Annotated in this window: 47 protein-coding genes; 28 read left to right on the forward strand and 19 right to left on the reverse strand. The window is 61.6% G+C overall.

Features of this window, described 5'->3' with window-relative positions; genetic code table 11:
* The 4 genes from dnaA (at nucleotide 1) to AC4BCN_RS00020 (ending at nucleotide 6,637) form a co-directional block, all read left to right on the forward strand.
* Nucleotides 1-1,395, forward strand: a complete 1,395-nt coding sequence (dnaA, locus tag AC4BCN_RS00005) for a chromosomal replication initiator protein DnaA (protein WP_034754339.1) — start codon at nucleotides 1-3, stop codon at nucleotides 1,393-1,395.
* Nucleotides 1,396-1,545: 150 nt separating this feature from the next.
* On the forward strand, nucleotides 1,546-2,652 hold the full coding sequence (gene dnaN, locus AC4BCN_RS00010; protein WP_034754341.1) for a DNA polymerase III subunit beta: 1,107 nt from the start codon (nucleotides 1,546-1,548) through the stop codon (nucleotides 2,650-2,652).
* 153 nt (nucleotides 2,653-2,805) lie between these two features.
* Nucleotides 2,806-5,304 (forward strand): DNA topoisomerase (ATP-hydrolyzing) subunit B, encoded by a 2,499-nt coding sequence (gene gyrB, locus AC4BCN_RS00015; RefSeq protein ID WP_436483740.1) that lies wholly within the window; start codon nucleotides 2,806-2,808, stop codon nucleotides 5,302-5,304.
* A gap of 271 nt (nucleotides 5,305-5,575) precedes the next feature.
* A complete protein-coding gene (locus tag AC4BCN_RS00020; RefSeq protein ID WP_490492271.1) occupies nucleotides 5,576-6,637 on the forward strand; it encodes a GGDEF domain-containing protein in 1,062 nt (353 codons plus the stop codon).
* On the opposite strand, the gene AC4BCN_RS00025 is transcribed toward AC4BCN_RS00020, so the two are convergent.
* Nucleotides 6,634-6,816: a hypothetical protein gene (locus tag AC4BCN_RS00025; RefSeq protein WP_490492272.1), complete on the reverse strand. Its 183-nt coding sequence runs from the start codon at nucleotides 6,814-6,816 to the stop codon at nucleotides 6,634-6,636. The two genes, AC4BCN_RS00020 and AC4BCN_RS00025, sit on opposite strands and share 4 nt — an antisense overlap.
* A gap of 292 nt (nucleotides 6,817-7,108) precedes the next feature.
* Here AC4BCN_RS00025 and AC4BCN_RS00030 point away from each other — a divergent pair, with 292 nt between their 5' ends.
* Entirely contained in the window at nucleotides 7,109-8,119 is a 1,011-nt protein-coding gene (locus AC4BCN_RS00030) for a hypothetical protein (protein WP_490492273.1), read from the forward strand.
* Between the two features lie 162 nt (nucleotides 8,120-8,281).
* Nucleotides 8,282-9,433 carry an AI-2E family transporter gene (locus AC4BCN_RS00035; protein WP_490492274.1) on the forward strand — a complete coding sequence of 384 codons (1,152 nt, stop codon included), beginning with the start codon at nucleotides 8,282-8,284 and terminating at the stop codon, nucleotides 9,431-9,433.
* Nucleotides 9,434-9,563: 130 nt separating this feature from the next.
* Here the strand turns inward: AC4BCN_RS00035 and AC4BCN_RS00040 are convergent, their stop codons facing one another.
* From AC4BCN_RS00040 to AC4BCN_RS00050, 3 genes are all read right to left on the reverse strand, one after another.
* Complete coding sequence (locus AC4BCN_RS00040) at nucleotides 9,564-11,294, reverse strand: methyl-accepting chemotaxis protein (protein WP_490492275.1); 1,731 nt, start codon at nucleotides 11,292-11,294, stop codon at nucleotides 9,564-9,566.
* Between the two features lie 401 nt (nucleotides 11,295-11,695).
* Nucleotides 11,696-12,610 carry a toxin-antitoxin system YwqK family antitoxin gene (locus AC4BCN_RS00045; RefSeq protein ID WP_490492276.1) on the reverse strand — a complete coding sequence of 305 codons (915 nt, stop codon included), beginning with the start codon at nucleotides 12,608-12,610 and terminating at the stop codon, nucleotides 11,696-11,698.
* A gap of 41 nt (nucleotides 12,611-12,651) precedes the next feature.
* On the reverse strand, nucleotides 12,652-13,566 hold the full coding sequence (locus tag AC4BCN_RS00050; protein ID WP_490492277.1) for a DMT family transporter: 915 nt from the start codon (nucleotides 13,564-13,566) through the stop codon (nucleotides 12,652-12,654).
* 101 nt (nucleotides 13,567-13,667) lie between these two features.
* Here AC4BCN_RS00050 and AC4BCN_RS00055 point away from each other — a divergent pair, with 101 nt between their 5' ends.
* The 3 genes from AC4BCN_RS00055 (at nucleotide 13,668) to AC4BCN_RS00065 (ending at nucleotide 15,751) form a co-directional block, all read left to right on the forward strand.
* Nucleotides 13,668-14,456, forward strand: a complete 789-nt coding sequence (locus tag AC4BCN_RS00055) for an AraC family transcriptional regulator (protein WP_319993486.1) — start codon at nucleotides 13,668-13,670, stop codon at nucleotides 14,454-14,456.
* Nucleotides 14,457-14,574: 118 nt separating this feature from the next.
* Nucleotides 14,575-15,174 (forward strand): MarC family protein, encoded by a 600-nt coding sequence (locus AC4BCN_RS00060; protein WP_034754361.1) that lies wholly within the window; start codon nucleotides 14,575-14,577, stop codon nucleotides 15,172-15,174.
* A gap of 31 nt (nucleotides 15,175-15,205) precedes the next feature.
* Nucleotides 15,206-15,751 carry a DinB family protein gene (locus AC4BCN_RS00065; RefSeq protein WP_490492278.1) on the forward strand — a complete coding sequence of 182 codons (546 nt, stop codon included), beginning with the start codon at nucleotides 15,206-15,208 and terminating at the stop codon, nucleotides 15,749-15,751.
* Here the strand turns inward: AC4BCN_RS00065 and AC4BCN_RS00070 are convergent.
* The gene (locus AC4BCN_RS00070) at nucleotides 15,716-16,906 is read right to left on the reverse strand and encodes an MFS transporter (protein ID WP_490492279.1); all 1,191 of its coding nucleotides are present in this window, start codon (nucleotides 16,904-16,906) and stop codon (nucleotides 15,716-15,718) included. The two genes, AC4BCN_RS00065 and AC4BCN_RS00070, sit on opposite strands and share 36 nt — an antisense overlap.
* Nucleotides 16,903-18,084 carry a serine hydrolase domain-containing protein gene (locus AC4BCN_RS00075; protein ID WP_490492280.1) on the reverse strand — a complete coding sequence of 394 codons (1,182 nt, stop codon included), beginning with the start codon at nucleotides 18,082-18,084 and terminating at the stop codon, nucleotides 16,903-16,905. The genes AC4BCN_RS00070 and AC4BCN_RS00075 overlap by 4 nt, the downstream gene beginning before the upstream one ends.
* Before the next feature lie 112 nt (nucleotides 18,085-18,196).
* Here AC4BCN_RS00075 and AC4BCN_RS00080 point away from each other — a divergent pair, with 112 nt between their 5' ends.
* The 3 genes from AC4BCN_RS00080 to AC4BCN_RS00090 all read left to right on the forward strand — a co-directional run bounded on the left by AC4BCN_RS00080 (nucleotide 18,197) and on the right by AC4BCN_RS00090 (nucleotide 24,529).
* A complete protein-coding gene (locus AC4BCN_RS00080; protein WP_490492281.1) occupies nucleotides 18,197-19,087 on the forward strand; it encodes a LysR family transcriptional regulator in 891 nt (296 codons plus the stop codon).
* 208 nt (nucleotides 19,088-19,295) lie between these two features.
* Entirely contained in the window at nucleotides 19,296-21,002 is a 1,707-nt protein-coding gene (locus AC4BCN_RS00085) for a methyl-accepting chemotaxis protein (protein ID WP_490492282.1), read from the forward strand.
* A gap of 188 nt (nucleotides 21,003-21,190) precedes the next feature.
* Nucleotides 21,191-24,529 carry a DEAD/DEAH box helicase gene (locus AC4BCN_RS00090; RefSeq protein ID WP_490492283.1) on the forward strand — a complete coding sequence of 1,113 codons (3,339 nt, stop codon included), beginning with the start codon at nucleotides 21,191-21,193 and terminating at the stop codon, nucleotides 24,527-24,529.
* 111 nt (nucleotides 24,530-24,640) lie between these two features.
* Here the strand turns inward: AC4BCN_RS00090 and AC4BCN_RS00095 are convergent, their stop codons facing one another.
* Both AC4BCN_RS00095 and AC4BCN_RS00100 read right to left on the reverse strand, forming a co-directional pair.
* Nucleotides 24,641-26,050: a heavy metal sensor histidine kinase gene (locus tag AC4BCN_RS00095; RefSeq protein ID WP_490492284.1), complete on the reverse strand. Its 1,410-nt coding sequence runs from the start codon at nucleotides 26,048-26,050 to the stop codon at nucleotides 24,641-24,643.
* On the reverse strand, nucleotides 26,047-26,757 hold the full coding sequence (locus AC4BCN_RS00100) for a heavy metal response regulator transcription factor (protein WP_456147992.1): 711 nt from the start codon (nucleotides 26,755-26,757) through the stop codon (nucleotides 26,047-26,049). The genes AC4BCN_RS00095 and AC4BCN_RS00100 overlap by 4 nt, the downstream gene beginning before the upstream one ends.
* A gap of 138 nt (nucleotides 26,758-26,895) precedes the next feature.
* Here AC4BCN_RS00100 and AC4BCN_RS00105 point away from each other — a divergent pair, with 138 nt between their 5' ends.
* On the forward strand, nucleotides 26,896-27,390 hold the full coding sequence (locus AC4BCN_RS00105; RefSeq protein WP_490492285.1) for a GlcG/HbpS family heme-binding protein: 495 nt from the start codon (nucleotides 26,896-26,898) through the stop codon (nucleotides 27,388-27,390).
* Between the two features lie 16 nt (nucleotides 27,391-27,406).
* Nucleotides 27,407-27,817 carry a hydroxyisourate hydrolase gene (gene uraH, locus AC4BCN_RS00110; protein WP_490492286.1) on the forward strand — a complete coding sequence of 137 codons (411 nt, stop codon included), beginning with the start codon at nucleotides 27,407-27,409 and terminating at the stop codon, nucleotides 27,815-27,817.
* 7 nt (nucleotides 27,818-27,824) lie between these two features.
* On the opposite strand, the gene AC4BCN_RS00115 is transcribed toward uraH, so the two are convergent.
* On the reverse strand, nucleotides 27,825-28,523 hold the full coding sequence (locus AC4BCN_RS00115; protein ID WP_128140559.1) for a glutathione binding-like protein: 699 nt from the start codon (nucleotides 28,521-28,523) through the stop codon (nucleotides 27,825-27,827).
* Nucleotides 28,524-28,702: 179 nt separating this feature from the next.
* On the opposite strand from AC4BCN_RS00115, the gene AC4BCN_RS00120 reads away from it, so the two are divergent.
* Nucleotides 28,703-29,128 carry a hypothetical protein gene (locus AC4BCN_RS00120; protein ID WP_128140560.1) on the forward strand — a complete coding sequence of 142 codons (426 nt, stop codon included), beginning with the start codon at nucleotides 28,703-28,705 and terminating at the stop codon, nucleotides 29,126-29,128.
* 4 nt (nucleotides 29,129-29,132) lie between these two features.
* On the opposite strand, the gene AC4BCN_RS00125 is transcribed toward AC4BCN_RS00120, so the two are convergent.
* Nucleotides 29,133-30,779 carry a methyl-accepting chemotaxis protein gene (locus AC4BCN_RS00125; protein WP_128140561.1) on the reverse strand — a complete coding sequence of 549 codons (1,647 nt, stop codon included), beginning with the start codon at nucleotides 30,777-30,779 and terminating at the stop codon, nucleotides 29,133-29,135.
* A gap of 312 nt (nucleotides 30,780-31,091) precedes the next feature.
* On the opposite strand from AC4BCN_RS00125, the gene AC4BCN_RS00130 reads away from it, so the two are divergent.
* The gene (locus AC4BCN_RS00130) at nucleotides 31,092-31,457 is read left to right on the forward strand and encodes a hypothetical protein (protein ID WP_046683244.1); all 366 of its coding nucleotides are present in this window, start codon (nucleotides 31,092-31,094) and stop codon (nucleotides 31,455-31,457) included.
* Between the two features lie 60 nt (nucleotides 31,458-31,517).
* Here AC4BCN_RS00130 and AC4BCN_RS00135 read toward each other — a convergent pair whose 3' ends face one another.
* Nucleotides 31,518-31,919 (reverse strand): hypothetical protein, encoded by a 402-nt coding sequence (locus AC4BCN_RS00135; RefSeq protein WP_490492287.1) that lies wholly within the window; start codon nucleotides 31,917-31,919, stop codon nucleotides 31,518-31,520.
* Between the two features lie 194 nt (nucleotides 31,920-32,113).
* On the opposite strand from AC4BCN_RS00135, the gene AC4BCN_RS00140 reads away from it, so the two are divergent.
* Complete coding sequence (locus AC4BCN_RS00140; RefSeq protein ID WP_490493642.1) at nucleotides 32,114-32,932, forward strand: AraC family transcriptional regulator; 819 nt, start codon at nucleotides 32,114-32,116, stop codon at nucleotides 32,930-32,932.
* A gap of 46 nt (nucleotides 32,933-32,978) precedes the next feature.
* Here AC4BCN_RS00140 and folE read toward each other — a convergent pair whose 3' ends face one another.
* Both folE and nudC read right to left on the reverse strand, forming a co-directional pair.
* Nucleotides 32,979-33,545 carry a GTP cyclohydrolase I FolE gene (folE, locus tag AC4BCN_RS00145; protein WP_034754386.1) on the reverse strand — a complete coding sequence of 189 codons (567 nt, stop codon included), beginning with the start codon at nucleotides 33,543-33,545 and terminating at the stop codon, nucleotides 32,979-32,981.
* 76 nt (nucleotides 33,546-33,621) lie between these two features.
* Complete coding sequence (gene nudC, locus AC4BCN_RS00150) at nucleotides 33,622-34,455, reverse strand: NAD(+) diphosphatase (RefSeq protein WP_128140563.1); 834 nt, start codon at nucleotides 34,453-34,455, stop codon at nucleotides 33,622-33,624.
* A 294-nt stretch (nucleotides 34,456-34,749) separates the two neighbouring features.
* On the opposite strand from nudC, the gene AC4BCN_RS00155 reads away from it, so the two are divergent.
* From AC4BCN_RS00155 to AC4BCN_RS00180, 6 genes are all read left to right on the forward strand, one after another.
* The gene (locus tag AC4BCN_RS00155; protein WP_490492288.1) at nucleotides 34,750-37,083 is read left to right on the forward strand and encodes a catecholate siderophore receptor Fiu; all 2,334 of its coding nucleotides are present in this window, start codon (nucleotides 34,750-34,752) and stop codon (nucleotides 37,081-37,083) included.
* A 383-nt stretch (nucleotides 37,084-37,466) separates the two neighbouring features.
* Complete coding sequence (locus AC4BCN_RS00160) at nucleotides 37,467-38,780, forward strand: dicarboxylate/amino acid:cation symporter (RefSeq protein ID WP_128140565.1); 1,314 nt, start codon at nucleotides 37,467-37,469, stop codon at nucleotides 38,778-38,780.
* Nucleotides 38,781-38,888: 108 nt separating this feature from the next.
* Nucleotides 38,889-39,881: a porin gene (locus AC4BCN_RS00165; RefSeq protein ID WP_490492289.1), complete on the forward strand. Its 993-nt coding sequence runs from the start codon at nucleotides 38,889-38,891 to the stop codon at nucleotides 39,879-39,881.
* 235 nt (nucleotides 39,882-40,116) lie between these two features.
* Nucleotides 40,117-42,027, forward strand: a complete 1,911-nt coding sequence (locus tag AC4BCN_RS00170; RefSeq protein WP_456148000.1) for a sensor histidine kinase — start codon at nucleotides 40,117-40,119, stop codon at nucleotides 42,025-42,027.
* Nucleotides 42,020-43,363 carry a sigma-54-dependent transcriptional regulator gene (locus AC4BCN_RS00175; RefSeq protein WP_128140567.1) on the forward strand — a complete coding sequence of 448 codons (1,344 nt, stop codon included), beginning with the start codon at nucleotides 42,020-42,022 and terminating at the stop codon, nucleotides 43,361-43,363. The genes AC4BCN_RS00170 and AC4BCN_RS00175 overlap by 8 nt, the downstream gene beginning before the upstream one ends.
* 89 nt (nucleotides 43,364-43,452) lie before the next feature.
* Nucleotides 43,453-44,091 (forward strand): hypothetical protein, encoded by a 639-nt coding sequence (locus tag AC4BCN_RS00180; RefSeq protein WP_490492290.1) that lies wholly within the window; start codon nucleotides 43,453-43,455, stop codon nucleotides 44,089-44,091.
* Nucleotides 44,092-44,096: 5 nt separating this feature from the next.
* On the opposite strand, the gene AC4BCN_RS00185 is transcribed toward AC4BCN_RS00180, so the two are convergent.
* On the reverse strand, nucleotides 44,097-44,840 hold the full coding sequence (locus AC4BCN_RS00185; protein WP_490492291.1) for a metallophosphoesterase family protein: 744 nt from the start codon (nucleotides 44,838-44,840) through the stop codon (nucleotides 44,097-44,099).
* Nucleotides 44,837-45,412: a GNAT family N-acetyltransferase gene (locus tag AC4BCN_RS00190; RefSeq protein WP_490492292.1), complete on the reverse strand. Its 576-nt coding sequence runs from the start codon at nucleotides 45,410-45,412 to the stop codon at nucleotides 44,837-44,839. The genes AC4BCN_RS00185 and AC4BCN_RS00190 overlap by 4 nt, the downstream gene beginning before the upstream one ends.
* Before the next feature lie 168 nt (nucleotides 45,413-45,580).
* On the opposite strand from AC4BCN_RS00190, the gene AC4BCN_RS00195 reads away from it, so the two are divergent.
* Nucleotides 45,581-46,429 (forward strand): hypothetical protein, encoded by an 849-nt coding sequence (locus AC4BCN_RS00195; RefSeq protein WP_080698671.1) that lies wholly within the window; start codon nucleotides 45,581-45,583, stop codon nucleotides 46,427-46,429.
* Nucleotides 46,430-46,435: 6 nt separating this feature from the next.
* Here AC4BCN_RS00195 and AC4BCN_RS00200 read toward each other — a convergent pair whose 3' ends face one another.
* The gene (locus tag AC4BCN_RS00200; protein ID WP_338680102.1) at nucleotides 46,436-46,942 is read right to left on the reverse strand and encodes a GNAT family N-acetyltransferase; all 507 of its coding nucleotides are present in this window, start codon (nucleotides 46,940-46,942) and stop codon (nucleotides 46,436-46,438) included.
* A gap of 255 nt (nucleotides 46,943-47,197) precedes the next feature.
* Here AC4BCN_RS00200 and AC4BCN_RS00205 point away from each other — a divergent pair, with 255 nt between their 5' ends.
* A complete protein-coding gene (locus tag AC4BCN_RS00205) occupies nucleotides 47,198-48,109 on the forward strand; it encodes an ABC transporter ATP-binding protein (RefSeq protein ID WP_338680103.1) in 912 nt (303 codons plus the stop codon).
* Nucleotides 48,110-48,118: 9 nt separating this feature from the next.
* Nucleotides 48,119-51,700: an ABC transporter permease/M1 family aminopeptidase gene (locus AC4BCN_RS00210; protein ID WP_034754408.1), complete on the forward strand. Its 3,582-nt coding sequence runs from the start codon at nucleotides 48,119-48,121 to the stop codon at nucleotides 51,698-51,700.
* Between the two features lie 54 nt (nucleotides 51,701-51,754).
* On the opposite strand, the gene AC4BCN_RS00215 is transcribed toward AC4BCN_RS00210, so the two are convergent.
* On the reverse strand, nucleotides 51,755-52,534 hold the full coding sequence (locus AC4BCN_RS00215) for an acetoin reductase (RefSeq protein WP_490492293.1): 780 nt from the start codon (nucleotides 52,532-52,534) through the stop codon (nucleotides 51,755-51,757).
* 233 nt (nucleotides 52,535-52,767) lie between these two features.
* Here AC4BCN_RS00215 and AC4BCN_RS00220 point away from each other — a divergent pair, with 233 nt between their 5' ends.
* Nucleotides 52,768-53,184, forward strand: coding sequence for a hypothetical protein (locus tag AC4BCN_RS00220; RefSeq protein ID WP_490492294.1), 417 nt, complete (start codon nucleotides 52,768-52,770; stop codon nucleotides 53,182-53,184).
* Here the strand turns inward: AC4BCN_RS00220 and AC4BCN_RS00225 are convergent.
* Entirely contained in the window at nucleotides 53,181-53,663 is a 483-nt protein-coding gene (locus AC4BCN_RS00225) for a DUF1203 domain-containing protein (RefSeq protein ID WP_490492295.1), read from the reverse strand. The two genes, AC4BCN_RS00220 and AC4BCN_RS00225, sit on opposite strands and share 4 nt — an antisense overlap.
* Nucleotides 53,664-53,854: 191 nt before the next feature.
* Nucleotides 53,855-54,370, reverse strand: coding sequence for a single-stranded DNA-binding protein (ssb, locus tag AC4BCN_RS00230; RefSeq protein WP_034754418.1), 516 nt, complete (start codon nucleotides 54,368-54,370; stop codon nucleotides 53,855-53,857).
* 381 nt (nucleotides 54,371-54,751) lie between these two features.
* On the opposite strand from ssb, the gene uvrA reads away from it, so the two are divergent.
* Complete coding sequence (gene uvrA, locus AC4BCN_RS00235) at nucleotides 54,752-57,601, forward strand: excinuclease ABC subunit UvrA (protein ID WP_128140573.1); 2,850 nt, start codon at nucleotides 54,752-54,754, stop codon at nucleotides 57,599-57,601.
* Nucleotides 57,602-57,671: the final 70 nt, after the last annotated feature.

A 57,671-nucleotide genomic window follows, 5' to 3' on the forward strand; every position in this document is an offset into this window, starting at 1 on the left:
ATGGATAATTTCTGGCAGGCCTGTTCCGCGCAGTTGGAACTGGAGCTGACACCGCAACAATTCAGTGCGTGGATCAAACCGCTTATCCCTCTCGATTACGAAGAGGGCAAGCTGCGCATTGCTGCGCCCAATCGCTTCAAGCTCGATTGGGTCAAGACCCAGTTCGCCAGCCGCATCACTGCCCTGGCCATTCAGTACTTCGAAGCGCCGACGGAAGTGCAGTTCGTGCTCGACCCGCGCCTGGCCTTGCCGAAGAAGCCCGTTGCCGCCAGCACCCCGGCCAGCGATCCGAATGGCGGCGCGCCCAGCGCGCGCGCCGCGGAGCCGCAGCCCAGCGTGCCGGAACTGAGCATCGGCGCCGCGCCACGCCGTGAGCAGAGCCGCATCAACACCGACCTGACCTTCGACAGCTTCGTGACCGGTAAGGCCAACCAATTGGCGCGCGCCGCCGCCATCCAGGTGGCGAACAATCCGGGCGTGTCCTATAACCCGCTGTTCTTCTACGGCGGCGTCGGCCTCGGTAAAACCCACTTGATCCACGCCATCGGCAATCAGGTGATGGCCGACAATCCGGGCGCAAAAATTCGCTACATCCACGCGGAACAGTACGTTCGCGACGTAGTGACCGCTTACCAGCGCAAGGGTTTCGACGACTTCAAGCACTACTATCACTCGCTCGACATGCTGCTGATCGATGATATCCAGTTCTTTGGCGGCAAGAGCCGCACGCAGGAAGAGTTTTTCTATGCCTTCGAGGCATTAATTGCCGCAAAGAAACAGATCATCATCACCTCGGATACGTATCCGAAGGAAATCACGGGCATGGACGACCGCCTGATCTCGCGCTTCGACTCGGGCCTGACGGTGGCCATCGAACCGCCGGAACTGGAAATGCGCGTGGCGATTCTGTTGAAAAAAGCCAAGCAGGAAGGCGTGACCTTCTCCGACGACGTGGCTTTCTTTGTCGCCAAGCACTTGCGCTCGAACGTGCGCGAACTGGAAGGCGCGCTGCGCAAGATCCTCGCGTACTCGCGTTTCCATGGCAAAGACATCACGATCGATATCGTCAAGGAAGCCCTGAAGGACTTGCTGTCGGTGCAGAACCGCCAGATTTCCGTGGAAAACATCCAGAAAACGGTGGCCGACTTCTTCAATATCAAGGTTGCCGACATGTATTCGAAACGCCGCCCCGCGAATATCGCCCGGCCGCGGCAGATCGCCATGTACCTGGCCAAAGAATTGACACAGAAGAGCCTGCCGGAGATCGGCGAGCTGTTCGGCGGCCGCGACCACACCACGGTGCTGCATGCCGTGCGCAAGATCGCGCTGGACCGCACCAAGAATCCGGAATGCAACCATGAATTGCATGTGCTGGAGCAAACATTAAAAGGCTAAGCGCCGCTTGAGCAAGACTGGCTCAAAACGTGCTTTACCCTTATCATCTGGGAGGGCACCGCAGCCGGTCTGTCGGGGCTCCCTATGGTAACAATTGTTAAATTAATACGTTAAACGTCGTACTGTTCAACCTATACATTGAGGATAAATATGCAATTGGTCAAAACCACCCGAGATACCCTTCTCCGGCCACTGCAGATCGTGAGCGGTATTGTCGAGCGTCGGCACACTATGCCGATTCTGGCCAATATCCTCATCCGCAAAGACGGTGAAAATGTCTCCTTCCTGTCGACCGACACCGAAGTGCAGATCACCACGCACGCGGAAATCGGTTCCGGCGCGGATGTCACCGGCACCACCGTGGCCGCGCGCAAGCTGCTGGACATCCTGCGCGCCCTGCCCGAATCGGGCGACGTCACGATGACCCTGCTGAACAAGCGCCTGACCGTGCAAACGGGCAAGTCGCGCTTCGCCCTGCAAACCCTGGCGGCGGAAGAGTTTCCAACCGTACAACAGGCGGAAAGCTACAACGCGTCCGTCACCCTGCCCCAAAAAACGCTGAAGCACCTGTTCAACATGGTGCATTTCTCTATGGCGCAGCAAGACATCCGCTACTACCTGAACGGCTTGCTGCTGGTTCTGGATGGCAATAATGTGATCGCCGTGGCCACTGACGGCCATCGTCTGGCGTTTTGCCAGGTCGCCACCGAGCAGACCTTCGCGCGCCAGGAAGTGATTATTCCGCGCAAGACCATCATCGAACTGCAGCGCCTGCTGGAAGAGAACGATGAGCCGGTGCAATTGGACATCGCCGCCAACCAGGTGAAACTGACCTTTGCCGACATCGAGCTGATCTCGAAGCTGGTGGAAGGCAAGTTCCCCGACTACACGCGCGTGATTCCTAAAGGCTACAAAAACGACTTCACCATCGGCCGCGATGAATTGCTGCGCTCGCTGCAACGCGCCGCCATCATGACCAGCGACAAGTTCAAGGGCGTGCGCTGCATCATCACCCCGGGCAGCATGAAGATCAGCTCGACCAATGCGGACCAGGAAGAAGCCGTCGAAGAGCTGGAAATCGACTACGGCGGCGACTCCGTCGACATCGGCTTCAACGTGACGTATCTGCTGGACGTGCTGAACAACCTGAAATGCGAATACGTCAACATCGCGCTCGGTGATTCGAACTCGTCCGCCCTGATCTCCATCCCCGACAATGCCGACTTCAAGTATGTCGTCATGCCGATGCGCATCTAAAGACCACAGCAGTGACGTAGGTCGGATTAGCGCAGCGTAATCCGACATGCTGAACCGCCGTCTGTCGGGTTACGCCGTTCCGGCTAACCCGACCTACGGTCATCAGCCAGCAGCCCCGAATCAATCAGCAATCGTTATTTGAGAAAGCAGTCCATGTCCGAGAATCCACAAGACACCCCGATCCAGGCCAAAACGGAAGAATACGGCGCCGCCTCCATCCAGATCCTGGAAGGCCTGGAAGCCGTACGCAAACGCCCGGGCATGTACATTGGCGACACCTCGGACGGCACCGGCTTGCACCATCTGGTATTCGAAGTGCTGGACAACTCCATCGATGAATCGCTGGCCGGCCACTGCACGGAAATCCACGTCACCATCCACAGCGATAATTCGATCTCGATCACCGACAATGGCCGCGGCGTGCCGACCGGCCTGAAAATGGACGACAAGCACGATCCGAAGCGTTCGGCGGCGGAAATCGTCATGACCGAGCTGCACGCGGGCGGCAAGTTCGACCAGAACTCGTACAAAGTCTCGGGCGGTTTGCACGGCGTGGGCGTGTCCTGCGTGAATGGCCTGTCGAAACTGCTGAAACTGACCATCCGCCGCGATGGCAAAGTGCATCACATGGAATTCGTGCGCGGCGTGCCGCAAGACCGCCAGATCGTCATGGTCGGCGACATCGCCACCTCCCCGATCAAGGTCATCGGCGAAACGGACAAGCGCGGCACCGACGTGCATTTCTGGGCTGACGAAGAGATTTTCACGCACGTGGAATTCCACTATGAAATCCTGGCCAAGCGCATCCGCGAACTGTCCTTCCTGAACAATGGCGTCAACATCAAGTTGTCCGACCAGCGCACGGGCAAGGAAGAAGTATTCGCCTTCGAAGGCGGCACGCGCGGCTTCGTCGAATACATCAACAAGGCCAAATCGGTCTTGCATCCGACCATTTTCCAGGCCACGGGCGAGCGCATGTCGGACCAGAACACGAACATCTCGGTCGACGTGTCGATGCAGTGGAACGATGCCTACAATGAACAGGTGCTGTGCTTCACGAACAACATTCCGCAACGCGACGGCGGCACTCACCTGACGGGCCTGCGCGCGGCGATGACGCGCGTGATCAACAAATACATCGATGAACACGAGTTCGCCAAAAAGGCGAAAGTGGAAATCAACGGCGACGACATGCGCGAAGGCCTGACCTGCGTGCTGTCGGTCAAAGTGCCGGAACCGAAATTCTCGTCGCAGACGAAAGACAAGCTGGTATCGAGCGAAGTGCGCGGCCCGGTGGAAGAGATCGTTGCCAAGACCCTGGCTGATTACCTGCAAGAAAAACCGAACGACGCCAAGATCATTTGCGGCAAGATCGTCGAAGCGGCACGTGCGCGCGAAGCGGCCCGCAAAGCCCGCGACCTGACCCGCCGCAAAGGCATCATGGATGGCCTGGGCCTGTCGGCCAAGCTGGCCGACTGCCAGGAAAAAGACCCCGCCCTGTGCGAACTGTACATCGTCGAGGGTGACTCGGCAGGTGGCTCGGCAAAACAGGGGCGCGACCGCAAGTTCCAGGCGATTCTGCCGCTGCGCGGTAAAGTGCTGAACGTGGAAAAAGCCCGTTTCGAAAAAATGCTGTCGTCGGAGCAGATCACCACCCTGATCGCCACCCTCGGCACCTCGATCGGACCGGACGAATTCAACGTCGAGAAACTGCGCTACCACCGCATCATCATCATGACCGATGCGGACGTCGACGGCGCCCACATCCGCACCCTGCTGCTGACCCTGTTCTACCGCCAGATGCCGCAACTGGTCGAGCGCGGCCACATCTACATCGCGCAACCGCCGCTGTACAAGGTGAAAGCCGGCCGCGACGAGCGCTATCTGAAAGATGACGCGGAAGAAGCGAGCTACATGATGACCGTGGCGCTGAACACGGCCGTGCTGGTGCCGCGCGAAGGCGCGGAAGGCATTTCCGGCGAGACCCTGACGGAACTGGTGCGCAAGTTCAACCTGTCGAACACCATCATGACCCGTCTGACACGCGTCATCGACCGCGCCGCCCTGACCGCCATCATGACGGGCGTGCAGTTGGACCTGTCGACTCTGGACCTGGCGGAAACCTCCGCCCTGGCCCTGCAGACGGCCATCAACGACAGCGCCGTGCGCGTGCACGTGCGTTCCGACGATTTGTCGGAAAAACACAAGCTGCACATCGAGCGCATGTACCACGGCAACGTCAAAGTCACCGCCATCGACGCCGACTTCGTGCAAGGCCCGGACTACGCCGTGCTGAGCAGCGGCGCCGCCACCTTCGAAGGCCTGATCGGCGAAGGCGCGTTTGTCCGCCGCGGCGAAGGCGAGCGCATGAAGGAAATCGCCGTGGTCGACTTCCACCAGGCCATGCAATGGCTGCGCGACGAAGCCGAACGCACCGTCTCGAAACAGCGCTACAAAGGTCTGGGCGAAATGAACCCGGACCAGCTGTGGGAAACGACGATGGACCCAACCGTGCGCCGCTTGTTGAAAGTGCAGATCGAAGACGCGATTGCCGCGGATCAAATCTTCACAACGCTGATGGGCGATGACGTGGAACCACGCCGCGCGTTCATCGAAAATAATGCGTTGCGTGCGGGGAATATCGACGTGTAAGACATAACAGCAACGAGATGTTGCCATGGCGGCCCTCTTGCAGGGCCGCTTTCTTTTTCAACGTCCAGACCGTGCCCTTCGGGGATGCAGCGATCACGCTCACAGTACCTGTATCCATACCGCCGCATTTCCACGCTCTCCGTCCCCACTGCCCCCAAGAAACCAGTACACTAGTTCCTGAGCGCAACTAATTTTGTACGCGCGCTATGCCGCCTGCTGTTGCCGGGAGGCGTCCCTGCCGCAAGGCGTGTTGTCTGCCTGGACGAATGGAATGTTCACTTCGCGCAGCCTGTCTCCTGCCTTCTATTACCTGTTCTTTTCAGGAGAACGGGAGCAGCAGCAGCGCTTTTTCAAGGAACTGCATTTCATTTCGATAGCCATCCTGACGTTTGGCCTGGCTTGCTGGCTGGTCACGTTCAGCCTGACCTTGCCGCGCGCTTCGTTCGATCATGCGCAGGCGGCGCTGGGGGTGACGGGCATGCTGGGCGGGCTGCTGCTGACCGTGTATGCGAAGTCCTTGCAGGCGATTATCGCCAGCGGCACCATCAGTGTGCTGTTCATCGCGTTCGGCTTTCGCGTGCTGATGCTGAGCACGGAAGACCCTGCTTTCTGGGTGTTGCCGCTGGGGGTGATGATCACCCTGACGACGGCGCCCATCTTTAGCGGCATCGCGTATTACCTGGGCGTATCGCTGTGCGTGTGGGCCATGCTGGGGCTGGGGCAATTTCCCGTACATGCTGGCCAGGCCGATCAGCATTGGCCCGTGCTGGCCGTCACCATCAGCGTCATCATCGGCCTGGCGCTGAATATCTATTTTCTCGTCCTGCGCATCCATAACTACCGTGCCCAGCGCGAACTGGCGACGATGGCCTACAAGGATGGTTTGACCGGGCTCAACAATCGCCGCATGTTTACGCAGGGCGCCCGCGCCTTGCAGCGCACGGCGCGCACGCCCGCGTATTTCCTGATGATCGACATCGACGACTTCAAGCAGATCAACGACGTGTACGGCCATGACGTGGGCGACGAGGTGCTGAAAAAGATCGCCGACGTGATCGCCAAACTGTCTGGCGAGCACCTGTGCGGGCGCCTCGGTGGCGAGGAGTTTGCCGTCATTTACCTGGGCGAAAAGAACGCGGCCTGTGACTTCGCCGCGCAGCTGGTCGACAGCGTCGAGGCGGCTTTCGTGCCGGAACGCAAGGTGTCCGTCAGCATCGGCGTCGCAGAGCTGCTCAAGGAAGCGGACTTGTCGCACAGCTACCGGCGCGCCGATGAATCCTTGTACCAGGCCAAGAAAAGCGGCAAGAACCGCTACGTGCTCAACGCTGCCTAGGGGTTGCCGTTGGGGCCAGCATCGAGCAGCGCCAGCAGGGCCTGCGGGGAAATCTTCCAGGGATCGCGCTGCGCGGGATCCACTTCGTACCAGCTGTCCCGGGCGCCGATCTTGAGGATGGTCAAGGGAATGTCCTTGCTCTCAAAGAACGCCAGCATGGGACGAATCAAACGGCTCACCTTGGCGTGGTCTTCTCGGTACAACGAACAGGTATAGAAGCAGCCCTTTTCTCCCATGCGCAATTTCCTGGCCGCGCCGACACACGAGTGGAGCACATACTTGTGCCCCTACACRCCCCTTTTCTCATCGTCAACCTGGCCGCTGCCGACACACGAGATCTGGGCCATGGCAATGGGGGACAGTGATTCAATAGCCAAGCTTGGCAGAAAGAGATTTATTCCTGAAATGCTAAGATCGCGGCCCGCGCATGCCGGCAACCGGTCCGGCATGGCGTCTCGACAAGGATGGCCATTGAACACCCCAGGAAAAATCACTTTGCGCATGCTGACGCTGTGCGCCGCGCTGTGCCTGCCGCTTTCCACCATGGCAGAAACTATTTCTGCCGAAGATGCCGCCTTCGTGGCCGCCACCGTGCCCGTGCCATCGCCGCCGCTGCGCCTGAGTGCGCATCCGGAGATCCGCGCCGACGTCTTCAAGCTGCTCGGCTATGCGCGCGGCAGCTATACGCAGGGCAACACCCTGATCGCGCGCCAGGTGCTCGACAGCATGTATTCACTCGACGACATCACGCGCACCATGCTGCCCGACGGGCGTTCCGTGCTGGCCTCCATCGATGCCGGCACACACGGTGCACGGCGCGCTGCCATGCTGTTCGATCCGAAACGCAAGCTGTTGGCGCTGGGCCTGGTCAATGGCCATTGCCAGGCCGCCATCGGCGACGCCGTCCCCGCCTGCCTGCCATCCACGCATGCCGTGCTGACGGTATTCCTGCCACCGGGCGCGGAGGATGAGATGGCCGCACCGCTGCTCGTGTGGGCACGGCAGTTGCCGACCACGCTGGCACAGGCTGCGCTGGAACAGCGGCAAAGCATTGCTGCCGTGGAATACATCACGACCCGCCCTGGCCAGCCCGGCTGGGAACCGCGCGACGTGCCGCCCGGCTTTCCCGCCAGCCTGCTGCACCTGCTGCTGCCGAATGCGGAATTGAACGGCAGTTCCAGCGGCGGCAAGATCGTCACACCGGCGGGCCTGGCCGGTTTGCCCATGCGCACGGCGACGGAAGCGGCCGAGGCCGGCGACGAGCCCATGCCCGATGCCGACATCACCTTGCGCAGCTATGCCGATTTCCACTGGGTGCTCAACACCTACGCCAAGCTGGCCAAGGGCGCTCAAGTGAAGGGCCATGACGACAAGGTGGTGTTTACGGGCAGCGATGCCAGCGGCCGCTACACGGTGACCTTGCGCGAACCCAACAAGGACGATGGCGTGCTCATCACCGTGGCCAGCTGGCGGGAAAAATAAGCGCAAGTGCAGGGAAAGCATTGCCATTACGCACAAGAACATGGCATTTTGGCATTTTGCGGTATGATTTCCGGCCGTGTGGCGCGGCCCTGTCCCTGCCTTGCCCACCCTGCCTTTCAAGCCAGTCACGCTTGCGCCGCATCCTGCCCCTAAGGAATTCATATGTTCGGTTTTAACTTGCGCGTTGCCAAGATGGTGTGGACGGCTTTCCTCATCGCCTTCCTGCTGTTTCTCACCTACAAGGTTTCGTCGACCCTGATCGTGGTGGTCTTTGCGATTTTCTTCAGCTACCTCGTGTATCCGCTGATCGGCCTGCTCGAACGCCATGGCCCGAAACGCTTGCCGCGCACGGCCGCCATCGGCATCGTCTTCCTCGTGGTGATCTTGCTGGTGGCGATACTGGGCTCCATCTTCGGCGCGCGCATCGAGGAAGAAGCGATCAAGCTCAGTAATCAGTTGCCGACCCTGCTCAAGGGCAACAACTTTGCCGAGCGCATCCCGTTGCCGGAATTCATGGAGCCGTTGCGCGCGCGCCTGCTGTCGTTCATGCAGACGCAGCTGAGCAGCGGTACGGGACAAGCGATGCCGCTGGCGAAAGAACTGGGCTTGACCGTCATGCATGCGGCCAGCAACCTAATCTATCTGGTGCTGGTGCCCGTACTGAGCTTTTTGCTGATCAAGGAAGGCCCGGACATGCGCGACGGCTTGCTGTCCCTGCTGAACCGCCCGAACAAGAAACTCTGGGGCGCCATCATTGATGACCTCGACATCTTGCTGTCGCGCTATGTGCGCGCCCTGCTGCTGTTGTCGATCGCCACCTTTGTGTCTTACAGCATCGCCTTTTCCCTGATGGGCGTACCGTACAGCCTGCTGTTGGCCGGTGCTGCCGCCTTGCTGGAATTCATCCCGTTTGCCGGTCCGTTGGCGGCGGCCGTCATCGCCGTGGTCGTGGCCGGTTTCAGCGGCTTCGAGCACGTGTTCTGGCTGATCGGCTTTATCGCCGCCTACCGTTTGTTCCAGGATTACGTGGTCAACCCGTATTTGATGAGCGAAGGCGTGGAAGTGAGTCCGCTGATGGTGATCATCGGCCTGCTGGCCGGCGACCAATTGGGTGGCGTGGTCGGCATCTTCCTGTCCGTGCCCGTGATGGCGGCCATCAAGATCGTCTTCGTGCGCGCCCGGGCAGCCTTGCAGGCGCGCCATGATGCGCTGGAGAAAGCGGAACAGGCGGCGGAAGAAGCGCGCGCCCAGGCCCTGGCCGAGGCGGCGATGCTGCAGGAACAGGGCAGCAAGGCCACCCTGCGACAGCAGTAATTTAGAATCTTCAACACCTATAAAACCGTAGCGAGCGGCAGCGCGTTGTGTCCAAGAAGCGCAACCGTGCTTGAGCACGGTGAGCATCACAGGCCGCAAAGCGCGACGCGCAGTAGGTTTTTCAGTAATGTTAGAACTCTTCCCACTCGCCGCTGTTGTCTGCAGCAGGCTTGGCGGAACGGGGCTGTGCCGGAGCGACAGGTGCTGCCGCAGCGCGGCTTGGCGCCAGGCGCAGCGCCGGGCGTTTCAAGGCCGTGCTGGCGGCGGCCACGACAGGCTTGCGCAAGGCAGGCTTGGCGGCAGGACCGCTATGGTTGGCGTCGAGTTTGAAGATGCTGACCATTTCGGCCAGCGCCGCCGCCTGCTCCTGCATCGATTCCGAGGCAGCTGCCGCTTCTTCCACCAGCGCCGCATTCTGTTGCGTCACGGTATCCATTTCCGCCACGGCCTGGTTGATCTGGCCGATGCCCAGTTCCTGTTCGCGGCCGGCGGCGCTGATTTCGCCCATGATGTCCGTCACACGGCGGATGCTGGCCACGATCTCGTCCATCGTCGTGCCCGTCTGGCTGACCAGCGCGCTACCGGCGCCTACGTTCTGCACCGACGCTTCGATCAGCAGCTTGATGTCCTTGGCGGCGCTGGCCGAGCGGTGCGCCAGGTTGCGCACTTCCGTGGCGACGACGGCAAAGCCGCGGCCCTGCTCGCCGGCACGCGCGGCTTCCACGGCCGCATTCAAAGCCAGGATGTTCGTCTGGAAGGCAATGCCGTCGATCACGCCGATGATGTCGGCGATCTTTTTCGACGATTCGCTGATGGTGCCCATGGTGTCGACCACTTGCGCCACCAATGCGCCGCCTTTTACCGCCACGTCCGAGGCGGAGACGGCCAGCTGGTTCGCCTGGCGCGCATTGTCGGAATTCTGCTTGACGGTTGAGGTCAGCTCTTCCAGCGACGAGGCCGTTTCTTCCAGGCTCGACGCTTGCTGCTCCGTGCGGCTGGACAGATCCAGGTTGCCCGAAGCGATTTCATTGCTGGCCGTGGCGATGGCGCCGCTGCCGTCGCGCACGCCGCGCACGGTGGTCGACAGGCGTTCCTGCATTTTCTGCAAGCCCGTCAGCAAGGCGCCCATCTCGTCGTTGCGCGTGATGACGATGTCGTTGGCCAGATTACCGTCGGAAATGGCGCCGAAATGGCGCAAGGCCTGGTCCAGCGGGCCAAAAATGGCGCGCAGCAGCAAGATGCTGGAAATAATCGTCAGCAAGGCGCCCACCAGCACGCCGCCGATGGCCATGGCCACCTGAGTACGGTAGCTGGACTGGCTTTCCGCATACATGCGGGCGGCCGAAGTGGTCTGGTATTGCGTCAATGTTTCGGCGGCCTGGTCCAGGCTGCGGTACAGGGGCGTCAGCCCCGTCATCATCAAACCGTCCGCTTGGGCGACGTTGCCTTCACGCAAAGCCTTGCTCATGACCAGCAAGCCGTTGCTCATGTACTCGCTGCGCTTCTTGTCCATGTCGTCGGACAGGCGCTTTTCGTCCGTGCTTTGCGGCAAGGCCAAGTAGACCTTCCAGAACTTGTTCGAGGCTTCCATGAATTGTTCGGCACGGGCCAGGGTATCCTTGGCGTCGGCCGCTTCGGGGTGCACCATCACGCGGTCCATCGTGAACCGGGCGCGGCCCAGGGCAATTTGCGATTCGCCGATCGCTTGCGTCGATGCCAGCTGATTACTGTAGACCTCGTTAAGGCTGTTGTTGGCCGATTTCAGGCTGATGATACTCATGACGCCCAGCACGGCGATCATCAAGCCCAGCACACTCATGGTGGCAATCAGGCGCATTTTTATTGTTATGTTAGACAGCATGCAGTTTTCCTTGGTAGGGGCGCAACCATGCCTGCGCCCGCCAAACGGGATAGCAGCAAACGCCTGATGGGCGGGTCACGTGAATTGTTCAGGACAGATCGATACGGCGTGTGCGGCGGCAGGGGGGAAGGCGGCCCGCGCATATCGTCAGGAGTGCAAGACAGGGCAACGAGGTCGAGGTTTCCTGTACTTTTATTTCCTGACTGCAAGATACAGGGAAAGATTACTAGTAGCAACATCCAGCATGGATTTTCACGCTTTGTAACAAGTAGATGATGTTTTTTGCGCAGAACTGGCATTCCGCAATCGTGCGCGCTCGCGTGGGAATGCCAGTTATGTTAATAGACGGTTTCTGCAATCGAGCATGGTCAGCATTTGCCAGCCACCGTCCGGCGTCGCTTTTACGGCCCCTGTTTCACGTCATCGACATACAGGCCGCCACCGCCAGGTTCCACCCACTGGCCCTGCTTCTTGCCGTTGACATAGTTGCCCTGCCATTGCACCACGCCGTCGATGCGGCGTTCGCTGGGGCCGTTCAAGCGGTCCTTCACAAACGTGTCATAACCGGTGAAACTGTGCATGTCCACTTCGCGCCATTCGTCCACGCCTGGGCTCACTTCCCAGCGGCCCGTGCGCTGGCCACGCTGCATCATGCCCGTCGTCGTTTCATCGCCGCTTTCATACGTCCACGGCCCTTCGGCCTTGTCATCGACAAAGGCGCCAAACGAGCGGATGGTGTTCGGCTCCTCGTAGTGCCACTGCCCCGTGCGCTTGCCCTGTGCATACTGGCCACGGGCATACACGCTGCCCACGCAGCAATTCACGTTGTACTCGATGAATAGCCCATCCTGGCTGGCGGCAAAGCGCTGCGGCTGCGTTTCCCATGTGATCCACTTGATGTGATAGCTGGGTGCGCGGTTCCCTTTCCGGCCCTTGCCCAGCAGATAAGTGACCGTGAGGAAATGGCCATCCTTTTCCGCGAAGGTTTTTTTATAGGCAAACGCCGGTGCATCGGCCGGCTTGCCGGGCAATAAATCGCCATCGATATTGAAATAGCCGACCAGCTTGCCATGGCCATGCTCGATGGCGTCGAACTCGGCCACGCCCGTGGGCGCGTAGACGATGCTGTCGTCGATCTGCGGCACATGGGCCAGCGCCGTGCGCACCTGCGCCTCGTCCATGGTTTTCGCGCCGCGCTCGACGGTGCTGGCGGTGGCCATCGGTTGACCGTCGTAGAACCGCGCCGCCTGCGCTGGCGCCAAACCTCCCAGCGCCAGCAGCGCCACCATCGTGCTCATCCAAAATGTTTGCCGCATGCCCACTCCACTGCCTGAAAACCGCCATTATGCATGGCCGTTCAGGCAAGACCTGACACGCGAGGACGCCGGCCGAACAGGGGCCGCTGTACCGTCTGCGCCAGCAGCACGCCCAGCAGCGAGATGCCGCCGCCGATCAAATGGTACACATGCATGCTTTCGTGCAGCCAGACGATGGCCAGCAGGGCCGTCAGCAGGGGCAGCAGGTTGACGTAGATGCTGCAGCGGTTTGGCCCCAGCAGTTTGACGCCTTCGATCCACAGATAGGACAGCACGATGGACGAGCCGATGCCCGCATAGCCGATCAAGGGCAAGGTGGTGGCGTCCAGCCTGGCGCTGCCGGGTGGCAAGAGCAGGAAGAACGGCAGCATGCACGCCAGGGCCGCCAGCGCCTGGCAATAAATGGCTTGCCAGGCGGGAATGGACAACCGCCAGCGGCGCAGCAGCACGCCGTACAGGGCGAAGCTCAGGGAAGCGAGCAGCATCAGCGCATCGCCCGCATGCACGCCTTGCTGCAGCAAGGCCAGCACGTCGCCGCGCCCCACCAGGTACAGCAAGCCGCCAAACGACAGCACGCCGCCGGCCGCCATGCCGACCGTCAGGCGCTCGCCCAGCAGCAGCACGCTGAGCAGGGCCGTCATCAGGGGCGCCAGCGCCGTGACGATGGCCATATTCGTCGCCGTGGTGCTTTCCGCAGCGCGGTAGGACAAACTCTGGAACAGGGCCATCGACATCAGGCCGCACAGGGCCAGCTGCCACCAGTGACGGCGGATGGCGGCGCGGTTGCGCCACAGGGGCCGGGCGATAAACGGTGTCATCACGAGCAAGACCAGCACCAGGCGGTAAAAGGTGATGGCCGTGGGGGCGATGCTGGACGCGGCCAGCTTGGACACGACGACGTTGCCGGCCCACAGCAACATGGCCAGAAACGGATACAGATAGGCGCGCACAGGCATGCGAAACTCCGGGAATAGTTACGGGAAACCATCATGCCGCAAGCGCATCGCGCTTTCTCGCGCTAAGATGTCCGAACCTATCGCAAAACTGACCTTCTTTCATGGATTGTTCCTCTCCCGCCTTTCAGGAATTGCTGCCCGTCACGGCGCGCGCCATGGCGCTGGCCGTCGACTATGCGCACGGCCACGTGATTTCCGCGCACCGTCACACGCATGCGCAACTGTTGTATGCCATCGAGGGCGTGATGACCATCGAAGCGCAGGGCGGGCGCTGGGTGGTGCCGCCCACGCGCGGCGTGTGGCTGCAGCCCGGCATCGCGCACAAGGTGCGCATGAGCGGCGCCGTCAAGATGCGCACGGTGTTCGTCAACTGCGCCAATTCGCCATTGCTGCCGGCCCACAGTTGCGTGCTCGACATCAGTCCTTTGCTGCGGCAATTGATCGTGGCGGCCGTCGACATCGCGCCCGATTTCACGGAAGGCAGCCGCGACTGGCATCTGCTGCAATTGCTGTTGCATGAGCTCGACAGCCTGCCCGTGCTGCCCCTGTATCTGCCGCTGCCCATGGATGCGCGCCTGCGCGGCATTTGCGCGCGGCTGATGGAACAACCGGGTGAACAGCAGACGGTGGCGCACTGGGCGCAGGAACTGGCGATCACCGAACGCAGCCTGCACCGGCTGTTCCAGAAACAGACGGGCATGCGCTTTGGCCAGTGGCGCCAGCAGGCGCGATTGCTGCGGGCACTCGAACAATTGGCGCAAGGCGTCAAGGTCATCGACGTGGCCATGGACAACGGCTATACGAGCCAGAGCGCGTTCACGGCCATGTTTAAAAAACATTTCGGCACCACGCCGACCGCGTTTTACCAGGCTAAAGTCATTGCCGCGTAAAAAAAATGCTGCTATGCATCAATAATCATGGGCGATTGGGGGCAGGCTTGTTATCATCGCAAGCCTTATCGCACCGCGCCCATCCTGGCAGCGGTGTTGACCTCAGCTCCACACCACCATGACACAGAATTTCTTCCAGACATTTATCCTGCTCTTGCTCGTCACCGACCCGTTCGGCAACGTTTCCCTGTTCGTCAATGCCCTGAAACGGGTGCCCATCGAGCGGCGCTGGAAAGTGGTGGTACGCGAGTGCATGATCGCCTTTGGCATCTTGCTGTTGTTCATGTTCTTCGGCCGCCATTTCCTGAACGCCTTGCAATTATCGGAAGTGGCGCTGCGCATCGGCGGCGGCGTGATCCTGTTTCTGATCGCCATGCGCATGGTGTTTCCGCAGCCAAACGCGGGCAATAGCGACCACGAGATGGGCGGCGAACCGTTCATCGTGCCGCTGGCCATCCCCGCGCTGGCCGGCCCGTCGGCGCTGGCCACCGTGCTGCTGTTTTCCTCGCATGAAATGAACGAAGTGATCGCCCACGTGGCGGGGCTGACGGCCGTGGCCGTCGTCTGGCTGGCCGTCTTCCTGTGCGCCGAACGCTTGCAGCGTGCGCTCGGTCCAAGGGTCATGACGGCATTCGAGCGCCTGATGGGCTTGATCCTGACGGCCATGGCCATTGAAATGCTGCTCGCCGGCATACGCGCATTCCTGAAATCCGTTTAACATCAGCATTCATCCACTGAAGGAGTCCAGCATGAGCCGTTGCGCCCACATTTGCCTGATGGCCGATTACAACCAGTGGATGAATGCCAAGGTCTATGCGGCGGCAGCCAGCCTGCCGGCGGAAGAACTGCAGCGCGAGCGGGGCGCCTTTTTTGGCTCCCTGCTGGCCACCCTGAATCACGTGATGGTGGGCGACACCCTGTGGCTGCAGCGCTATGCGAAGCACCCGGCCGGCTTCCCCCTGCTCGACCCCATCCGCGCCATCACGCCGCCCGCGTCGCTCACGCACCCGCTGTTCGCGGCCGAGGATTTTGCCGCCATGCACGCGCACCGGCAATGGCTGGACCAGCTCATCATCGACTGGGCCTCCTCCATCCGCGAAGAAGACCTGGACCACCTGCTCGACTACCGCAACAGCAAGGGCCCGAACCGGCGCGAATTTTTCAGCCTGCTCATGCATTTCTTCAACCACCAGACCCATCACCGGGGCCAGGCCAGCACCCTGCTGTCGCAAGCGGGCGTGGACATTAGCGACACGGATTTACTGTTTCGCATCCCCAACCATCTTGCCGACTGACGGCGCGCGGTACAACCACGCTTTCCCGGCAATCGCCGCCAGCGCCAGCACACCCAGCAGCGCGCCGCAGCCCAGCGCCCCCTGCATGCCGTAGGACTCGATGGCGATGCCGCCCGCCAGCGCGCCCACCGTCACGCCCAGGTTGATGGCGGCGATATACACGCCGATGGCGAACGCGGGCGCCTCGCGCGCTTCGCTGCTGAGCCACACTTGCGTGACGATCAGCCCGCTCGTATGCGCCGCACCCCAGAACAGCAACAGCACCGCCATGGGCGCCCAGCCGATACCATTGCCCGCATAGCGGTACAGCAGCCAGTACGCCAGCCCCAGCAGCACGGGCTGTAGCAGCACCGTGCGCAGCACGTGCGTGCCCAGCTGCCGCCCCGCGAACAGATTGCCCGCCACGCCACCGATACCAAACATCACCAGCGCCAGCCCCGTCTGGCGCGCCGACAAGCCCGCTTCTTGCTGCAGATACGCGGCCGCATAGGCATACACGGCAAACATGGCGGCAAACACGAGCACGGCGGCGGCAATGGTGAGCCACAGGGCCGGTTTGCGCAGCACGGCCAGCTGGCGTCCATATGCCATTGGCGCTTCCTGCGGCGTGTCGGGCAGGAACAGATATAGCCCCAGCGCCGCCAAGGCATTGACGAGGGCGCAGGCAAGGAACGATGCCTCGTAGCCATATTGGGCGGCGATCCACGTGGTGAGCGGGATGCCCAGCACCATGCCCATGCTGGTGCCCGTGAACGCATGCGCGCCGGCCCGCGCCGCCTGTTGCGGCGGGTACAGGGCGGCGGCCGCCACCATCGCCAACGAGAAATACACAGGATGAAACAGGGCCGGCACGATGCGCAGCGCCAGCAGCAGCTCGAAGCGGGGCGCATACGCCGACACCACGCTGGCCAGCGCAAACACGAGCAGCGAAACGATCAGCACGCGCTTGCGGCGCCAGCGCGTGGCCAGCAGCACGAGGAAGGGGCCGCCCACGGCGATCACGAGGGCGAACAGGCTCACCAGTGAACCCGCCTGCGCGGCCGTCACGCCGTAGCGCTGCATGATCATCGGCAAGATGCCGACCACGCCAAACTCGATGCAGTACACGCCGAACAGGCCCAGCGCGAGGAAGACGATCGGGTGCGGGCGGGTCATGGCGTTTCCTTGGCGCCATACACTGCCTGGCAAAGTTCCGCCACGAACGGCCCCGCCATGCCTTCCAGTGCCGTATTTGTAAACGCCACCACGGACAATTCCTGCGCCGGATCGACAAACCACGAATGGCCATATGTACCGCCCATGCGCCACGTACCCACGGACTCCGGCGTGACAGCGGCAAGCGGATCCGTCAACACGGTAAAACCGAGACCAAAGCCCCGCCCCGGCCAGAACGGCAAATCGAAGTCACCGGTCTGGCTCGTGCCCATCTGCTGCGCCAGACCGGCTGGCATCAGGGGCGCGCCGCCCTGGCGCAACGCTTCCAGCAAACGCATGAAATCTGGCGCCGAGCCGACCATGCCCGCGCCGCCCGATGGATACGCTTGCGCGTCGCGGGCGCGCGCCGGAGAGAGCACAAACCCGGCCATGCCATCGAGAAACGGCAGATGGTCTTCACCCTCATCGCGCAAGCGGCGCGGCAGGGATTCTCCCGCTGCCCGGTCCGCGTACGCGACGGCCAGACGCGCCGGGTCGGCAGCCACAAAACCCGTGTCGCGCATGGCCAGCGGCACGGTCACCAGGTATTCCACGGCGTGCGCCAGCGGCATGCCGGCCGCCTGCTCGATGATGGCGCCCAGCACATCGGTGGCAATCGAGTATGCCCAGCGCTCGCCGGGTGCATACGCCAGCGGCACCGTAGCCAGGCGGCGCAGGTTGTCCTCCAGGGAAATGCGGGACGCATCCATGCCGTCGGACACCCCGGCCTGCGCATACGCGCCTCCCGGTGGCTGGAAGAAGCCATAGTCGAGGCCGGCCGTGTGCGTGAGCAAGTGGCGCACAGTGATGGCCGCCACCATACCGTCCGGCTGGCGCGGCCCGAAATACGGCAGCCAGCGCGTCACCAGATCGTCCAGACCCAGCCGGCCCTGCCCCACCAGCGCCAGCGCGGCCATCGACACGATGGGCTTGCTGACGGATGCCAGGCGGAAGACGGCATCTTCAACCATGGGCGTACCCGCCTCGCGGTCCAGGTGGCCGGCCGCGCGGCGGTACACGTCCTTGCCGCGCTGGCGTACCAGCACGACGGCACCCACCAGGCGCTGCTGCTGCAAGACTGCATCGAGCAAGGGATCGATACGGGCGGACAAGGCCGCAGGAGAGAAGTTGTACATCATGGCGTAGCCTTTCAAATGATCAGGCTGCCAAGGTAAGGCAGGCGCGATCAAAGAAAAACAGGCTATAGTTTCTGTCTGTGCGGACGTTGGCATCCGCAATCAAAGGATCGACATGGATAACCTGGCGGGATTCACGGCCTTCGTGCAGGCAGCCGAAACGCGCAGTTTTGTCGCGGCGGGCCGCGTGCTCGGTATTTCCGCCTCGGCCGTGGGCAAGAGCATCGCGCGGCTGGAAGAGCGTCTCGGCGTGCGCCTGTTTCACCGCAGCACGCGCAGCATCGCGCTCACCAGCGAAGGCACGGTGTTCCTGGAACGCTGCCGGCGCATCTTGGGCGAGATCGAAGCGGCCGAACTGGAGTTATCGAACAGCAAGAGCGCGCCGCGAGGCCGGCTGCGCGTCAGCTTGCCGCAGGTGGGCAGCCTGCTCAATCCCGTGCTGGCCGCGTTCGCGTGCGCCTATCCGCTGGTGGAGCTCGATCTCGACTTCAGCGACCGCCGGGTCGACGTGATCGAGGAAGGCTACGACGCCGTCGTGCGCGCGGGAGAGAGTGCCGACAGCCGCTTGATGAGCCGCCAGCTGGGCCAGTTTCAGCTGCAACTGGTGGCCGCGCCCGCCTACCTGGCGCAGCACGGCACGCCGCTGCTTCCCGCCGACCTCGTACATCACACTTGCCTGCTGTACAAATTTCCCAGCAGCGGCAAGGTCGAGGCCTGGCCCCTGCCCCAGTGGCAGGCCCTGCACGCGGCCGGTTTGCCAGCCCTGCTCAATTGCAACAATGTCGACACCTTGCTGCACTTTGCGGAAAGCGGCCTGGGCATCGCCGCCCTGCCCGACTTTGCCGTGCGCGCCGCACTCGCCGAGGGCCGCTTGCAGCCGGTGCTGGACGCGCACCGCCAGCACGACGGCGCCTTCCGCATCCTGTGGCCCAGCAGCCGCCACCTGACGCCGAAACTGCGCGCCTTCATCGACTTCCTCGCCACCCACGTGTTTCCGGAAAGCTGAACCCGCATCCAGCGCCGCGCTCGTTGTTTCCACACGACAACTTAGTCAAGTTGCTACCAGTTTTTCAGCTTTTCACGGACTTGATACAAGTTTTTGTATTGCAGTGCGGAATTTTGAGGAACAATTACAGGCTGGCCGCCGCTACGTATAAACCCGTAGCCCCGGCCTGTCCGATGTTTTCCCTCACTTCCGCAATACGAAAGCAATCATGTCACTCACACAATTCAAAATCGGCACCCGGCTCGGGATCGGGTTTGCTGTCGTCCTCGGCCTGCTGGTCGCCGTCTTGCTCGTCGGCTTGTATTCCATGGGACAACTGAGCGCGCGCACGCACGACATCGTGGCCGACAAGAACGTCAAAATGGCGGCCGCCAATACCATGAGCGACAACGTGCGCAACATTACCCTGGCGATCACGAGCATTGTGGTGGCGCCGACGGAAGCACTGGTACAGGCGGAACTGGCAAAGATCGGCGAAGCGCGCAAGAAATACGGCGCCGCCAAGGAAACCTTGCAAAAGAAAATCTCGACGGACAAGGAAACGGCCTTGATGGCCGAGCTGGACGCGGCCCTGAAATCGGGCGCACCGCTGAACAACAAGGTCATCGAGCTGCGCAATGCGGGCCAGACGGAAGAAGCGATCGCTTTCCTGACGCAGCAAGCGGCGCCGAGCCTGAAACGCGTGCTGGGCGCGCTCGACAGCCTGGTCGCGTATGAAGGCGAGCAGGCGGCGCAGGCGGCAACGGAAGCCGAAACGCTGAGCAACAGCGCACGCGCCTCCATGATTATCCTGGGCAGCCTGGCCGTGCTGCTGGGCGCTTTTGTTGCGTGGATCATCACGCGCTCGATTACCCAGCCCATCAATGCAGCCGTCAGCGTGGCCGAAACCGTGGCCTCGGGCGACTTGTCGTCGCACATCGTCGTCAATTCCAGCGATGAAACGGGCCGCCTGCTGGGCGCCCTGAAAGCCATGAACACCAGCCTGCTGGGCGTGGTGGCGCAAGTGCGCAACGGCACGGATGCAATCTCCACGGCATCGAGCGAAATTGCCGCCGGCAACCTCGACTTGTCGTCCCGCACGGAAGAACAAGCCAGCTCGCTGGAAGAAACGGCGTCGGCCATGGAAGAGCTGACCTCGACCGTGAAGCAGAATGCGGACAATGCGCGCCAGGCGAACCAGCTGGCGAAAAGCGCGTCCGAAGTGGCCGTGCGCGGCGGCAGCATCGTTTCGCAAGTGGTCGACACCATGGGTACGATCAACGCTTCGTCGCGCAAGATCGTCGACATCATCGGCGTCATCGACGGCATCGCCTTCCAGACCAACATCCTGGCCTTGAACGCGGCCGTCGAAGCGGCGCGCGCGGGTGAACAGGGACGCGGTTTTGCCGTCGTGGCCTCGGAAGTGCGCAATCTGGCCCAACGATCGGCTGGCGCAGCGAAGGAAATCAAGGAATTGATCGCCGCCTCCGTCGCCAACGTGGACACGGGTTCGCGCCTCGTCAATGAAGCGGGCCAGACCATGGGCGACATCGTCGACAGCATCGTGCGCGTGACCGACATCATGGGCGAAATCACCTCCGCCACGCACGAGCAGACCATCGGCATCGAACAGATCAACATGGCCATTGCCCAGATGGATGAAGTGACGCAGCAAAACGCGGCCCTCGTGGAAGAAGCGGCGGCCGCCTCGCAAAGCATGCAGGACCAGGCGGGCGAACTGGCGCACGTGGTCGGCTTCTTTAAAACCGGCAACCATGTCGCCAGCGCGGCCAAGCTGGCGCCTGTACGCACGGCACCAGCCGCCCCCGCCATCGCACGCCCCGTAGCCAAGCCAGCGCCAGCGCGCAAGGCCGTCGCGGCCGCGCCGGCACGCCGCAGCAATGCGGCTGCAGAGAGCGAATGGGAAGAGTTTTAATGCACGAGTTTTAACCTTCAGCAACATCGCAACGGGGGAAAGCCAGGCAGGAAGTTGCTGCCTGGCTTTTTTTCGTCTGCCAATACCACTTTTTTTTGCCGCAAAGCCCGCGCAATAGACAAAAGTGCAAAACGTGCACCGCGCATACGCTTTACAATCCTCGCTCGCTTTACAAAATATTGGTCATCATGAATCAGGCAGAACAGCAGCGCCTCCTGGCTATCCTGGAGTATTGGCACAAGATCGAATTCTTTATCCCGTTTGACCTGAATCAAATCACGGACGTTGAAGACCAGTCCACCGTGCGTCTCCTGCACCGCGAACAGCTGGCGCAATTGCCACCGCAGTTCGCCACGCAATGGCAAGTACCGTCCGACCGCGAGATCGACGGCTTCTCATTGTTCCTTGGCGTGTTCGACAAGGCCGAAATCAACAAGGCTTGTCCGCCGGCCACCGGCCCGGAAAACATTGCCGAAACAGAAAAAACAGAGTTGCTGGGACGCTCGTGCTTTGCCCGCCTCAATCTCAATGCGCTGGGCGAGCCGCAGTTCGATCCCGTGTCCGTGTCGACCTTGCCGTGGGCGCTGGGCCGCGCCCGCACGCCGGACTGGTCGGGCCTGAGCCTGGACGCCTTCAGCGACAGCCAGCTGGCGCTGCAAGACAGCCTGCGCAACTTCGCGGCAAGCCGCACGCCACAGCAAGTGACGGACGAGGCGGGCAATGTCTCGTCTCCCCTGTCCGGCATGGAAATCGCGGCCCTGGCCGACCTGTTGCGCGACTGGGCCGGCTTCCACCCGTCCGCCGGCCAGCCGCTGGCCGTGCTGGAATTGCGCACGCGCAAGAAACGCGCAGCGGTCACGGAAACCGATGCGCTTGAATCCAGCCAGAATCGCAGCCTGGACTTTGGCGACGCGGTGGAACCATCGATCGATATCCTCAACAGTTTTTACCTCGATGACTTGGAACAGATCATCCGCGCCTTGCGTGGCGGCAAGTTACCGGCGACGGTCGCCGCCTACCTGACGCCGCTGGCACAGGATGAGCGCATCGACCTGTACAGCCCGGCCGGACGCCAGGCGCTGGCCGCCATGCTCAATCCAGGCAATATGAACCGGGGACACTGGCTGGAAGACGCCAGCTACGCCATGAGCCTGATGCAGCAGTTCGCCATCCACGGCGCGCGTACGGGTTTGAGCGAACGGGGCATCTTTTCCGTCAATGGCCCGCCGGGCACAGGCAAGACGACCTTGTTGCGTGAATTGTTTGCCGACAACATCGTGCGCCGGGCCAGCGTGCTGTCCTGCCTGGACCGCGCCGGCGACGCCTTCATCGGCAAGGTGGCCGTGGCCTTCGAAGGCGTGCGCGACCCGATCACCATCGCCCGCTTGCGTCCGGAACTGACGGGCTTTGAAATGGTCGTCGCTTCGTCGAATAACGCGGCCGTGGAAAACATTTCCGGCGACCTGCCAAAACCGAAGCAGCTGGGCAAGGAATGGGCGCGCGCACGCTACTTTGAAAGCGTGGCACGCCGGGTCGTGGCCGATGGCAATGGCGCCAACCGCGCCCTGGGCGAAGCGGAAGCGCCATGGGGCTTGATGTCCTGCGCGCTGGGCAATAGCGCGAACCGCCGCCGCTTCGTCAGCAATTTCTATGACGACGACTGGGACAAGACCACGGCGCGCAAGACGCCGAATGCGCAAAATATCCGCCAGTGGCTGGCCAGCCACCAGGGCGTGAGCTTCGCCCAGGCGGCGCGCGAATTCCGCGAGACGGAACACGTGGTGGAAAAGGCGCTGGCAGAGCACGCCCAGTACGCGGCCCTGTGGCAAGCCGTGGGTACGTGCACGGAAGCCGACTTCATGCAGGCCAGCCAGCAAGCGCTGATTGCTGCCGAAGAAGAAATGGATGCGGCGAATGGCGCCCTGTCCGATGCGCTGGCGCAGCAGGACACCCTGCTTGCCAGCAAAAAGGAATTGCTGGAAGAGGAACGCCTGGTGGCGCTGACGCAGCCCGGCTTCTTTGCCCGCCTGTTCCGCACGGCACCGGCCCGCGCCTACAAGGAAGCCGTCGTGGCCAATGCCGAGGCGCAGCGCCAGGCTGCGCGCGATGTGTCCGCCATCAAGCTGCTGCTGAAGGGCGAGCTGGAGCCACGCTGCGAACGCGCCCGCAACAGCCTGCACATCGCCCTGCGCACGGCGCAATCGCGCCAGCGCGAATGGGATGACAGCACGGAACTGCTGCGCCGCGCGCGCATGCGCTTCCCCACCATCGCCGCGCCGGCAACCCTGGACGAGCTCGATGGTGACGCGCTGCAAATTGGCGGCCTGTGGCATGAACCGGCCCTGGCCCGCCTGCGCTCGCGCCTGTTCGCCAAGGCCCTGGCCCTGCACGAGGCATGGCTGGCGGAAGTGGCAAAGAAAGGCGGACCCGGCTTTGGTGGCAACTTGCTGGCCGTGTCCAAATTGCTGAAAAACAAGCGCGCCTACGACCAGTCGCATATCGCCATGGTCTGGCACAGCCTGTTCATGGTGGTGCCCGTCGTGTCGACAACGTTTGCCTCGTTCGCGCGCCAGTTCCAGGGCATGGGTCCCGAATCGCTGGGCTGGCTGTTCATCGATGAAGCGGGCCAGGCCGTGCCGCAAGCGGCGCTGGGCAGCCTGTGGCGCGCCAAGCGCGCCGTCGTCGTGGGCGATCCGCTGCAGATCGAGCCCGTGTTCACGGTGCCGGGCCGCCTAGTGCAAACCTTGTCCGCCCTGTCGCCGCACACGCAGGATGGCAGTTATGCGCCAACCTCCGTTTCCGTGCAGACACTGGCCGACAAGGCCAACCGCTATGGTGCGTCTGTCGGCGCCGGCAGCGCACAGCCCTTGTGGATCGGCAGCCCCTTGCGCGTACACCGCCGCTGCGTGGAGCCGATGTTCTCGCTGGCCAACAGCATCGCCTACGAAGACAAGATGGTCTATGGCTTGGCTGAGCGCACGCCGCCGGCCGGCGCGCGGGGTCTCACGAAAGGCCCCAGCTGCTGGATCGACGCCATCGGCGCCGTCAGCTACAAGCAGGTCGTGCCCGTGCAACTCGATTTCGTGCTGGAAGTGCTGCTAAAACTGTACCGCCGCGACGGCAAGCTGCCCGACATGTATGTGATCACGCCATTCAAGGCCGTGCGCAACGAATTGCGTTCGCGCATCATCGACATGGACTGGGACCGCCGCCTCGGCTACGGCAAGGCGCCGACGGCGCGCGAATTGCGCCAGTGGAGCAGCCAGATGGTGGGCACCGTGCATACCTTCCAGGGCAAGGAGCAAAGTGTGGTGATGCTGGTCCTCGGCGCCGACGACAGCACGGTGGGCGCCGCGCAGTGGGCGGCGGCTACGCCGAACCTGCTCAACGTCGCCCTGACGCGCGCGCAGCATTATGTGTACATCGTCGGCAATCCGCTGCTGTGGGGGCAGTTGCCGCATTTCGCGCCCGCGTGCGCGCAATTGCCGCATACGGGCATGCATGAGTTTTTGGTGGAGATGGGGTAGAACACCTGATCAAACCTACTGCGCGTCGCGATTTGCCGTCTCCGATGCTCACTGTGCATTCGCACAGCTCCGCTTCTCGACAGCAACTCTCTTCCGCTCGCTACGGTTTTATCAGGCGTTCTCAGCGGGGAAAACGAGGGTGAACGTCGTGGCGGCCGCGTCCGATGCCACGGTCGCGCTTCCGCCATGCAACTGCATGATGGCTGTGACGATGGCCAGGCCCAGGCCTGTGGAAGCGGCCGAGTCGCTGCGGGCCGGATCGGCGCGGTAGAAGCGCTCGAACAGGTGCGGCAAGTGGCGCGCGGGGATGGCAGGGCCGAGGTTGCTCACGCTCAGTTCCACTCCCTCGTTCGTCGCATGCGAACGCAGCAGTATCGTGCTGCCCGGCGCCGCGTGGCGTATCGCGTTCGACAGCAAATTACCGAGCGCACGGCGCAGCAGTTGCGGCTCGGCCGTCACATTGCCGCTGCCGTGGCAAGCCAGCGCCAGCTCGCGCTCTTCGGCAAGTCCCTCAAAGAAATCGGCCAGGCGCAAGAATTCGTCCTGCACTGGCAAGACTTGCTTGACGAGCACCATTTCATCCTGCTGCGCGCGCGCCAGAAACAGCATGCTGTCGATCATGCGCGACAGCCGTTCCAGCTCTTCCACATTCGATGACACCAGCTGTTCATACTCGTGTGCGCTGCGCGGGCGGGCCAGCATGACCTGGCTTTGTCCCAGCAGATTGGTGACGGGCGTGCGGAATTCATGCGCCAGGTCGGCGGAAAACTGCGACAGCCGCGCATAGCCTTCCTGCAGCCGCGCCAGCATGGCGTTCAGGGCGTGGATCAGCGGCAAGAGTTCCGTCGGCGCGCCGCGCGCATCGAGTTGCTGCTCCAGCTTGCCCGGCCGCACGAGGGCCGCATGGGCGGCGATATTGCGCAGTGGCCGCAGTCCCCGCAGCAACATCAGGCTCGCCAACAGTGCCGCCACCAGCGCGCTGACGGCCACCGAGACGACGATCTGCCAGCGGTAGGCGGCGAACATGGCCGTGCGGTCGCCGTAGACCCGGGCGACGGAGATGTCGGCCATCTGCGCCGGGTCGCCGATGCGCGCGCTGGCCGCCACCACGCGTGCGGGATAACCGTCGCGGCTGGTCCAGCTGACGATGTCGCTGTCCGTCACGGGCGCATCGACGGCGACAGGAACAGGATGCGCCACCGTCTCGCCGTTCGGATTGACATCGATCAAACGCGTGCCATCGGCGCGCACGATGCGGACAAGCGAATTTTCTTGCCCGCTCATGGTGTCGCGGAAATACTGAGGCCGCTCGCGGATGATGTCGAGGGTGCCCGCATTGCCCAGCAATTGCTGGATCTGCCGCAGTTTTCCCAGCAATAAAATATCGTCGCGGCGCTCGATTTCCGCGACAAATGAACGGTACAAATGCATGCCCAGCCCGGCCGACACGAGCGCCACGATCAGTACGAACACGAGCGTGACGCGCAGGGTCAGCGAGCGGCGGAGTTGCGCCAGCTTCATTGAGCGGTGCCACTGTCAGCCACGGCAGGCGCGCGCAATTCGCAGACATAGCCCATGCCCCGCAAGGTGTGGATCAGCTTGGGCTCGAACGGGTCGTCGAGCTTGCTGCGCAGGCGGCGGATGGCCGCGTCGATGACGTTGGTATCGCTCTCGAAATTGATGTCCCACACTTGCGAGGCGATGATGGAGCGCGACAAGACCTCGCCCTGGCGCCGCGCCAACAGATGCAGCAAGCCGAATTCCTTGGCCGTCAGGGCGATGCGCTGGCCTTGCCGGCTGACCTTGCGTTTCATCACGTCGATTTCCATGTCGCCGATGCGGATCACGTCGTCTTCACGCGGCGGCCCGCGCCGCAGCAAAGTGCGGATGCGTGCCACCAGTTCGGCAAAGGCGAATGGTTTCACCAGGTAATCGTCGGCGCCCAGTTCCAGCCCCTTGACCCGGTCCTGCACTTCGTCGCGCGCCGTGAGGAAAATCACGGGCACGTCGGCGCCGCCCTCTTGCAGCCGCAGCGCGCGCAAGACTTGCCAGCCGTCCATGATGGGCAGCATGACGTCGAGCACGATGAGATCGGGTGACTCCGTACTTGCCATATGCAAGCCGTCGCGGCCATTGCGCGCCAGGCTCACCGTAAAGCCGGACTCGGCCAGGCCGCGCAGCAGATAGTCGCCCGTCTTCGGTTCGTCTTCGATTACCAGGATGCGCATGGGTACTTTCTGTGGGAAGTTAGAACCATTTTACGCCGCGTGCAAACCGCTGCGGATGATAAAAATGTCATGCAGCGATCATCTTCTCGTAGGGCAACACTGGCCATACTGGCGTCACTTTACTCAACGGACAGCCACATGAAAACCCTGTTACTCGGCAGTACCCTGCTGTGCCTGCTGGCCAGCCCAGCCCACGCTCAGCTGCGCAAGGTCGATGACCTCTCGCTGACAGCGGCCAACAAGCTGGCCGACGCGGCCATGGCCGCATGCCAGGCGCAAGGACGGCACATCGTCGTCACCGTGCTCGATCGTGGCGGCAATATTGTCGCCGTGCAGCGCGCCGATGGCGTTGGGCCGCACAACACGGATGCCAGCCGGCGCAAGGCCTACACGGCCCTGTCCACCAAGAATGATACCCAGGCGCTGGCCGTGGCCGCGCGCGGCAATCCCGACATGGCCAATTTGACGACCGTGCCGGAACTGTTGCTGCTGGGCGGCGGCCTGCCCTTGCGAACCAAGGGAGAAGTGGTCGGCGCCATCGGCGTGGCCGGAGGCGGCGGCGCCCTGCAAGACCGCGCCTGCGCCCATGCCGCCCTGGCCGCCATCCCTGAACTCGATTCCCCTACCCTTTAAACTGAAAGATACGACGATGAGCACACTGAAACAAATCACCGCCGCCCTGGCCTTCGCCAGCCTGTCCAGCATGGCCCTGGCCGCCGCCAGTCCCTTGAGCGTGCACATTCTCGACTTGCAGAGCGGACAGCCGACGGCCGGCGTAACGGTCACCCTGGAGCAAAAGAACGGTGAAGGCTGGCAACAACTGGGCAGTGCCGTGACGAATGCGCAGGGGCGCATCGCGGCCATGTATCCGGTGGATGCGCCCATGCAGGCGGGCGACTACCGCATCGTGTTCAAGACAGGCGAGCACTATGCGCACCTGAAACAGGAAACCTTCTTCCCGGAAATTCCCGTGCAATTCCACGTGGGAAAGACTGAGCAGCACTATCACATTCCGCTGCTGCTCAGCCCTTTCGGCTTTTCCACGTACCGGGGCAATTAACCGTTGCTCAGGCCACCGTCTTCGCCGTCTGCCCGAACAGCACGCTTTTCGCGTCGCCGCTGACGGTCGGCTGCACATTGATTTCCGCCGCCCGCGCATACGCGCGCACGGTGGCGGGGCGGGCGGCAATGGCCGCGAACCAGCGCGCCAGGTGCGGGAAATCTTCCAGCTTCTGGCGCTGGCGTTCGTGCGGCACGATCCACGGATAGATCGCCATGTCGGCGATGGAATAGCTGTCGCCTGCCACGAATGCACGGTCCGCCAGGCGCTTGTTCAGCACGCCGTATAGCCGGTTCGTTTCGTTGACGTAGCGCGTGATGGCGTAGTCGATCGGTTCGGGCGCATATTGCACGAAATGGTGGTTTTGCCCGGCCATGGGGCCCAGGCCGCCCATTTGCCAGAACAGCCATTGCATGACTTCGGCACGTCCCCGCACGTCGGCCGGCAGGAATTGCCCGCTTTTCTCGGCCAGGTATTGCAGAATCGCACCCGACTCGAACAGTGACAGCGGCGCGCCCCCATCTTCCGGCGCCTGGTCGACGATGGCGGGGATGCGGTTATTCGGCGCGATGGCGAGAAACTCGGGCTTGAACTGCTCGCCCTTGCCGATATGCACGGGAATGAGGTTGTATGGGATGCCCGCTTCTTCCAGGAACATCGTCACTTTGTGCCCGTTGGGCGTGGTCCAGTAATACAGGTCGATCATCGTGGTCTTTCCAGGTAGATAAGTAGGGGCAGGCGAACTTGGCATAACTATTGTCGCGCCGCAACTGATATGCATGGATATAATGCCACGTAAGCGAAAAACAAGGCGGCGCAAGCACCCACTCGCGCCGTTACGCAGGCATCCCGACATTCCCGAGCACAAAACAAAGAAAGCCGACCATGCGCAAACTCCTGATCGTCACGCTGTCCGTCCTGCTGTCAGGCTGTGTCCAGGACTTCGCCATCTACATGTTCGATGGGCAAGACCATTCCCTGACCGTGCGCCGCCAGCAACGTTATTTTTGGCAAGATACCGTGGAAGTGCAGCTGATGGCGACGAATCTGCCGCAATGCCAGCGTCTGCATACGCTGTCGACGGATGCGCCGGCCGACATCACAGTCGAGCTGTTTGCGGCCGGCGATGGCATCTGGAACATCCGCATGGGCAAGCAGTTGTGGCAGGCGGAAACGAATACCTGCAATGAACTGACGGAAATGGAAAACGACCCGAAAGCCGACCTGGGCCAGCCGGTCGGGCAATTCGTGGTCGTCGATGACAAGCTGGAATTCGAACCGGCGCCGCCAGTGGCGGCACCAGCCCAGTAGAACTCTAGCGCGCCGCCAGGCTGCGCAACGGCTTTTTCGCCACGGCGCGTGGCGCGCCAGCCGAAGTGGCCGCCAGGCGCGGCGCCGTGCCCGGTTCCTGCGCCGACAGTTTGAAACGCGCCACCAGTTGCGCCAGCACGGCCGCCTGGTCCTGCATGCTCGACGCTGCCGCCGCCGCCTCTTCCACCAGTGCCGCATTTTGTTGCGTCACGCTATCCATTTCCGTGATCGCCTGGTTGACGTGGCCGATGCCCGTGCTTTGCTCGTGCGAGGCGGCCGTGATGTCGGCCATGATGTCGGTCACGCGCGAAACGGAAGCGACCACCTGATCCATGGTCGTGCCCGCCTGTGCGACGAGCGTGCTCCCGGCCGCGATGCTGTCGACGGAAGCGCCGATCAGCTCCTTGATTTCCTTCGCCGCACCGGCCGAGCGCTGCGCCAGATTACGCACTTCTGATGCCACGACGGCAAAGCCGCGACCCTGTTCGCCGGCGCGCGCCGCTTCCACGGCCGCGTTCAAGGCCAGGATATTCGTCTGGAAGGCGATGCCATCGATGACGCCGATGATGTCGACGATCTTGCGTGACGAAGCGTTGATGGTGTCCATGGTGCCGATCACTTGCGCCACCACGGCGCCGCCCTGGCGTGCCACGGCGGAAGCGGACTGCGCCAGTTCATTTGCCTGCACGGCATTGCCCGCGTTTTGCGTCACGGTCGAGGTCAATTCCTCCATCGAGGCCGCCGTTTCTTCCAGCGAGCTGGCTTGCATTTCCGTGCGCGCCGACAAGTCCATATTGCCGCTGGCAATCTCGCTCGACGCCGTGGCGATCGTCTCGGCGCTGTGGCGGATTTCGCTGATCGCATCGACCAGGTTGGTTTGCATGGTTTTCATCGCGTACAGCACGCTGTGGCGGTCGTTGGCATGCGTGCGCACGACGCCGCTCAAATCGTTATTCGCGATCTTTTCCGCCACGTCGGCCGCATACTCGGGATCGCCGCCCAGCGCATGGCGCAAGCTGCGATTGATCACCACGACGACGGCGGCCAGCAAGCCGCACACGAGCACCAGCACGCCCAGCGAGGTCAGCAGCGACTGGCGGAAGGCCGCGTCGATATCGTCCATGTACACGCCGACCACGATGGTCCAGCTCCACGGCTTGTAGGCCACCACGCGGCTCATCTTCGGTTCGGGGGTTTTCTGGCCGGGGCGGGGGAAATAATAGTGGACGAAGCCCTTGCCCGTATCGCTCTTGCCGACGGCCACGATGTCGCGGTACAGATAGGTGCCGTTGGCATCCTTAAAATCCGACATGTTCTTGCCATCGGTTTGCGGCGCGGCAGGATTCATCACGACGACGGCGTCGAGGTTGATGATGGACAAATAACCGGTCTCGCCGAAACGCATGCTCTTGATGACGGCCGTGGCCTGCTTTTGCGCTTCTTCCTTCGTCAAGGCGCCGCTGGCGGCCAGGTCGCCGAACATCTTGACGGCGCCCAGGCCCAGGTCGGCGGCATTGCTCAGGTCGGCACTGCGTTCTTCGATGCGGATCTTGCGCACTTCCAGGGCGTTATAGACAAAAATAACGGTGATGCACAACAGGCTGCAAATCAGGGGAATCCATAACTTCTGCTGGAACGTCAATTTCTTCATGCTGTGTCTCCAACTATCTATGTGCGGCGGAAAGGCGTGGTCCGCTTCCAGCCCGGCAGGCCAGGAATGCGGCGGCGACGGTGCTCGGACGGCACCGTTCAGACGACACCAGCATACGCTTGAAATACCGATATTTACAATGCTGGAAAGCAATGATTTTTGCCGGGTGTTGTTAATGCGTTGCGACAATTGATGAGAATTGATGCTGCATTGCAGTAAAAAAGCATGCAGATAGGGGCGGCAAGGCAGGCGGGGGTGGCGTGCCTGTGTCAAAATGCACGCCGGATATAACATGAATCACGAAAGCACAGCATGACCAAGAATGAAGCCATGAAACGCATCAACGACCGCCTGGGCAAACCCACCTTGACGGACAAGAACACGCATTTTGCCAGCGTCGCCAGCTATGGCACGGACGAAGGCTGGTGGCTGAAGATCCCCTTCCTGACCTTCAAGCAGGAATTGCATTTCATTCTCAACAATGAGAAAACGAAAAGCTTCCAGCACCTGAAAATCGGCGCCAATCAGATCCTCAGCCCCGGCATGAAATTTCGCAGCACGGGCGGCGCCGCCGACGCCTTCATGTCGGCCTCGGCGCCGAAGCGCCTGGTCGACTTGCTCGACGGCGGCAGCAAGTACAACTTCACCAAGCATTTTATTAACGATTATCGCTATTAGGAACACCTGACCAAACCTGCTGCGCGTCGGTTTTGTCAGGCGTTGTGTAGCCTTGTCAGATCATTTTTGGGGCGGCAGCCACGCCTTGATCAAATGCTGGGCGATGTCGAGCGCGTCGTCGCGGCTGGTGCCGAAATGCAGGGGATAACCCCAGAACTTGCCGAACATCACGGCAAAAGCCTTGCCGGCCAGACGCTTGGCGGCGCTCGGTTCGACCAGCACCATGCCCTGGATATACGCGCGGATGGCCGCCTTGTTCTGCTTCATCCAAAGTGACGCCCGCTTGCGCTCTTCCTGCGGGTGTTCGTGCCCATCCTCGTCAAAGCCTTCCTCGCTGAGAATGACAAACGCCTGGCGGCGCGCCAGCAGCGCGTCGAACTGGGCAAACAGAATATCGGGCTGGACAGGCGCTGCCTCGCGGCGCATCCAGACGAGGGGGAAAGTGGATAGATCAAGCTGCATGGTGATGACTCCTTCAAGGGGTTGCCGTTCCTCCTTACCTTCATCAGAACACTGGCGGCGGCGGTTGCCGTTGAAGCGGGGCTGCGGATACCCATACGATAGCGCTGGCGGTGCTGCGCGTCATTGCATAAAATAGCCACAATATTATTCAATCCAGCCAGAATGCACCCATGTCTCATCCATTACAACCCAGCATGCTCACCACCGAGCTGGGCCTTGGCGCCGGCGCCTCCCTCATGGATTTCGACGTCGATGGCGTGTTGCGCCCGCTGCTTGCCGTGGGTCTGACCAGCGTGCCTGAGGAGGCCGAGCAGGCGCCGCACCAGCACCGCAAGGGGCAGTTGCTGTATGCCACGCGCGGCGTGATTCATTGCGAGGTGGACAGCGGCGTATGGATCGTGCCGCCCCAGTGCGCTGTGTGGATACCAGGCGGCCTGATGCATTCAGCGCAGGGCGTGGGCGAGGCCCAATGTTATTGCCTGTTTGTCGAGCCGGCCATGGCGCCGGCCTTGCCTACCGTCTGCTGTACCGTGGCCGTTTCACCCCTGCTGCGCGAACTGATCGCCAAGGCGGCCGCTTTTCCTACCTTGGCCGCGCTGCATGGCGCGCAGGAACGCCTGGTGCTCACTCTGCTCGATGAACTGGCGGCAGCGCCCGTGGAAGACTTGCATCTGCCGATGCCGCGCGATGCGCGTTTGCGCCGCCTGGCCGCCCTGCTGCTGGCGCAGCCCGCCGATAAAAGCACCTTGGCCGAGTGGGCTAGCCGCATCGGCATGAGCGAACGCAGCATGACCCGGCAGTCACTGGAGGAACTGGGCATGAGCGTGGGCCGCTGGCGCCGGCAATTGCACGTCATCCTGGCCTTGCGACGGCTGGCGCAAGGCCATAGCGTAAAAGCGGTGGCGATGGAACTCGGTTATGAAAACACCAGCGGTTTCGTCACCATGTTCCGCAAGGCCGCGGGCAAGCCACCGGCCCGTTATCTGGCGGAGCGGGAATCGGGAAGATCATGAAAAAAGGCGGCATCTGCCGCCTTCGTCACGCAACATCGCTGAACAATCAGCTTTCACGCGCCAGTGCCAGAAATTCCGTGCGCAGCGCCAGGTTCGGCTGCATCTCGCCCAGCATGGCCGAGGTGATGGTTTCTTCGCCCGGCGTGCGGATGCCGCGGCTTTCCATGCACAGGTGGCGGCAGCGTACAACCACGCCCACCGATTTCGGTTCCAGCACTTCCATCAAGGCATTGGCGATCTGCATCGTCATGCGTTCCTGCACTTGCAGGCGCTTGGAGAAACAATCGACGAGGCGCGTCAATTTCGACAGGCCGACGATCTTGCCGTTGGGCACGTAGCCGATGGTGGCCTTGCCGAAAAACGGCGCCAGATGGTGTTCGCAATGGCTGTAGACGGGAATCCCGCGCACGACGATGAGCTCGTTGTACTGTTCCGCGCCATCTTCAAACGCCTTCAGCAAGTCCACCGGATCCTGGCCATAGCCGGACGTCCAGTGCTTCCACGCCTTGGCCACGCGCGCCGGCGTTTCCAGCAAGCCAGGACGCTGCGGATCTTCACCAAAGCTGCTGATCAGCCGGCGCCAGTCGTTTTCGGAGAATTCTTCTTGAGACATGCTACACCACCCTAAAATTTTCAATTGCCGCCAGTATATAGAAAATGCGGCAGGCTGCCCGAGCAGCCCCGGCTTTCTATGCCGTTGGCGGACGGTGGGCGCCGACCAGCAACGCGGAAATCGACACGCTCGAACTCGCTTCCGGCCATGCATCGCCGGGACCGAACCAGCGCGCTTCGGCAATCTCGTTCTCGTCGAGGCGGATCTCGCCATCGAGGTAATCGGCCGTAAACGCGATCATCAGCGAATGGGGAAACGGCCAGGACTGGCTCATGAAGTACTGCAGGTTGTGCACGCGCAAGCCCACCTCTTCCATCACCTCGCGGTGCACGGCTTCCTCGATCGATTCGCCCGCTTCCAGGAAACCGGCCAGCGGGCTGAAGCGCTGCGATGGCGAGTGCTTGTGCATGGCCAGCAACACCTGCTCGCCCTTGCGGATGAGTACCATCATGGCCGGCGAAATGCGCGGATACGCGAGCATGCCGCAGGCGGCGCAGGTGAAACAGCGTTCGCCGCGCGTGCGCTGCATGGGCGTGGCGCACACGCCGCAATGGCGGTGCGTGCGCGCCCACTCGGCCAGTTGCACGGCGCGGCTGGCCAGACCCAGGAAAGCGTCGTCGACGGCATTGAACAGCGAGCGCATGCCGTGCCAGGCCAGGCCGGCACCCGGTGGCAACTCTTCGTCGGTCCAGACCGTCTGGCAATAGCGGCCCTGCCACAAGCCCACGGGCTGTGCGCGGCTCAGGTCGATATCGAGCGCGGCCGCCTCGGCGGCCGTGGGCAGGGATAACTCGGGCGTACGCAACAACAAACGCCCGCGGTGAAAGACAAACGTCAGCGTATCCGTGGCGGACGGGGCCGGTTCGGGCGCATCGATCAGGGGGACAAAGGCATCGGGAGTCTGCAGCATTCTGAAAGGAAATTTGTAAAGGTTGCTCATCATACTCCCGCCGGCGGACGCTTGCGCGCATAGCAGCGGCCGGGCCGCAAAGCAAGCATTCATCAGCCATGACACTGTTTTTTTTGCGGCACGCCCAATCCGTTGCGTAAATGATACTGATAACGATTCTCATTTACGAAATAGCGCCCAGTTATTACAATGTGGCCTATTCCGTCTCCATCGCCAGCCACTTGCCCGCGTGTCCAAGCACTGCGGCGCAGAGCCAGCCAGGAACCACTACCCTGACCTTTTCGAAAGAGCAAGATGGCAATCAAGAGCCGCAAACACGCCCCCACCCGTTTCAACCAGCACATCGGCGCCGCCCTGGCCGTGATGCTGCTGCCCGTCGCCGCCCAGGCGGCCGACCCGGCCGGCCAAAGTGCCCCGGCATCGCAGCAAATGCTGAACGAAGTCAAGGTCATTGGTTCCAAGGAAAATGATTTCAAGGCCGAAAAAGCCTCGTCGCCGAAATACACTGAAGAGCTGGTCAATACGCCGCAAACCATCGTCGTGATCAAGAAGGAATTGATCGAGCAGCAAGGTGCGCTGACCCTGACGGACGCGCTGCGCAACACGCCAGGCGTAGGTACTTTTTTCCTCGGTGAAAACGGCAACACGAACACGGGCGACGCCGTCTACATGCGCGGTTTCGATTCGTCGGGCAGCATCTATGTCGATGGCGTGCGCGACGTGGGCTCCATCTCGCGCGACGTCTTCAACATCGAACAGATCGACGTGCTGAAGGGCCCGGCGGGCACGGACAGCGGCCGCGGTTCGCCGACCGGCTCGATCAACCTGGTCAGCAAGACGGCCACCATGGAAAACAAATTCAATTCGCTGCTGACGGCGGGCAGCGGCAAGCAGAAACGCGCCACGGCCGACTGGAACCGCGTCCTCGACAGCGATACCGGCACGGCATTGCGCCTGAACCTGATGACGCAGGACAGCGGCAACGCGGCGCGCGATGAAGTCAAGAACAAGCGCTGGGCCTTCGCGCCCACCGTCACCTTCGGCATCGGCAAGCCGACGCGCATCACGGCCAGCTACCTGCATGTGGACCAGGACAACGTGCCCGACGGCGGCGTGCCGACCATCGGCTTGCCAGGCTACTCGACACCGGACGTCCCGACGAAGATAAACCCGGTCATCCGCACTTACCTGAACAGCGCAGCCAAGGTCGATCCGAAGAATTTCTATGGCTCCACCTCGGACTACGACAAGATCAAGGCCGACATGGGCACCTTGCGCATCGACCATGATTTCTCGCCTAACGTACAAATCCAGAACACCACGCGCTACGGCAAGACCAAGCAGGACTACCTGCTGACGGCCTTCATGGGCAACACCGCCAACCTGAAGAAAGCGGGCGCCAACAATCCGTCGACCTGGACCCTGGCGCGCTCGCTGCGCACCGTGAAAGACCAGGAAAACACGATCCTGACCAACCAGACCGTGGTCAGCGCGCAATTCGACACGGGCGTGCTGAAGCACTCCCTGGTGGCCGGTGCCGAGTTCACCAGCGAAAAACAGACCAACTACAGCTATGTGCCCGCCACCCTGGGCACCTTGCCGGCAGCGAACCTGTACAACCCGAACCCGCGCGACCCGGTTACCGGCCATAACCCCGTGCGCAGCGGCGCCTTCACCGAAGGCGAAGTCAACACGCAAAGCCTGTATGTGTTCGACACCATCAAGTTCGGCGACAAGTGGTTGTTCAACGGCGGCGTGCGTTTCGACCATTTCAACACCACGTATGACGCCGTCACCCTGCAAACGGCCGTAGCTGCGCAGGCGGTGCAAAAGCTGCCCGTCGGCACGCCGATTCCTACCCATTTGACCCTGAGCGACACCTTGGCCAACGGCAAGGTCTCGGCCATGTACAAGCCGACGCCGGACAGCAGCGTATATGCCTTGCTGGCCACGTCGAAAGCGCCACCGGGCGTCAACTTCGCCCTGAGCACGGGCGCCAGCAGCGCGCAAAATCCGAGCTATGACCCGCAGGAAACCATCACCAAGGAAATCGGCACCAAGTGGGACTTCCTGAAACAAAAACTGTCGTTCTCGGCCGCCGTCTACCAGACCACGGTCAAGAATGAAGTGGAACAAGATCCCGTGATCCCAACCATTTATTACCAGACCGGCAAGAAACGCGTGGAAGGCCTGGAACTGGGCGTGGTGGGCGAGATCATGCCAAACTGGCTGGTCAGCGCCGGCTACACCCGCATGAATACCAAGGTCGAGTCGGGCAAGGTCGTCACGGCCAGCGGCGTCAACAACCTCAGCTACACGCCAAAACAGGCGTTCACCAGCTGGACCTCGTACACCCTGCCGTTTGGCCTGAAGATCGGTGGCGGCGCGCGTTACGTGGGTGAAATGCTGCGCGGCACCGATGGCGCCGTCGGCACGCCGGCACGCGTGGATGCTTACTGGGTCTTCGACGCCATGGCAACGTATCCGGTCAACAAGAACCTCGACTTGCAGCTGAATGCCTACAACCTGGCCGACAAAACCTATGTGGCGGCCATCAACAAGTCCGGCTTCCGCTACACGCCAAGCCAGCCCCGTTCGTTCAGCCTGACGGCCAATATCAAGTTCTAACATCAATAGAACACGCATTGCGCAACATCAGCCCCTCTTCGGAGGGGCTTTTTTATTGTCCTGATAATCTTGTCTTTTTGACGCACCGCCGCCCTGCCGCGACTAGCGTATGAAAAGTCATACAGCGATGGCCCGCCGCGTCCAATATTTCGCGCAAGCACGCGAAGTTGCAACATCCTGACAACAAAAAAGCTTCCTTAAATCAACAACTTAAGAAGTTATGCGCCAAATGCCGATTTCAGGCATATCCTTTGCTATGTACAGGTTTTGCTGCAAATAATCGCTAGCACGCAAGGGCTTGTTTTTGAGAAATATTGACTCCAAGCTTGAGTTGCTCGCTATCAATAATCCGCTCACAGCGGCGTTTCACCGGAGGAGTCAAAATGAAAAAGAAACGGCCATTAACCCTGTACATCCTGATTGCCATGGTCCTCGGCATTATTGTCGGCTATGGATGCAACACCGCTTTCCCTGATGCCAAGCTCAGCGCTCAGATCGCTGGCAATATTTCCATCGTCACCGACGTCTTCCTGCGCCTGATCAAGATGATCATTGCGCTGCTGGTGTTCTCGACCCTGACGGTCGGCATCGCCCACATGGGCGACGGCAAGACGGCCGGCCGCATCGGCCTGAAAGCCATGTGCTGGTTCGTCGTTGCCTCGCTGGTCTCGCTGGCGCTGGGCATGGTGCTGTCGAACCTGATGCAGCTGGGTACCAACCTCGGCTTGCCATTGCCGGACGTACACGCTTCGACGAATTTGAAAACGGCCGCCTTCACCTTGAAAGATTTCTTCACGCACTTGGTGCCGAAGTCGCCGATCGAGGCCATGGCCAACAATGAAATCCTGCAAGTGTTGGTGTTCTCGATCTTTTTCGGCGGCGCACTGGCCGGCCTGGGCGAATCGGGCAAGACCCTGACGGCCGTCGTCGACCAGCTGGCACAAGTCATGCTGCGCATCACCGGCACCATCATGAACCTGGCCCCGTTGGCCGTGTTCGCCGCGATGGCTTCCGTCATCACCACGCACGGCCTCGGCGTGCTGGTCACGTTTGCCAAGTTCATGGGTGGCTTCTACCTGGGCCTGATGTGCCTGTGGGCACTGCTGATCGGCGCCGGCTTCATCGTCATCGGTCCGCGCGTCTTCAAACTGGTCGGCCTGATCCGCGAACCGTTCCTGCTGGCATTCTCGACGGCCAGCTCGGAAGCGGCCTATCCAAAACTGCTGACGGCGCTCGACCAGTTCGGCGTGGACCGCAAGATTTCCAGCTTCGTGCTGCCGATGGGCTACTCCTTCAACCTCGATGGCTCGATGATGTACTGCACCTTTGCCGTGCTGTTCATCGCGCAAGCCTACGGTATCGACCTGTCGATCGGCACGCAGATCACCATGCTGCTGCTGCTGATGCTGACCTCGAAAGGCATGGCCGGCGTACCGCGCGCCTCGCTGGTGGTGATTGCCGCTACCCTGAACCAGTTCAATATTCCGGAAGCGGGCTTGCTGCTGCTGATGGGCGTCGACCAATTCCTCGACATGGGCCGTTCGGCCACCAACGCGGTCGGCAATGCCGTCGCCACGGCTGTCGTCGCCAAGTGGGAAGGTGGCCTTGCCACCGAGGAAGAAGCAGCCGCGGCCAACGCGGCCAGCCAGAACACGGAAAGCCATTGGGGTGAAGCGGATCACGCTAGCAAAGCCTGATAGCGCCATGGCCCGCCACAAGCGGGCCATTTATTTGTTGTCCATGTTGAGTAACAAGCAGTCAGGTAGTGCGATCAGTAGTCATTCCAACTTATTAGAGAGATTTTCATGAAAAAAGTCCTGTTTACCCTGCTGACCCTCGGCGCAGCCTCCACCGGCGCCATGGCCCAATCGAGCGTGACCGTCTACGGCGTGGCTGACGCCGGCCTGGTATTCGACAAGGATGCGGCCGGAGACCGCCTGAACCGCGTCGCTTCCGGCGTCGCCTCGGGCTCGCGCATCGGCTTCAAAGGCAAGGAAGACCTGGGCGGCGGCCTGGCCGCTACCTTCGTGCTGGAAAGCGGTTTCAATATCGATACAGGTACCTCGGGCCAGGGCGGCCGGCTGTTCGGCCGCCAGGCGTATGTGGGCCTGACCGGCAGCGCCGGCGCCCTCACCCTGGGCCGCCAATATACGCCGTACTATTTGGCCCTGCGCGACGTAGCCGATCCGTTCGTCATCGGCCTGGCCGGCACGGCGTCGAACCTGATGGCGACGAATTACCGCGTCGACAACATGGTGCAATACACCACGCCGACCTGGAGCAAGCTGTCGGCCGACCTGGCGTATGGTTTTGGCGAAGTCGCCGGCGACAATTCGAAAAACCGCAGCATGGGCGGCGCCGTGCATTACATCGACGGCCCGCTGAACGTGACCCTGACGCATCACCGCCAGGAAAATGCACTGGCGACCCAGCAAACGCGCAACACTCTGCTGGCCACACGCTACGACTTTGGCGTCGTGCAAGGTAACTTCGGCTACGCCGACAACCGCGCCCTCGACAACAGCAAGAGCAACGACATCCTGGTCGGCTTCAGCGCACCGTTCGGCGCCACCAAGCTGGTCGCGTCGTACATCCGCCACAACGACAAGAGCAATGCCAACCGTGATGCCCAGCAGTGGGCCATCGGCGCCTTCTACGCCCTGTCCAAGCGCACCGACCTGTACACCGGTTACGGCCACATCAGCAATAAAAATGGCGCCACCTACACCGTCGGCAATGCCACGGACGATGGCACCGGTAATAGCGGCTTTAACCTCGGCATGCGCCACACGTTCTAAGGACGTCGGCCAAAATCTACTGCGCGGCGCGCTTTGCGGCCGGCGATGCTCACCGTACTAAAGTACGGTTGCGCTTCTCGGCCACAAATCACTGCCGCTCGCTACGATTTTGTCGGACGTTGAGATGTCCGTAAAATAGAAATGTGGGCCGCCGGATGCATATCCGGCGGCTTTTTCTTTTTACGCAATATTTAAATGCGATACTGTGGGTTCTTGCAATTTGGCAGCTGATTTTATGAATAGCAGTACTACCAAACCTTCCCTTTCCTGGCGCCAGCGCCTGTCGCAACGGTCGGGCCGCGAAACGCTGGCCTGGGGCGTGGTGCTGGCCGCCTGCCTGGCCACCGTCTGGCTCGTGTATTTCTGGACCGAACGTATCGCCATCGGCAAGCTGCAGGCCAGCGGCGCGCAGCGACTGGAAGTGTATGTCAGCAGCCTTGAAAATGCGCTGGAAAAATACGACTTCCTGCCCAAGACCCTGGAGCTGAACCGCGACGTGATCCGTTTGCTGCAGCACCCGGAAGATCCGGTGCTGGTCGATACGGTCAACCATTATCTCGAGCAGATGAATGCCCAGGCGAAATCGTCGACCATTTTCATCAGCAACCTCGACGGCAACACGCGGGCCGCCAGCAACTGGCAGCAGCCCGACAGCTTTATTGGCGACAATATCTCGTTCCGCCCCTACGCCCAGGACGCGTTGCGCGGCACGCCAGGCCGCTTCTATGGCGTGGGCACGACGCGGCTCGAACCCGGTTACTTCTTTGCCCACGGCATTTACCAGAATGGCCACATGCTGGGTCTGGCAACGGTGAAGGTGAACCTGGAAACCCTGGAAAAACGCTGGGTGCAAGGCGCCGACAAGGTCATGCTGGCCGACGAGCACGGCGTGATCTTCCTCAGTTCCATGGCGGACTGGAAGTACAAGACCCTGGCGCCGCTGTCGCCCGCCATCGTCGAAGAACTCAACCGCACGCGCCAGTACTATTCGAAGCAGCTGGCCGCCATCCCTTTCGTTTCCGACCGCCAGCTGGGCAATGGCGCCCGCGTGATCAGCGTGCGCGAGCAGGAACACGCCGACACGCCGCCGAAGATCAGCTCCAGCGTCATGACACAGATCAAGCTCAAGTCGCCGCAAGGCTGGACTTTCATTTATTTGTCCGACCTGGCCCAGGCCAAGGCCAGCGCGCGCGCGGCGGCCGCCTTCTCGTGCGTGCTACTGGGCTTTTTCATGCTGCTGTTCTTTTACCTGCGCCAGCGCCGCGCGGCCGTGGCACAAAAATTGCGCGCCCGCGAAGATCTGCAGCATGCCTATGACAACCTGGAAGCCATGGTCGAGGAACGCACGTCGGAGCTCAATGCCATGACGCAAAGCCTGAGCCAGGAAATCGACGTGCGCAGCAAGGCCGAGCAAAAGCTGCACATCACGCAAAATGAACTGTTTCAGGCCGGCAAGATGGCCGTGCTCGGGCAAATGTCGGCCAGCATCACGCATGAACTGAACCAGCCGCTGACGGCGCTGCGCACCATGTCCGACAATGCCGTCATCCTGCTCGAACGGGGACGGCTCGACGATGCGCGGCGCAACCTGGCGAAGATATCGCAAATTGCGGCCAGGATGGGGACCATTACGGGCCAATTGAAGATTTTTGCGCGCAAGTCGACGACCAGCCTGACCTCCGTGTCGATCCCCACGGCGATCAGCAACGCCCTGTTCCTCGTCGAAAGGCGGCTGCAGGTGGAAAATGTGCGTTTTACTTTGCAACTGCCGCCCGAAGACATCTTCGCCATGTGCGAAAGCAACCGCCTCGAGCAGGTGCTGGTGAATCTGTACGCCAATGCGCTTGACGCCATGAATGGCAGCGACGTGCGCAGCCTGCGCGTGTCCGTCGAATGCACGCCCGAGCATGTGCTGATCCACGTGGCCGACACGGGACCGGGCCTGTCGACGGAAGTGTATGAACACCTGTTCGAACCATTCTTCACGACAAAACCGCAAGGCCTGGGCCTGGGCCTGGGACTGGCCATTTCCGAACAGATCACGCGCCAGTTCGGCGGCGTGCTGCGCGCCGAAAACGCCCCCGGCGGCGGCGCCATCTTCACCATCGAACTACAGATTGCAACGCAGGAGGAAAAACATGTTTGACGGCTTGAAGGTCTTGCTGGTCGAAGACGACCCCACCGTACGCGAAGGCAGCGAGCAGGCATTGCAACTGGCCGGCCTGGACGTGCTGGCCTTTCACTCGGCCGAGCTGGCCTATAAACTGCTGACGCCCGATTTCCCCGGCATCGTCGTGAGCGACGTGCGCCTGCCCGGCATGAGCGGCCTGGAATTGCTGCAAGCGGTCAAGACGCTCGATGCCAACCTGCCCGTGATCCTCGTCACGGGCCATGGCGACATCACCATGGCCGTGCATGCCATGCGCACGGGCGCCTATGATTTCATCGAAAAACCATATTCGTCCGACCAGCTGGTCGACGTCATCCTGCGCGCGCTGGAAACCCGGCGCCTGACCCTGGAAGTGCACAGCCTGCGCCGCCAGCTCGAGGACGGCGGCGGCATCGAAGCGCGCCTCTTGGGTAATTCCGTGGCGATGCGCGACATACGGCGCTTGATACTCGACGTAGCTGACGAACCGGCCGATGTGCTGATCTATGGCGATACGGGCACGGGCAAGGAAATGGTGGCCCGCTGCCTGCATGACTTCAGCCACCGCCGCAAGCACAACTTTGTCGCCGTCAACTGCGGCGCGATTCCTGAAAGCATATTCGAGAGCGAAGTCTTCGGCCACGAACCGGGTGCATTTACGGGCGCGGCCAAGCGGCAGGTGGGCAAGATTGAGCACGCGGACCAGGGCACTTTTTTCCTCGACGAAATCGAAAGCCTGCCCCTGTCCCTGCAAGTGAAATTGCTGCGCGTGCTGCAGGAACGCTATATCGAGCGGCTCGGTTCGAACGTGGCCACGCCCGTCGACGTGCGCGTCATCGCGGCGGCCAAGCTGGACCTGGAAGACTTGTCGCAGCAGCAAAAATTCCGCAGCGACCTGTACTACCGCTTGAATCTGATCGTGCTGCACCTGCCGCCGCTGCGCGAGCGGCGCGAGGATATTCCCATCCTGTTTGAACACTTCGTGCTGGCCGCCGCCGCCCGCTACAACCGCGCCGCGCCCGTCGTCTCCAGCGCGCAGATGCGCAACCTGATGGCCCATTCGTGGCCCGGAAATGTGCGCGAACTGCGCAATATCGCCGACCGCTTCGTGCTCGGCATCGCCGGTGGTGCCTCGAGCCTGCTGGCGAGCGGCCAGGCCAGCCCGCTGTCGCTGGCGGAGCAGGTGAACGGCTTCGAACGCGCATTGATTGAGCAGGAACTGCGCGCATATGCGGGCAACGTCAGCGAAGTGAGCGCAGTGCTCGGCTTGCCGAAACAGACCTTGTACCACAAGATGCAGAAGTACAACCTGGTGGCGGAAGAGTTCCGCTAAGGAGCGGCACGGGGCAAACTTATCAAAAAGAGCAGCAATATATTGCCACATGGTATATATTGTTTCTTTTTGATAATTTAAAATTCACAATGAAAAACCTTGCCGTCCTGTTTTCCCTGCTACTCAGTGCCTCCGGTTTTGCCCAGGATACCGCCACCACGGAAGCCCCCGCACCTGCCGCCGCCGAAGCGGCCAGCATGCCAGCTGCGCCGGCAACATCGACCATCAGCCGCCTGCGCCTGTTCGGCCAGAATGGCGCCACGGCCTTCCTGTACCGCGACAGCAGCTGCATCCGCGGCATGTTCAGCGATGGCGTGGAAAAGGCCAGCGGCGGCATGAGTTCCGCCTTCGGCTCCCTGATCGGCAGTGTCAGCAATACCAGCCTGGGCATCGCGGAGACGGAAACGTCGAAAAACCTGTCGCGCAAGGATGGAATTTTCTCGAAAGCCTATTTCCGCGAATATGAAGTTCCCGCCGACAAGCCCAGCAGCCTGCGTATCGGCTTCCGGGACGTTTCGCCATTTTATGTGGTCAACGGCATCAACTATGAAACCGTGTCGCCCAGCTGCAGTGGCGACATCACCTTCACGCCGCGCGCCGGCGAAGATTACGAAGCGGCGTTCTCGTGGGAAGGCAAGTACTGCAGCATCAGCATCAACCAGTATATCGCCAAGGACGGCAAGACGGAACTGGTGCCCGTGCCCGTCGCGCGCGCACCGAGCTGCTAAAGCGCTCAGGCGGCGCCGACGAATCCCGTGCGCAAGGGCGTGGCCCAGTCGGGCCGGCCGTTGGCCAGCGCCATCCGGGCCGCCTTTTCCCAGTCATATTCCACGGCGTATAACTGCGCCGACCAGCGGCCATCGGCGCCCTGTTCGGCAACCGCATAGCGCGCGTGCGGCGTGCCGTTTTCCATCACGTGCGGATAGCCATGATCGTCGTCGTAGGCCTGCAAGCCGACGCTGCCCGGGTTGACGATCAGCCGCCCATCATCCAGGCGTACCTGGCGCGGCATGTGCGTGTGGCCGCACAGGATCAAGGCCGCGTCGGCCTCGCCGGCACGTTCGGCCACTTCTTGCGGTGAGGCGGCGCGGCTGCCTTGCGGCGTGACGCTGTCGAGAAAATACACGAGGTCGCTGGCGGGCGTGCCATGCACGAGCAGCACATCGCGTCGCAGGCGCAAGGTGGCGGGCAGCGCCGCAATCCAGTCCAGTTGTTCCGGCAACAGTTGCGCGCGCGCATAGGCGTCCGACACGCCCATGCGGGCCGGATCGCCCAACAGCTGGCGCTCGTGGTTGCCGCGGATGGTGGGCAGGTCGAGCCCCATCAGGCGCGCCGCCGTGGCGCGCGGCTGCAGATGGCCCGAGACGATATCGCCAAGGTTGACGGTCACATCCACGCCACGCCGGGCGATGTCGGCCAGCACGGCGTCAAGCGCGTCGAGGTTGCCGTGGATATCGGATATGGCGGCGATTCTCATGTTCCCTCCTGTGTAGACCATTCTGCCCGCGTCTGCCGTTGCAGGCAATGCGTGCGCAATGCGTGTCCTGGCGCCAGGGCCGGATGCTCGAACGTGTCCGCATCGCGGCGCATGCCCAGGCGCGCCATCAGCGTGCTTGAGCGCAAGTTGGGCAACGCCGTGAACGCGACGATTTCCGGCAATTGCAAGCGTTCAAAACCTGCCTGCAGGGCGGCCCGTGCCGCTTCCTGTGCATAACCTTGCCCCCAGTAATCGAACGCCAGGCGCCAGCCGATTTCCACGCACGGCGAACATGGCAGTTGCACAGCGGGAATATGCAAGCCCGTCATGCCGATGAAGGCATCGTTTTCTCGCAAGGCCACGGCCCACAAGCCCCAGCCTCGCTCGGCGATCAGGCCGCTGCAGCGCTTCGCCATGGTGTCGCTGGCGTCGCGCGACAGGGCCGCGGGGAAATAGGCCATCACGCGGGGATCGGCATTCAGCGCCGCGAACGGCGCGAAGTCGCTGTCGCGCCATTGCCGCAGTACCAGCCGCGGCGTCACCAGTTCCATGATTTCCTGCATCGTTGACATCCCTTCATTACCAGTTTTTACAGTTGCTTGACCGGCGGTAGGACAAGTCCGACGGACAGTTGCGCCGTGCGGCTACGTGATCTAAATGTAACAGTTGCTACCATTTCCTTATTGCACTGTTGCCCAAAACGTCGCGACAGTTTTCACTTTATCTTGAGGAGTTGCCCCATGTCTGCCATGTCCGTGTTCACCCGCCTGTCCCCACCACGCCCGCACCACCTTGCCTTGCGCGGCGCCATGATGCTGGGCGTGCTGGGTATTGCCACGGCGGCTGCCACGGCGCGGGCTGAACCGTCGCCCACCCTGGACCGCGCCAGCATTTCCGTGGGTGCGTTTTCCGCCGATCCGCGCATCAATATCGGCGCCGACACGCAATTTGGCCGCATCGACGCGCCCGAATCGAAGCCAAGCCATACCACCATCCCGCGCGTCAAGGCGGACTTGCTGATCGGCGACCGCCATGGCCTGGCCTTCGATTACTACCGCTACGACAAATCCTACACGCCAAGCCTGACAGGCGAAACCATCATCAATGGCCAGCCCGTCACGGGCACGGCCACGGCGAATGCCGATCTGAAGCTGGACCTGGCCAAGCTGGCCTATAAATGGTGGCTGGGCAGCGGCAACGATACCTTCGGCATCGGCCTGGGCGCCGCCTACTACCACGCCAACCTGAAAGGCACGGCCACCGGCGTCGTCAATGGTGAAACGGCCACGGCGCGCGATTCCATCAGTGAGCACGCGTTTGCGCCGCTGCTGGAAGTGGGTTGGCGCCACGCCTTCACGCCGGACTTGCGCATGTATGCGGAAGCGTCGGGCATCAAGAAAAACGGCGGGCGCATCAATGGCCACATCTACGGCGGCAATGTCGGCGTGGAATGGTTCCCGTTCAAAAATATCGGTTTCGTGGCCGATTACGGCATCTCGAAAATCAAGCTGCACCGCGACAGCGAACGCGATGCCGACCTGAACATCCGTCTGACGGGACCGTCGGCATATGTGAAAGTACGCTTCTAATCCAGCTCAGGCCGCCGGTTTCAGCAACGTCAGCTGGAACTGCGGCAAGTCCGGATCGTCCCACGCCTCGGCCCTGGCAAACGGCAGGCGCGCAAACGCCTGCCGCCAGAACGCGCAGGCATCCGCATCGGCGTGGAACGTCGCCACCATCCACGTCTGCGTGCTGTCCAGCAGCACTCTCCGCACCACTTCCAGCGCCAGCCCCCGGCGCCGGTACTTCTTCAAAATAAAAAAGTCGCTGAACTCCTGCACCGGCAACTCGCCCGCCATGCCGGGCTCCGTGATGAAAAAGCCCGCCAGCGCCCCATCGACCTCGATCCAGACGGCCGTATGTCCGGGCGCATGCACATACTCGGCCAGCCCGGCATCGCACACATCGTAACGGCCGCCGGCCAGCACATCTTCACCGCTCCAGGCGGTATTGTCGTAGCAGTACAGCTGGAACAGCCGCGCCAGCGTCCCTTCTTCGCCGGGCGCAACGGCGCGCAATGTCATGTTCTGTATTACCGTCATGGTCCCGTCTTTCCGCCGCATGGCGTCATTGAGATGGCGAGTGTAGCACCACGTCGCTCATCGCTTCCTCCTGCATTCCAGCCCTGCATTTCCACCCTTGGTCGCAAAAAAATTAATTTCCTTCCAGTTGGTTATATATTATTGTTTTTAAGTAACATCCGCCATCGCGGCTGAAAAACAAGGGTGATCCCCTTCCACAGACCGGCAGGCATGCATCTGCCGGCTTTCATACCCAAGCTCTGGAGAGTGCTGCACATGCTATCGATCAAACAGCTGAACAAAACGTATGCCAATGGCGTCAAGGCCATCAACAATGTCAGCCTGGAAATCCCCAACGGGATGTTCGGCTTGCTGGGACCGAATGGCGCGGGCAAGTCCTCGCTGATGCGCACCATTGCGACATTGCAAGATCCCGATAGCGGCAGCATCCATTTCGATGGCGTCGATGTGCTGCAGGACAAGGCCGGCCTGCGCCGCCAGCTCGGTTATCTGCCGCAGGATTTCGGCGTATATCCGAAGGTCAGCGCGGAAACCTTGCTCAACCACTTTGCAGTGCTCAAAGGTTTGACGGAAAAGGGCCCGCGCAAGGAAGCCGTGGAAGCCTTGCTGCAGCAAACCAATCTGTGGGAAGCGCGCAAGCGCAACCTGGGCACGTATTCGGGCGGCATGCGCCAGCGCTTCGGCATCGCCCAGGCGCTGCTGGGCGCGCCGCGCCTGGTGATCGTCGATGAACCGACGGCCGGCCTGGATCCGGACGAGCGCAACCGCTTCCTGAACCTGCTGGCGAAGATCGGCGAGCAGGTGGTCGTCATCCTGTCGACGCACATCGTCGACGATGTGACGGACCTGTGCCCGCGCATGGCGATGATCGTCAAGGGACAGGTGCTGGTGCAGGGCGAGCCGCAGGCGGCCATCGATACGCTGCTGGGCAAGGTCTGGCGCCGCAGCATCAGCATGGACGAGCTGGCGCAGTACCAGCAAACCTTGCACGTGCTGTCGACGCGCCTGGTGGGCGGCAAGCCGCAAATCAATGTGTTTGCCGACAGCCAGCCCGACAGCGGCTTCACGCAGATCGCCCCGGACCTGGAAGACGTGTACTTCCTGCACGTGCGCAACGCCGCCCGCAACGGCGCCGCCGCGCCGGCCGCAGCCGCAGCCGCAGCGTAAGGGGCCGCCATGTGGAAGGAATTTTTCAAGTTTGACCTCGGCTATCAGCTGAAACAGCCGCTGCTGTGGATATTTGCCGTCATCCTCGCCTTGATGGCGTTTGGCGCCAGCAGCAGCGATTCGATCCAGGTCGGCGGCGCCATCGGCAACATCAACCGCAATGCGCCCACCGTGGTGGCGCAGTTGCTGACGATGTTCAGCCTGCTGTCTATGCTGCTCATCACCATCTTCATCGCCGGCGCCGTGCTGCGCGACAGCGAAGTGGGCATGGCCGACATGCTGTTCGCCACGCCCATGCGCAAGTGGGATTACCTGTTCGGCCGCTTCGCCGCCGGCTTCGTCGCCTGCCTGGTGATCTTTGCCGCCATCGCCCTGGCCATCATGCTCGGCCCCCTCATGCCCTGGGTCGACCCGCAGCGCGTGGGCGCGTTCTCGCTGCATGCGTACGCGTGGAGCTTCGGCGTGATGGTAATCCCGAACCTGCTCTTCATCGGCGCCCTGCTGATGCTGCTGGCGGCCACGACGCGCTCGATGTTGCTTGTCTACGTGGGCGTGCTGGGCTTTTTCGTGCTGTGGGGCATGGCCGGCGCCTTTACGCGCGACATCAACAACGAATGGATCGCCGTCCTGCTCGACCCGTTCGGCATGCGCGCGTTCGGCCGCATGACGCGCTACTTCACGTCCGCCGAAGCGAACGCGGGCCTGCCGCCGTTTTCCGGCTTCCTGCTGGCCAACCGCTTGCTGTGGCTGGCCATCACGGTGGTGCTGTTCGCCGCCACCGTGATCCTGTTCAAGCCGCAGCGCACGGGCACGGGCAAGCGCCTGTTCGGCAAGCACAAGGCAGAGGCCACCGCGCCGGCCGTGGCGGCGCCGCTGCACCTGCCGCGCAGCGTCCCCACCTTTACGGGCGCGACAGCCTGGCGCCAGTGGTGGCAAATCCTGCGCTTCGACGCCGTCGGCGTGTTCAAGAGCGTGCCCTTCCTCGTCATGCTGCTGTTCGCCGTAATCAACCTGATCGCCGGAGCGAATATCGGCAAGAACATGTACGGCACGGCCGTGTATCCGATGACGCATTTGATGCTGCAAAATATCAACAACAGCTTCAGCTTCATGCTGATCATCATCGTCACCTTTTACGCAGGCGAACTGATCTTCAAGGAGCGGCAAGCCAGGATCGCCGACGTCAGCGATGCCATGCCCGTGCCCAGCTGGGTCCCTCTGCTGGCCAAATGCACGGCCCTGGTCGGCGTCATCGCCGGTTACCTGCTGGTGGGCGTCATCGCGGCCATCGGTTTCCAGCTCTACAAGGGCGGCGCGCCCGTGGAACTGGGGCTGTACCTGAAAGGCACCCTGCTGGGGGCCCTCTTCTTCGTGCTGATGGCCTTGTGCGCCCTCACCCTGCAAGTGCTGTCAAATAACAAGTTCATCGGCTACCTGCTGGTGATCCTGCTGATGGTGGCGCAAATGGTGCTGGGCATGCTGCACTTCGAACACAATCTGTACGCGTTCGGCGGCACGCCGGCCATCAAGTATTCGGACATGAACGGCTATGGCCACTTCCTGGCCGGCTGGTCCTGGTTCGCGCTGTACTGGAGCCTGTTCACGGTGGCCCTCGTCATGCTGGCGCAGGCATTCTGGGTGCGCGGCCTGTCCGCCGACTGGCGTGCGCGCGTGCGCCTGGCCCGCCAACGCCTGAGCGGCAAAGCTGGCGCCGCGCTGGCCCTGGTGCTGCTATGCTGGGCCGGCACGGGCGGCTGGATCTTCTACAACACGAATGTGCTGAACCAGTACGAAACGGCGAATGTCAGCATGGACAAGCAGGCGCGCTACGAAAAATTGTACAAGCAGTACAAGGACTTGCCGCAGCTGAAGATCACCGATATCCAGGCCGACGTGGATATCTATCCCGAGCAACGCAAAGTCTTGATCAAGGGCCACTACGTGCTGCAAAACAAGACGCAGCAGCCGCTCGACACCTTGCGCATCCAACTCAATCCGGACTTGGACACGCACTGGTTGAACTTGCCTGAGCACAAGGTGGCGCTGGACGACAAGGAAGTGGGCTTCAGCATCCTCAAGCTGGCCCGTCCCGTGGCGCCTGGCGCTACCCTTCCGCTCGACTTCACGGTGGCCGTCACGCATGCGGGCTTTACCAACAGCGGCGCGCCTGACCAGGTCAACCTGAACGGCAGTTTCTTTAACAACCAGGCGTATTTCCCGCACTTCGGCTATGCCAAGGAAATGGAGCTGACGGATCGCAACGAGCGCCGCAAGCGGGGACTAGGCGAACCGCAGCGCATGGCCAAGCTGGAAGACACCTCGGCGTATGGCAATACGGTCTTTGGCGGCGAGGCGGACTGGATCCATTTCGACACGACGGTGTCCACCAGCGGCGAGCAGATCGCCCTGGCGCCCGGCTACCTGCAGAAGAGCTGGGAAAAGGATGGCCGCCGCTATTACCGCTACAAGATGGACCAGCCGATGATGCCGTTCTTCGCCTACCTGTCGGCGCGCTGGGAAGTCAAGAAAGATGCGTGGAAAGGCTTGCCGATCGAAATTTATTTCGATAAAAAGCATGGCTACAATACGCAGCGCATGATTACCTCCGTGCAAAAGTCGCTCGACTATTACACCACCGAGTTCACGCCCTACCAGCACAAGCAGGTGCGCATCCTGGAATTCCCCGGCTACCAGAGCTTCGCGCAGTCGTTTGCCAATACGATCCCGTATTCGGAAGGCATCGGCTTCATCGCCGACCTGCGCGACAAGGATGACATCGATTATGTGTTCTACGTCACGGCGCATGAAATGGCGCACCAGTGGTGGGGCCATCAAGTGATCGGCGCCAACGTGCAGGGCGCCACCATGCTGATGGAGTCCTTGGCGCAATACTCGGCCCTGATGGTGATGGAAAAGGAATACGGGCGCGACAAGATGCGCCGCTTCCTGCGCTATGAACTGGACCGCTACCTGAGCGGACGCGGCGGTGAAGCCATCGAGGAACTGCCGCTGGCGCGCGTGGAGGGACAGCAATATATCCACTACAACAAGGGCAGCCTGGTGTTCTACCGCCTGCGCGATGAAATCGGCGAGGAAGCGCTGAACCGTGCGCTGAAACGCTATCTGCAGGACAAGGGCTACCAGCAGGCGCCGTTCACCACGTCGTCGGAACTGCTGGCCTACATCCGCGCCGAAGCGCCGCAGGACAAGCAGGCGCTGATCACGGACCTGTTCGAGAAAATCGTCTTCTACGACAACCGCGTCACGCAAGCGAGCGCCGTGCAGCGCAAGGACGGTCAGTGGGATGTCACCATGCAATTGCACTTGGCCAAACTGGAGTCCGACGGCAAGGGCAAGGAAAGCCCACGCGCCTACGACGAGCCGGTGGAAATCGCCATCTTCGCGCGCCCGGCGGGCGGCAAGGAAAAAGATGAAAAAGTCCTGTTCACCGACAAGCGCGTGTTGTCGGGCAGCGACCCCGTGGTGACGATGACGGTGAAGGACAAACCGTTTGAAGTGGGCGTCGATCCGTACAACAAGATGATCGACAGGGTTCCGCGCGACAATCGCAAGGAAGTCAGCGTGAATTAATCGATGGGGGTCTGACGGGGACGCCGATTCCCCGCCTGCCCCCCGTTCATGGCATCAACGGTACACCAATCCCCCATCGATCAGCGGCGCCTGCCCCGTCATGTAATCGGCATCGGGCCCGGCCAGGAAGGAGACGAGCCCTGCCACGTCGTCCGGCGTCTCGGCGCGTCCCAGCGCGATGCCGTCCACATATTTTTTATACGTCGCGCCCAGCTCGGCGCCCGTCACTTCGGCCATGCGCTTGTCGATCTCGGTCCACATGTCCGTGCCGACGACGCCAGGGCAATATGCGTTGACGGTGATGCCGTCGGCCGCCAGTTCCTTGGCCGCCGCCTGCGTCAGCGCGCGCACGGCAAACTTGGTGGCCGAGTACACGCCCAGCAAGGCAAAGCCGTCGTGCCCGGCGATGGAGCAGGCATTGATGATCTTGCCCTTCTGCTTGCGCTTTTTGAAGGTCTTGGCGGCCGCTTGGATGCCCCAGAGCGTCCCTTGCACATTGATGCGCATGATGCGGTCGACCTCTTCCGGCATGACGTCGAGCAGCGGCTGCACTTGCGCGATGCCCGCATTGTTGACGATGATGTCGAAACCGCCCAGTTCCTGCTCGGCAAACGCCACCGCTTCGGTGACCTGAGCGAGCTGCGACACGTCGGCAATAAAAGTGACGGCGCGGCGGCCCAGCGCACGCACTTCGGTGGCGGCCGTGTCGAGCTTTTCCTGGTTCAGATCCACCAGCGCGATATCGGCGCCATCCTTGGCCAGGCGCAAGGCGATGGCCTTGCCGATACCTTGCGCAGCCCCCGTGACGAGCGCGACTTTTCCGGAAATACCCATGCTGCGTTCCTTTCAGAGTAGTGAGAAGAGACGCTTCAGCCTACCTGAATTTCGTCTTTTTCCACGTATTGAAACGTGCGCGCCCGGAAAAAGCGCACAGGTCAAGAAAGGAGGAAAAAATGCACCGGCACACGCTATGCGAGCGCTGCCGTACTGGCCAATGGCGGCATCTGGCGTAACATGGCCAGCATCGCCGGCGAGCGCGCTGGCACCACGTTCAAGAGGACGTCCCCATGCCGCATCGCCACCTGCCCATCCGCACCAGCCTGCTGCTGGCGGCCCTTGTTTTCACCACGCCCGCCTGGAGCGCCGACCCGGTCCACAAGGAAACAGTGGAACTGACAGCAGGAAAAACCGTGCACAGCGTGAAAGCCAAGATCAAGGGCTACGCCACAGCCGAATACACGGTGACAGGCAAGGCCGGCCAAACCCTCAGCGTCAAGCTCAAGACCAATCAACCGTCGAATTACTTCAACATCCGCCAGCCAGGCCAGGATGAAGCCCTGTTCATCGGCTCGACCAGCGGCAACAGTTACCAGGCAAAACTGCCGGCCGATGGCGAGTACACGGTGCAGGTTTACCTGATGCGCAACGCGGCGCGCAGGAATGCCGTGGCAGCATACAGTCTGGAGATGGGCTTGCGCGATTAAGCAAGAGAGCAGCCGACGCGGTCGATACGCCCCGCGTAACAGCCCCGCTTGGCATTATGAACATGAATATAACTGACGTCCGCATTGGCGAATAGTCGTGCAATGAGGGCTTCCATGGCAGTGCCGTCCACCACGTCGGCATCGAGCATCATGCCATCGGCAGCATAGGCGCGCAGCGACAACAGGCGCAGCCGCATCGATTCCGGCACCTGGTTGACGGCATCGTACGCTTGCGTGGCGCCCTCGCGGACAAAAATGGCGTGGCAAGCCCGGTAAGGCGTCATGGCGGGCTGGCACACATGATTCAATAACAGCACGGTCTCGCCCAGTTCGGCGTCCACCAGCGCTATGCGGTCAGGAAATCCGGGGTGTTGGTCGACCACCTGGCGCCGCATGCCGAGCGCCGTTAACTCGGCATCGGACAAGGAAAAAAACGGCAGAAAAGGTTCGGGCGACAAGCCCGTAATACGAAAATCCATGCTGTTCTCCGGCGTCGTCAAAACCACCATCAGACCAGCATCGGGACGGCGCCGCCATCCGCTTCTTGCTATGGAATGTGACCATGCGTCACGGAGTGCCTTCTACCCCGTGCGCATAAAAAAAGCCTGCTTCACGGAGGAAGCAGGCTCTTTGTCGACAGTGTCTGACGGCAGGCGTCAGAACGGCGTATTTAAAAAGGGATGTCGTCATCCATATCCGAGAAGTTCGGCGCTGGCTTCGGTGCCGGGCGTGGCGCCGGTGCCGGAGCTGGACGCGGGGCTGGCGCCTGGCGCGGGGCCGGGGCGTCGTAACCGCCGCCACCGCCACCACCATAGCTGTCATCGCCACCGCCGGCGTCGCCGCCCATGCCGGAACGGCCGCCCAGCATTTGCATCTGTTCCGCGATGATGTCGGTTGCGTACTTCTCGACGCCGTCCTTGTCCGTATATTTACGGGTTTGCAGACGGCCTTCGACGTAGACGGACGAGCCTTTTTTCAGGTATTGGCCGACGATTTCCGCCAGGCGGCCGAAGAACGAGATACGGTGCCACTCTGTCAATTCTTTTTGTTCGCCCGTGTTGCGGTCCTTCGATTTGTACGAAGTGGCCACGGCGATGTTGGCGATCGCGTCGCCGCTAGGCATGTAGCGGATTTCCGGGTCACGGCCCAGATTGCCGACGATGATGACTTTGTTGACTGATGCCATGAATAACTCCTGATGAACTGCAGCGGGAGCCGGTGTCCCGCGCGTTAGTTTAGTGTACTAAACGAGGATTATAAGCGACCACGCGGCGCAAAGCACCCGCTTTCTGGCGGACGCCCTCTCCCGTGCGGCAGCACGTTTTTTTCACGGCAGGTGAAAACAAGAAACTTGAATACTGGTATTATATACAGTATTCAAACGTCAGTACGCATCTGCATCAAACTTTGTCAGGGCACGTTCGCCCGGCGGCGCAATCCGCCCATGGACGCCTCAGGCATGCAGAGCAAAACCCGGCTATAGTTACAGGTTGACCCGTTGTGGCTCCTCATCCGCACCCAAGCACAATGCGCCGGCCGCACCACTCACTGAAAGCAAGGCAATCACATGGAACAGATCCGCATTCGCGGCGCTCGCACGCATAACCTCAAGAATATCAATCTCGATTTGCCGCGCAATAAGCTGATCGTGATTACCGGCTTGTCCGGATCCGGCAAATCCTCGCTGGCCTTCGACACCTTGTACGCGGAAGGCCAGCGCCGGTATGTCGAGTCGCTGTCGGCCTACGCACGCCAGTTTTTGCAATTGATGGAAAAGCCCGACGTCGACCTGATCGAAGGCTTATCGCCGGCCATCTCCATCGAACAGAAGGCAACGTCGCACAACCCCCGCTCGACCGTGGGCACCGTGACGGAAATCCATGATTATCTGCGCCTGCTGTATGCGCGCGTGGGCACGCCCTACTGCCCCGACCATCCGGAAAACGCGCTGGCCGCGCAATCCGTGTCGCAAATGGTCGATGCCGTGCTGGCCATGCCGGAAGACACCAAGCTGATGATACTTGCGCCCGTCGTTGCCAACCGCAAGGGCGAACACGTGGACCTGTTCGAGCAGATGCAGGCGCAGGGCTTCGTGCGCTTTCGCGTACAGAGCGGCACGCATGCGGCCAAGATCTATGAAGTCGATGACCTGCCGAAACTGAAGAAAACGGAAAAACACACGATCGATGTCGTCATCGACCGGGTCAAGGTGAACCAAGAGATCAAGCAGCGCCTGGCGGAAAGTTTCGAGACGGCCCTGCGCCTGGCCGATGGCCGCGCCATTGCCTACGAAATGGATACGGCCCAGGAGCACGTATATTCCAACAAGTTCGCCTGCAATGTGTGCGGCTATTCTCTGCAAGAACTGGAACCGCGTCTGTTCTCGTTCAACAACCCCATGGGCGCCTGCCCCGAATGCGACGGCCTGGGACACATTGAATTCTTTGACCCGAAACGCATCGTCGCGTTCCCGAACCTGTCGCTCGCTTCGGGCGCCGTCAAGGGCTGGGACCGCCGCAACCAGTTTTACTTCCAGATGCTGTCGAACCTGGCCGCGTATTACGAGTTCGACCTGGACATGCCGTTCGAACAGCTGGACTTGAATGCGCAGCAAGCCGTGTTGTATGGTTCCGGCAAGCAGGTGATTCCGTTTACCTATGTCAACGAACGGGGCCGCACTGTCATCAAGGAACACACGTTCGAAGGCGTGGTCAACAATCTGCAGCGCCGCTACCGCGAAACGGATTCGATGGCCGTCAAGGAAGAACTGGCCAAGTTCATCAATGAGAAATGCTGCCCCTCATGCGATGGCGCGCGGTTGCGCGTGGAAGCGCGCTTCGTCAAGGTCGGCACGGGCAAGCAGCAGCGCGCCATCTATGAAGTAGCGGAAAAACCGCTGCGCGAGACCTTGGAATTTTTTGAAAAGCTGAAACTGACGGGCGCCAAGAAAGAGATCGCTGACCGCGTAGTCAAGGAAATCATTTCGCGTCTGAAATTCCTCAACAATGTGGGCCTCGACTACCTGTCGCTGGACCGCAGCGCCGACACGCTGTCCGGCGGCGAAGCACAACGTATCCGCCTAGCGTCGCAAATCGGCTCCGGTTTGACGGGCGTCATGTATGTGCTCGATGAACCGTCGATCGGCTTGCACCAGCGCGATAATGACCGCCTGATCGAAACCTTGAAACACTTGCGCGACATCGGCAACAGCGTGCTGGTGGTCGAGCATGACGAAGACGCCATCCGCACGGCCGACTACATTGTCGACATGGGCATCGGCGCGGGCGTGCACGGCGGCGAGATCATCGCCGAAGGCACCCTGCCCGACATTCTCAAGAACAAGAAATCGCTGACGGCGCAATACCTGAACGGCAAGCTGAAAATCGCCGTGCCAGCCAAGCGCCACGCCAGCAATCCGGAAAAGCAGCTGGTCATTACTGGCGCGACGGGCAACAACCTGAAAAAGGTATCGCTGAGCTTGCCGGTGGGCTTGATGACGTGCGTGACGGGCGTGTCCGGTTCGGGCAAGTCGTCGCTCGTCAACGATACCCTGTATCCGGCCCTGTCACGCCATTTGTATGGTTCGCAGACGGAACCGGCGCCGCACGAGTCGATCAGCGGTCTGGAACACTTCGACAAGGTCATTTCCGTCGACCAGGCGCCGATCGGCCGCACGCCGCGCTCGAATCCCGCCACGTACACGGGCTTGTTTACGCCGATCCGCGACTTGTTCTCCACTGTGCCGACGGCCAAGGAACGCGGCTACAGCGCTGGCCGCTTCTCGTTCAACGTGAAGGGCGGACGCTGCGAAGCGTGCCAGGGCGATGGCGTGATCAAGGTCGAAATGCATTTCTTGCCCGACGTCTACGTCCCGTGCGATGTGTGCCACGGCAAGCGCTACAACCGCGAAACCCTGGAAGTGCAATACAAGGGCAAGAACATCACGGAAGTGCTGGGCATGACGGTGGAGGAAGCGCATGAATTCTTCAAGCCCGTCCCCTTGATCGCGCGCAAGCTGCAAACCCTGCTCGACGTGGGCCTCGGCTACATCAAGCTGGGCCAGAGCGCCACCACGCTGTCCGGCGGCGAGGCGCAGCGCGTGAAATTGTCGCTGGAATTGTCCAAGCGCGATACGGGCCGCACCCTGTACATCCTCGATGAACCGACGACGGGCTTGCACTTCCACGACATCGACTTGCTGCTGAAAGTCATCCACCGACTGCGCGACCAGGGCAACACTCTGGTGATCATCGAGCACAACCTCGACGTCATCAAGACGGCCGACTGGATCGTCGACCTCGGTCCGGAAGGCGGCGCTGGCGGCGGCCAGATCATCGCGACGGGCACGCCGGAAGACGTATCTCTGAACCCGGCCAGCGTGACGGGCAAGTACTTGGGGCCGCTGCTCAAGCAATAAGGACGGCAGCGCAATAAAAAACGGCGCGGATTGCTCATGCAATCCGCGCCGTTTCTCTTTTTGATAGCAC

The sequence above is a fragment of the Janthinobacterium sp. Bl 1 genome, assembly GCF_058215535.1.

Coding starts and splice junctions, on each gene's coding strand:
- dnaA (WP_034754339.1), top strand. CDS start 1: ATGGATAATTTCTGGCAGGCCTGTTCCGCGCAGTTGGAACTGGAGCTG.
- dnaN (WP_034754341.1), top strand. CDS start 1,546: ATGCAATTGGTCAAAACCACCCGAGATACCCTTCTCCGGCCACTGCAG.
- gyrB (WP_436483740.1), top strand. CDS start 2,806: ATGTCCGAGAATCCACAAGACACCCCGATCCAGGCCAAAACGGAAGAA.
- AC4BCN_RS00020 (WP_490492271.1), top strand. CDS start 5,576: ATGTTCACTTCGCGCAGCCTGTCTCCTGCCTTCTATTACCTGTTCTTT.
- AC4BCN_RS00035 (WP_490492274.1), top strand. CDS start 8,282: ATGTTCGGTTTTAACTTGCGCGTTGCCAAGATGGTGTGGACGGCTTTC.
- AC4BCN_RS00040 (WP_490492275.1), bottom strand. CDS start 11,294: ATGCTGTCTAACATAACAATAAAAATGCGCCTGATTGCCACCATGAGT.
- AC4BCN_RS00045 (WP_490492276.1), bottom strand. CDS start 12,610: ATGCGGCAAACATTTTGGATGAGCACGATGGTGGCGCTGCTGGCGCTG.
- AC4BCN_RS00050 (WP_490492277.1), bottom strand. CDS start 13,566: ATGCCTGTGCGCGCCTATCTGTATCCGTTTCTGGCCATGTTGCTGTGG.
- AC4BCN_RS00055 (WP_319993486.1), top strand. CDS start 13,668: ATGGATTGTTCCTCTCCCGCCTTTCAGGAATTGCTGCCCGTCACGGCG.
- AC4BCN_RS00060 (WP_034754361.1), top strand. CDS start 14,575: ATGACACAGAATTTCTTCCAGACATTTATCCTGCTCTTGCTCGTCACC.
- AC4BCN_RS00065 (WP_490492278.1), top strand. CDS start 15,206: ATGAGCCGTTGCGCCCACATTTGCCTGATGGCCGATTACAACCAGTGG.
- AC4BCN_RS00070 (WP_490492279.1), bottom strand. CDS start 16,906: ATGACCCGCCCGCACCCGATCGTCTTCCTCGCGCTGGGCCTGTTCGGC.
- AC4BCN_RS00075 (WP_490492280.1), bottom strand. CDS start 18,084: ATGATGTACAACTTCTCTCCTGCGGCCTTGTCCGCCCGTATCGATCCC.
- AC4BCN_RS00080 (WP_490492281.1), top strand. CDS start 18,197: ATGGATAACCTGGCGGGATTCACGGCCTTCGTGCAGGCAGCCGAAACG.
- AC4BCN_RS00085 (WP_490492282.1), top strand. CDS start 19,296: ATGTCACTCACACAATTCAAAATCGGCACCCGGCTCGGGATCGGGTTT.
- AC4BCN_RS00090 (WP_490492283.1), top strand. CDS start 21,191: ATGAATCAGGCAGAACAGCAGCGCCTCCTGGCTATCCTGGAGTATTGG.
- AC4BCN_RS00095 (WP_490492284.1), bottom strand. CDS start 26,050: ATGAAGCTGGCGCAACTCCGCCGCTCGCTGACCCTGCGCGTCACGCTC.
- AC4BCN_RS00100 (WP_456147992.1), bottom strand. CDS start 26,757: ATGCGCATCCTGGTAATCGAAGACGAACCGAAGACGGGCGACTATCTG.
- AC4BCN_RS00105 (WP_490492285.1), top strand. CDS start 26,896: ATGAAAACCCTGTTACTCGGCAGTACCCTGCTGTGCCTGCTGGCCAGC.
- uraH (WP_490492286.1), top strand. CDS start 27,407: ATGAGCACACTGAAACAAATCACCGCCGCCCTGGCCTTCGCCAGCCTG.
- AC4BCN_RS00115 (WP_128140559.1), bottom strand. CDS start 28,523: ATGATCGACCTGTATTACTGGACCACGCCCAACGGGCACAAAGTGACG.
- AC4BCN_RS00120 (WP_128140560.1), top strand. CDS start 28,703: ATGCGCAAACTCCTGATCGTCACGCTGTCCGTCCTGCTGTCAGGCTGT.
- AC4BCN_RS00125 (WP_128140561.1), bottom strand. CDS start 30,779: ATGAAGAAATTGACGTTCCAGCAGAAGTTATGGATTCCCCTGATTTGC.
- AC4BCN_RS00130 (WP_046683244.1), top strand. CDS start 31,092: ATGACCAAGAATGAAGCCATGAAACGCATCAACGACCGCCTGGGCAAA.
- AC4BCN_RS00135 (WP_490492287.1), bottom strand. CDS start 31,919: ATGCAGCTTGATCTATCCACTTTCCCCCTCGTCTGGATGCGCCGCGAG.
- AC4BCN_RS00140 (WP_490493642.1), top strand. CDS start 32,114: ATGCTCACCACCGAGCTGGGCCTTGGCGCCGGCGCCTCCCTCATGGAT.
- folE (WP_034754386.1), bottom strand. CDS start 33,545: ATGTCTCAAGAAGAATTCTCCGAAAACGACTGGCGCCGGCTGATCAGC.
- nudC (WP_128140563.1), bottom strand. CDS start 34,455: ATGCTGCAGACTCCCGATGCCTTTGTCCCCCTGATCGATGCGCCCGAA.
- AC4BCN_RS00155 (WP_490492288.1), top strand. CDS start 34,750: ATGGCAATCAAGAGCCGCAAACACGCCCCCACCCGTTTCAACCAGCAC.
- AC4BCN_RS00160 (WP_128140565.1), top strand. CDS start 37,467: ATGAAAAAGAAACGGCCATTAACCCTGTACATCCTGATTGCCATGGTC.
- AC4BCN_RS00165 (WP_490492289.1), top strand. CDS start 38,889: ATGAAAAAAGTCCTGTTTACCCTGCTGACCCTCGGCGCAGCCTCCACC.
- AC4BCN_RS00170 (WP_456148000.1), top strand. CDS start 40,117: ATGAATAGCAGTACTACCAAACCTTCCCTTTCCTGGCGCCAGCGCCTG.
- AC4BCN_RS00175 (WP_128140567.1), top strand. CDS start 42,020: ATGTTTGACGGCTTGAAGGTCTTGCTGGTCGAAGACGACCCCACCGTA.
- AC4BCN_RS00180 (WP_490492290.1), top strand. CDS start 43,453: ATGAAAAACCTTGCCGTCCTGTTTTCCCTGCTACTCAGTGCCTCCGGT.
- AC4BCN_RS00185 (WP_490492291.1), bottom strand. CDS start 44,840: ATGAGAATCGCCGCCATATCCGATATCCACGGCAACCTCGACGCGCTT.
- AC4BCN_RS00190 (WP_490492292.1), bottom strand. CDS start 45,412: ATGTCAACGATGCAGGAAATCATGGAACTGGTGACGCCGCGGCTGGTA.
- AC4BCN_RS00195 (WP_080698671.1), top strand. CDS start 45,581: ATGTCTGCCATGTCCGTGTTCACCCGCCTGTCCCCACCACGCCCGCAC.
- AC4BCN_RS00200 (WP_338680102.1), bottom strand. CDS start 46,942: ATGACGGTAATACAGAACATGACATTGCGCGCCGTTGCGCCCGGCGAA.
- AC4BCN_RS00205 (WP_338680103.1), top strand. CDS start 47,198: ATGCTATCGATCAAACAGCTGAACAAAACGTATGCCAATGGCGTCAAG.
- AC4BCN_RS00210 (WP_034754408.1), top strand. CDS start 48,119: ATGTGGAAGGAATTTTTCAAGTTTGACCTCGGCTATCAGCTGAAACAG.
- AC4BCN_RS00215 (WP_490492293.1), bottom strand. CDS start 52,534: ATGGGTATTTCCGGAAAAGTCGCGCTCGTCACGGGGGCTGCGCAAGGT.
- AC4BCN_RS00220 (WP_490492294.1), top strand. CDS start 52,768: ATGCCGCATCGCCACCTGCCCATCCGCACCAGCCTGCTGCTGGCGGCC.
- AC4BCN_RS00225 (WP_490492295.1), bottom strand. CDS start 53,663: ATGGATTTTCGTATTACGGGCTTGTCGCCCGAACCTTTTCTGCCGTTT.
- ssb (WP_034754418.1), bottom strand. CDS start 54,370: ATGGCATCAGTCAACAAAGTCATCATCGTCGGCAATCTGGGCCGTGAC.
- uvrA (WP_128140573.1), top strand. CDS start 54,752: ATGGAACAGATCCGCATTCGCGGCGCTCGCACGCATAACCTCAAGAAT.